This window comes from Ahrensia marina (assembly GCF_001293565.1).
Lineage (GTDB): Bacteria > Pseudomonadota > Alphaproteobacteria > Rhizobiales > Rhizobiaceae > Ahrensia > Ahrensia marina.
The window spans coordinates 1-55,704 of the sequence record NZ_JXMU01000018.1 but is presented as its reverse complement, the minus strand read 5'-3'; the positions used below and the strand labels follow the sequence as shown (position 1 = coordinate 55,704).

Below are 55,704 nucleotides of genomic sequence, written 5' to 3'. Positions count from 1 at the left end.
CAATGATCATCATAGTCTCCGATAAAACCCCAACAGCTTTCTGTCTCAACTCCGTCTTCCTCGATGACATAACCATAAACGTTGCCTGACAGATAATCACTGTAGGTTTTCACCTCATTTGAAAGAAATTCTGATATGCACTGGCGCAATTTTTGGGTGACGCGCTGCACTTTGTATTCATTGCGCACCTCTTCGAGCGTCACATAGATGAAACCGACTTGGCCTGAATCCCACGGACAAGAAAACCCGCTCGTGTTCATGGCAAGACCAGAATGATCATAAAGATAGACGGGCAGAATGATTGCCTGCTTTTGCGCGCGCGTGAAAAGTGCATCCACATCGTAGGGCACGTCTTCATCCAGCTTGAGCAGATCCAGCAGAAAAGCGCGTCCGCCGTCAAAGCTGTGATCATCACCCAGATTGTAGCGTGGATGGCCACAGATCATCGTCCCAAGATTGTCCCAAGAGCGCGGGTTTTCGGGATCGGTGTCATAGTAGATTTTGATGGTGGCTTTGCCGTTGGTTTCTTCGTGGACAAGTTCTGACATGGTGGGTCTCCTTAAAACAAAAAAAGCCCGCCAGAGTGTCTGGCGGGCGGGCAGTATTGTTGTGGTTTGAACTCAGGCCGCTGACGCTGTGCCAAGCGGCTTTTCTGATAGATTGAAGACGAGATGTTCAGTTGTGGCCTTAAAGCCTGGCGGCTTTCTGCGCGCGAGGCACTTCACCGAGGCGCGACACCCCTCTCCATGTTCCATGGCAAAGTGTGTGACCTGATCAACAAGATCATCCATGCCGGCGGCGATGATGCTTTTCTCGGGATAGGACTTCCCAAACATCTCGAACTTGGTGACCACGAAGGATCCTTCTTTATGCGCGGGATAGAGCGTGATTTTATAATCAATTGGCTTGGCCATATTGTTTCTCCTGAGCGGGCCGTTGGAAGATGTTCCAACTTTCGAACCCGCCAGGCAGAAAGGACCGCTCTCTGATGAGAGCGATCCACTGAAGTCCGTTTGAAGAGAATGTGCCTAGGCTGCTGTGTCCGCTGCCAAGAAGGCGGGCAGCGCGTCTTCAGGGTCTGAATTTTCAGCCGGCGTTTTGTCATCGATCATTTCATCGACGACATTGGCCTCGGCAAATTCCATGCCTTTGGGCAGCCAACGCGCTGTTTTGAGCGCAACCGCCTTTTCAAGTCCCGCGGCTTCAAGTGCGTTTTCAGCAAAGGCCGGTTCCATGGCCGCCGCGGCATCGATCTTCTTTTCTGCGCTGCGTTCTTCGGCAAAGTCATCACTGATGATCTCGCCGGCGATCAAAGCGATATGAGCCTTTGTGACCGATCCCCAATAATTGGCCACGGTAGGTCGCCAGCACGCGGCGACATCCACGTCCATGCGGGAACCAAGCTCTTCGACTACCGCAGAAGGCCGATTGTCAGAAGACAGCTGGCCTTTCAGGGCTGTGGCTGCTGCCCATGCGAAGAGGTTCTGTTTGTCTTCGACGGATAGCAGACACATGGCTTTGAAGTCAGAGGGCTGTTCTAGGTCAACCCAATCGAGATTGAGACCTTCTTTGAGGGCTATCAACATGCGATCGGCAACAGATCCGGTTAACAGCTTGTCCGCATTCGGCGCATAATAGCTGGTCAATGAGACATCTAGGGGCAGAACGTCGACATAGCAGTTGGCGAGCGCTTTTTTCGCCATGGAATAGAGCATGGCATCGAACGCCACATCATAGTCGGCTGCTAAATGCGCCCGCAGAATGTGATGACGCGCCGTGCGCAGATCATCGGCCAAAGAGTTTGGCATGCCTTCGGCTTTGCGCATTGCCGCTGCCGGATCAGAGACCGGGGCAGGCGTCGAAGACATTGGCGCATTAAACCCAGCACTGATGTCATCTGTGTCGTCATTTGCATCACGCCCGGGCATGTCTTCTGGCCGCACAAGACCGCGGGTGATTTGCGTTTCGCCATGCCAGCCAATGGTGATCACAACGCCGGCGATGGCGCGATGTTCATCGCTAAAGGGTTTGGCCAATTCAATCTCATCGTCGATATCCCGCAGGCGCTGTTCGATCGTCTCGTATTCTTTGGCTTCTTCGTCGGTCGGATCGCGCTCATCGCCAATTTTGGCCAGTTCTTCTTCGCGTGCATTGACCGTTTCCAGTTCAATCAGCAAAGGATGATCGTAGCTAAGTTCTTGCGGTTCAACGCTGCCAAAAGATCGGAGCGCGCCGTGTTCGAGGTCCAGATGGGTATCGATCCATTTCCAGTCCGCTTCATAGGCCTTGGCGGTCTCGGTCAGTTTTGCGAGCGCCAAGCGTTCGACCAGTTCAGGGTTTTCAAAATAGGTCGTATCGCGCTCTGAAAAGAGATCACGCATGATGGCGCCTCCGGCTTTTTCATAAGCTTCGACACCCACAAACTGGCCCAGCTTGGAGCTGGCTGAATAGGAGGTTTCTGTCAGCATGCGCTTGATGATGTGCTGATTATAATGGTGCTGCTCTTTGATCGCATTCCACACTGTCATTTGACGATCATGGTGATCGGTGAGGGTGAAGGCCATAACGCATTCCAAAGTGATCTCGCCCAGACGATAGGCCTCAAAGATCTCCGGTGCGACGCGGGCAAGTTTGAGGCGGCGGCGCACTTTGCTTTCGGGCACGCCAAAGGTTGTTGCGATTTCGCTTTCTGTGCGACCTTCATCGATCATGGCTGCGAAGGCTGCAAATTCGTCTGCTGGATGCATGGCCGCCCGCTGCGCGTTTTCCGTGGTTGAGGAAAGGGTTGCCGTCTCCTTGTCTTCGACAAGACAAGGGACTGAATAGTCTTTGTTCAGATCACCTTGTTCGGCCAGTGTTTGCAGCGCTTTGAGGCGGCGCCCGCCGGCGACCACGAAGAATTTGCCTTTCGTGTCTTCGTGGACAACGAGGTTTTGTTTGATCCCGAGGGTTTTGATAGAGGCAAGAAGTTCTGCGTCATCGGCATCTAAGGGTGCAACTTTGCGCACATTGTTTGGGGAGAGTTCCAACTGGTTTAACGCGATGAGGCGGATGTTGGCGTGTGCCTGATGATGATCGGTGGTTTCGGCATTTTTCGCGGCGATCTTTTTAGTTGCTGATTTTTTGGATGGTGCTTTTTGAGTGGCCATGGTCTTGCTCCTATTGGCGGAAGCGGGCCCGGAAAAACTCTCTCTTTCCTTTCAAGCCCGGCACCAGCGGGCTTTCTTTCCTCTCACTCTTTGTTCGATGGAAGCGAATGCATTTGTAAGAAGGTTTGATTTTGATCCCACGCAAAGGATCGTTTCCCTTTATGGGCAAAGACCCGCTGGAGCGGAGCGCTGGCTGGCTTTGTGAGGCAGGGTTGACCTGCCGAAAAGAGCCTGGTCCGTGGCTTCCCACGGATGCGTCAAATCCATCTTTTCTTTTTTAGGCTTTGACGGCCACAACTGCAGCGCTCGACTAGAAATTGCTCAAAAATTACTGTGGCGCTATGGTTCCTTAATGTGCGGACGATTTACCATTCAACATAGCTGGGCTGTGTATTACGATGCGCTCAATCTCATTCCGACCGAGGCAAAGGGCCGCAATGATCCACCTCGCTATAATGTGACACCGACACAGCAGGTGGGCTTTGTCACAAGAGACAAGGATGGCAGGCTGTCGGTCCAAGATGGTCGATGGTGGCTGGTGCCTTTTTGGGCCAAGGAATTACCGAAATATCCCTTGTTCAATGCCCGGTCTGAGACAGCTGTTAGCAAAAGCTCGTTTCGCGAGGCGTTTAAGTCCAAACGGTGTTTGATCCCTGCCTCCAGCTATTATGAATGGACCAAAGCCGAGGATGGCGGCAAGGATCCGTACAATATTCATCTGCCGGACAATGAGCCTTTTTTCTTTGCCGGTCTTTGGGCGCATAATTACAATCTGGATGTGACGAGCTGCACGATCTTAACGGCAGCTGCTGCTCCTCAGATCGCTCATCTTCATGATCGAATGCCTATCATTCCCAAAGAGGGTGTGTGGGAAGAATGGCTTGATGCGGGGACTAAGGTTGAAGACGCAAAAGCACTGCTCGATAATAATCGCAGATCGGAACTTGTAAGCTACCGCGTAGCGCGTGCTGTTAATTCTAATAAGGCAAGCGGTTCGCATCTGGTTGAACCACTTGAAACAAGCTAATCACCGACAAGCCCGCAAAATACAGCCGAACACATGGTCGCGTTTCGGCGCATTTGGGCGCTTCAATACCCTATTCTATCCATCTTTAATCCTCGCTTGGTCCATAACGAAACACTGCGTCTGCGCCAAAGTTCGTAACAAAGAGATCATAAGACGCGCGAAACGCATTGAGGGCTGCTAGGCGTTCTTTATCGAGACAATTCACGTAACCTTCCATCTCTTCCAAAAACCGCTGATGGTCTGCTCGCGCTGTCTCATAGAGCGGATCAGAATTATCAAGTTTGAAGGGATAGGTTTCGGCGGGTTGATAACAAGCACCCAGATCATAAAGGCCGATCACGGTGCTTTCCTGCGCTGAAGCGATTGAAGGGCCTAGCAAGCCAATCAATGTGATTAATATCACAAATTGATGCATCAGGATTGGCGCTGTGCCAGATAGCCTGTATTCCAATTGATGCGAAACAGCGGTGATTTAAACTCCACCTCAGTGCCAGGTTCAATCGTTATCTTCAGTTCAAAATTGACGGGCGTAGCGGCAGATCGGCCGTGATAAATCGTCTGGTATAGGTCATCATCGCCCCAGCCAATACGTTTACGCTCCGAACGCGTATAACAAAACGCTGTCTCACGGACATTGCCGCTGTCTGATTCTTCGCGGCGGTAAAAGAGCATTTTGCCTTCTGGACAATCATAAGCATCGCGCTCGCGTAGATAGCGATAGTCGACATTATGGGCTTTGTATTCTGAACCGTCGGACATCGCACAAAATCCGAATGGGGGCAGGGGATTTGGAAAGCGCGTGATGCGTTTGATCATATAGGAATAGGCATCGGCGCATCCTGTGGGAAAGCCACCAGCGATGCACAGAATTACTTTGCAATCCATGTCATAGGCATGGGCATCTTGTGCGCTCATGACCGCTGCCGTTCCGAGCACTCCAACAGTGACGACGGATGTTTTGAGGGCTTTAGTCAGACGCATTGGATTTCCTTTCTCAAGAATGTGAAACTCATCATTCACTCTGTGTTTGTTGGTCGTAGACGGCTGTATCGATACCAAGGGCTGAGAAGAGACGTTTCATTTCCGCGTCAAAGATATCTTGGCTAACGCATCGGCGTTGCACCGGCGAGTAGACGCCTTCGGTACACTCGAGAACACTTGCGGACGGAACGGCACTTAGAATGGGTGTCAGTTCAGGCACAGGCCTCAGCAATATTTGTTCAATCAAATAGCTGCCGATCAGCGTGAAAGACGAACACATCAGAGCCACCGCGACAACACCGATGGCATTGAGTTTCATTTCTGTGAGGGTTTGGAACATTGTGACGACCGGCTCATGCAATTGCTGCAAGAACACTAGCTTCGATGGCCAGACAATGTACTGAATAATGCTAAAGCTACATTAGCAAAGTCAGCGCTTCAGCCCCAAACGAAGTCGGCAATCAGCGAATATGCGATCACCCACATGATGATGGCAATCAACGTATCGAGGATCTGCCATGAGCGGCGCTTTTGAAAGATCGGTATGAGGAAGCGCGCGCCATATCCCAGAACAAAGAACCACAAAAAGGAGGCCAGCACTGCACCAGCCCCAAACCATAGGCGGTCAAACCCAGCATATTGCGTTGAGATGCCACCCAGCAAAACCACGGTATCGAGATAGACATGCGGGTTAAGAAATGTCAGCGCCAGAGCAGTGACCAAAACTGATCTCAGGCTAGATCCCGTACCTGCGATGTCTTCGATGGCTTGCGGCTTGAGAGCGCGCATGAGCGCTTGCAGACCATAGAAAAAAAGAAAGGCAGCGCCTGCAAACTGCACGATGATGAGGGCGGTTTGCGATTGCTGAATGAGGGTGCCGAATCCCAATACACCAAGTGTGATGAGCAAGGCATCTGAGCTTGCACACAGAAGGCATAAGGCAAAGACATGTGTTTTCAGCAAGCCCTGGCGCAGGACAAAAGCGTTTTGGGCGCCGATGGCGATAATCAGTCCCGCACCGAGCAATAAACCTGAAACAAATGCACTCATGATTGATCGAGATGCTGCCGCGCTGCGGTCAGCACACGATTGGTCACGCATGAAATCGTGTCGAGCACCACGCGGCTCACATGCCAATAAAGGGGTTTGGCGAGCACTTTCCCAGGTATCAATTCAACAAGCTCTCCGCGTTCGATATATTTATCGACCATCAAGGCAGGGTTCATGCCCCACGCCACTGAATTGCGACAGGCTTTGACAAAGCCATAGGAGGAGGGGAGACGGTAAAAATTCAAAGCAGCGTGCTGGCCAAATACGCTTTGCATCCATTGAAGTTGGAGATCATCAAGCGGGGAATAACGCAGCGATGGCGCTTTGCTTATGCTTTCCACGTTCACGCCGTCAGCAAAGTATTGCGCGCAAAATTCAGGGCTCGCTGTGGCTTTATAGATATGCTTTCCAAGGTAGTGAGACTTGAAGCCTTGAATTGAGTTTGAGCTAGATGAGATTGCCGCAAGCACTTTCTCGCTGCGCATAGTGTCTTCGGCAAAATCCTGGTCTGTGATTTCGACATCAAGATAGAATTTCGGCGTAACGCGGTTGGGTGGGATAAACACTTGCTCGAACCAACTGGAAAGGCTGTCGTCGTTGACAGCTATGTGGACGGTGATGGGATCTTCTGAAGTAGCCAAATAGCTACGGTCGTTTTGGCCAATGAAATTCTGCTCCAGCAATTTTACCGATGCCGCATGACGGCAAAACCGTTGCCCGAGTTCGGAGACTTTCGTTGGGTTTCTGTAAACCATGATACCGCCATATCGCTCTTCAAGCAGCTTGATGCGTTGAGAGATCGCCGAAGGCGTTACGCCTATTGCGTGCGCTGCCCGTTCAAAATTCCCCTCACGTTCGACCGCTAACAAAGCTTCGAGTAGGCGATAGTCCATCATCTATACAGTCTTCCTTAAGTCACTTTAGAACTATGCATTTTTCACATCAGATATTTGAAGTTAATTCTGCTTATGTTGGATTAGTATAACCTTGATTTTTATTATTTATCTGGGTCGAATTCTCCAACGGAATTTCATTGATTATTTGGAGAAGAAAGCGATGGCACCAAGCACCGGTACTTATCAACGCGGCTATATGTCTAAAATGACAAAGCACGATAAGCAGATGTTTCAACGCAGATTTTGTGAAAAATCGCTGATCAAGGGCAGTGTTCCTGCGATGGGTCATTTGGCCGTTCTGTTCGGAGCGGTTGGAACAAGTTATGTCGTTTTGACGAGCAAATTGACGCCTGTCATCACTTGTCTGGCTTTTTGCTTTTGCGTGTTGGTCATTATTAGACAGCAACGCACTCTTGAGAACATTGTCCACTTTGGGAGCCATAACAACTTTACACGCCAGAAACGATTGAACGATTTCCTGACAAACCTGCTTGCGGCCTGGCCCATGATGCAGGATGTGTCGCGCTACCGCGTTTTTCATCAAACTCACCATGCTGATTATGGATCTGAAAGAGACCCGTGCCGCACTCGGTTGGAACACATTGGTGTCCCAATGGCCGAAATCGATACAAACCGCAAACTCTTCATGACCATTGTGCGTTGGTTTCCAGACTATTTGGTTGAGTATTATCGGGAGGTTCGCTCGAGTCGCAAGCAAACCATATTTTTCTTAGCATGGCATCTGGCAATATCCATCTGTGCAGCTCTTTTGGTCTCAATAGAATTTGCACTGTTTCAGGCGGCGATTTGGTTGACCTGCCAGCTTTGCTTGCTGCCCTTTTTGCGCAGCGTCGCTGAACTCTCAGAGCATGACTACGAGCGTGGTGAGAATATTGCCGAGACCACATTTAACAATCTTGGGTGGCTGGACCATTTACTCATTCATCCCGCTGGCGATGCATGGCATGCATTGCATCATCTTTACCCCTCTGTTTCTTGGTGGAAACAACGGCATGCACATAAATTTCTTTTGAAACATGATCCTAGCTACCAGGCGGTGATTTCGCGTACCGGATTGATAAACAGAGAAGGGAGTGAGCGATCTGTATTGATGGCTTAAAGAAATTTGTTGGTCGGGATCAGAACTGGAATTAGATAGTCGCATAGTCATTGATACACCGATTGAAATCCTACTTTAATGTCCAGATGATAAGTAGTCCTATGCCCGCCAACACATCATAGGCAGCACACATGGGAATATACCATCTGGGCATTTCGACATCGAAAAATGGGGAATGATGCAATGCGTCCCAAGCTCCGTGAGCGATATATCCCGCGACTATCCACAGGGGATTTATTGCCAGCGCGACCATCGCAAAAACTGCGAAAAGAACTGCAACGCAAGTCTCTAAGATTAGACACGATATCCTGCCGTCTTTCGCAGCAAAGCCAATATAAACGCCGGCAATAAGCGCCAGAAAGCCTGCTATTGGCAATGGGTGTTTTGCCAATAGACTTTTTTGATCAGTCATTGAACAGTATTCTTTCCAAAGATAGGAACATCTGGGTCGCCTTCCATCTATTTCATTAGATATTTGGCGAGTGCGAATACCGCCAAAATGATCAGAAGGCCCAACATAACCATCCAAAAAAAACCGAAGTCCATCATGCCATTTCCCATTGTTTCATTCATCATTATGTGGCCTCCATTGTTGCAGCGCCTGCAATTTGGCGCCGCGTTATACCAAGCGCGAGTAGGGGTACGATGATCCATTGGAGGAGGGGACTAAGGCCGGTGCCAAATGGCGGTACCAGAGGCATCAAGTCAGAATAGGTCCAGCGCAAGGTTATGTTCGTGTAGTAATATTCAAAGCCGACAGTCAGTGCGATCCCAACGCTTAAGAAAAGCAGGAGCTGCCAAGCTTTAGGAGATGCGAACCAATCGCGTGATCTGGCTGCTATGCTCGTTACAATAAAGGCCGTAAGCGCAAAACCCACATCACCAAAAGTGGCAGACATGCAAAGCTTGATGCCGTCCCAGTGGTTCATTTCGACCATACCTGAATAAGTCGGTGCCTGAACGAATTCCCAAACAAAATGAAGCAGAAATGAAAACACCGCAATGTTGAATTCTGGTGTGTTAATGATTGTTCTTAGTGATCTACTCATAAAGCCTCCAAGTATTTGCTAGCGCCTCCAGTAGGTAGAAGGTCAAGTCTCTTATTGAATTTAATGCGCTTTTCACTTGACCTTACAGCCAGTGGAAAGCTTACGAATGGTAAGAACAACGCACTAAGTCGCAACCTATTGAAAAGCGCTCATGACATTTAGCTTTGTAATTATTGGTCTAACTGCCGGCGTGCTGTCAGCGTTCGTGTGGGTCATCTTCTTTCCAAATATCGGCGACGAATGAATTGCAAAATATCATCTCGAAAGCGGGTGTATCGGCGCTATCAACTAGATTTGTTGACGCCCTCTTCAGATTCGATCCAAGTTGAAAGATAAAATCGTTCAAAAATGAAGACCGCTGAAATTGCGCCAATAGCATAAACTACAATGGCTGGGTCGCTCTGCAATTTCATCATAGTGAATGCTGCAAGTATTACTGCATCAAACGCTATAGCTGCCAACAGAACCACTGCAGAAGCGCCGATTTCTTGTCGACGAAATCGGTAAATACCCCACTGAACAACGATGTCCATCACGAGATAGAAGAAGGCGCCAAGCGATGCGATACGGCCGAGGTCAAAAAACACAGCTAGTATGGATGCAATAACCACTGTGTATATCAAAGTGTGACGCTGGATCGGCCCTTTCATTCCAAAATGACTGTGCGGTATCATTTTCATCTCTGTCAGCATCGCGAGCATGCGTGACACAGCAAAAACGCTTGCCAATACACCAGACGCAGTCGCCACAGCTGCAAGCAAAATCGTTAAGTAGAACCCAATCTGCCCAAGCGCGGGCTCGGCGGCCTCCGCAAGCGAGTAATCTCGTGCGGAGATAATTTCATCGATAGTAAGGCTCGATCCAACGCCGAAGGCTACTAGCAGATAGACCGCGGCACAAATTGCGATAGAAATCACAATGGCTCTTCCCACATTGCGGTTGGGATCAACAATCTCACCACCACTATTGGTAATGGTCGTGAATCCCTTAAACGCTAAGATCGCAAGAGCTACTGATGCTACGAAGCCGGTGATTGTAAATGTTTGGCTCGATTGTGAAGCAGCAGTAAATTGGAAGCCACTGGACCAGAGTGCGGCGATCCCGAACAATGCAATACCGCCAATTTTTAGGCCTGCCATCACAACTGAAAAAAGGCCAACTGACTTATTTCCAGCTATGTTTACGAGAAAAGCAAAGGCAATGACTCCGACTGCGAGTATCGGTACTAACGGGCCATCAGCGATATCAAACGGGCGGAGAACATAGCTTGCAAATGTACGCGCTACTAAGCTCTCAGCAATAACCATGCTTAGCGCCATCAATAGTGCAGCGCCTGCGGCAACCGCCCCGGATCCATAGCATTTTTGCAAAATCATCGCGATGCCACCTGACGATGGCCACTTGTTTGACATCCTAATGTAGCCGTACGCACTCACACTTGAGATGAATGCACCTGCGATGAAAGCTAATGGAAATAGTGGACCGGCAAGTTCGGCAATTTGCCCTGTCAGCGCAAATATGCCCGCGCCGATCATCACGCCGGTTCCCATCGCAACTGCACTGCTCAATGAAATAGAGTTATTTCTGGCTTCGTGCTCGGCTTGGTTATGTTGCATGCTATTTCAGCTCGCTTCCAATAGCTTGTAGAAACACACTGTCCATGGGGGCTTAAGCTTAATTGCTACGGCTTAGAGTGGGGGGAAGGTCAAGGGGATTATAGAAATAGCGCTTTTGAGCCCATCCAAAGGCCCATAACGACCATCATTACGTTTTCTGTGAGCGATACAAAGCCGAGCGGCACATTCGAGCTGCCGCCAACGCATGCACATTTGAGTTCGCGCTTGTCGATATAAACAGCTTTATAGACAGAGGCCGCTCCAACTGAGCCTATGAACAAAGCAATGGGTGCAGAAACCAATGGAAGAATGCCGCCAACCATCAATATGCCGGCAATTGCCTCACCAAAAGGATATATGCGACCATAGGGAACCCATCTGCGCGCTAGGAGGTCATAGTTCAAGAACATGGTCGAGAAGCTTTCAATATCCTGAAGCTTTTGTACCGCAAGAAAACACATCGAAATCGCGATAAACCATTCGAACACGCGCATGCTTAGTACGGTGCCAAGCATGCCTATGCCGAGCGTAACGGCCATCAGTGCAGCGACTGCAAATATTGCAATGACAGGCTGATAGGTCGTTTCGTCATCGGCGCGTACTTCTTGTCCAAAATGTTTACGCAGCGCCTCATGGCCTCCTATGCGCTTTCCATCGATAAAAGTTTGCGGCGTTGTTTCTACATCATGCTCTTTCTTGAACGCATCGGTTTCCTCGCGCGTTGTCAGGTGATTGTCATCGACCTTAAAGCCATGCTTCTCAAGCAAATGCTTGGATTTTAAACCATAAGGACAGACATGATCTTCCATAACCATGCGGTAGAGTTCAGCTGTTTTTGTCATCGTCATTTCCCATCGATTTCTGGCGTCGCAGATGGCCCGCCATTCAAGTCAGCAATCAGCGCTTTCATCCACGAAACGTCTGCGACTGTGTCCTGACTACTCACCAAATAAAGCGATCCAGCAAAAATAATTGCCGCGCCAGCGAAGATCGCAATGTTCATCTTAGTATTGGTATACATGCCGAGCATAAATGCGAGCATCACAATCGCCATCACGGCACCCATATAAAGCGCCATATAGCTGCGTGTTTCACTGAAAAATACGTGGTCTAGTGCATAAGTATTTAGGTACATCAGACCCAACATAATTATGGTCGAAGTCGCAATCATTGCGAAAAAGCGTGAGTAAGCCATTGTCATCTCCTTCGTGTCTTACGCGCTCATAACAACCTTCCAGCGCTGGAGGTTTCCAAAAAAATAGAAAAATATCGCTTGACCTTCCATCAGCCAGAAGCCTTACGGTCGATACAAATTCGGAGACACGACTATGGAAAAAGCAGACCACAGCGATCATCGGGCTGACAAGAGCAGTTGTTGCAGCGGTGAACACAGTGGTCATAACCACAATCACTTTGAACATGATGCCAGGGCTGTTGAGCTAGCTTTACCGGCAGATATCCTGAAAAATGCGACCGTGCCGCAAGACGGTGCGGTAAAAGATCCGGTTTGCGGCATGATTGTTAAACTGGATGCGGGAAAACCAACACTCACTCACAAGGGCGACGATTTTCATTTTTGTAGCCAAGGCTGTCACGACAAGTTCGAAAATGATCCCTATTTTTATCTATCCGGCAACAAAGCCAAAAAGAAGCAAGCTGCACCCAAGAACAGCATGTTTACCTGCCCGATGGACCCAGAGATTGTTCAGGAAGGGCCGGGCACATGTCCGATTTGTGGCATGGCGCTGGAGCCGATGGACGGCGTCGCTGAAGGCCCTAACCATGAGCTAATCGATTTCACGCGCAGACTGTGGGTGAGTATCGGAGCAGCGGTTCCTCTTCTAATTTTAACAATGGGACCGTTCTTCGGCTTACCTATTCGAGAATGGCTAGGCGAGAAGGTCAGCCTGTATCTAGAGTTCGCTTTAGCGACACCGGTGATCGTATGGGCCGCTGCTCCGTTTTTCCATCGCGGTTGGACCTCGATCAAAACGTGGAATCTTAATATGTGGACCCTGATCATGATTGGGGTCGGGGCGGCTTATCTCTATTCGACCATCGCCACGTTCTTGCCAGGTTTATTCCCGGCCGGGCTGCAAATGCCAGGCGGCCACATGCCTGTTTATTATGAGGCTGCAGTTGTCATTGTCGCTTTGGTATTCGTTGGGCAGGTATTGGAACTGCGCGCCCGCGAACGCACCGGAGACGCGATCCGCGCTCTGCTAGATTTAGCGCCCAAAATGGCGCGCCGCATCACGCCAGATGGTGATGAATATGATGCGCCACTGGAAAACATCATTGAAGGCGATCACATGCGCGTTCGTCCTGGAGAAGCGATCCCTGTGGATTCGATTGTTCTGGAAGGGCGCACATCGGTCGATGAAAGTATGCTGACCGGAGAGCCGCTACCAATTGAGAAGTCGGAGGGTGATACGGTCACAGGCGGCACGATTAACAAAAATGGATCGCTGATCATTAAGGCGGCCCGCGTCGGTGATGAGACCGTGCTGGCGCGTATCGTCTCAATGGTATCATCGGCGCAACGCTCGCGCGCAGCAATCCAAGGATTGGCAGACAGAGTTGCCTCTTATTTTGTACCAACTGTTGTTATCATTGCAATATTCACGTTTTTCATCTGGCTTGCCTTTGGCCCCGATCCATCTTTTGTATTTGCAATTGTATCGGCGGTGTCCGTGCTGATAATTGCGTGCCCCTGTGCGCTTGGTTTGGCGACACCCATGTCGATCATGACAGCCACGGGGCGCGGCGCCCAAGCCGGTGTTCTTATCAAAGATGCCGAGGCGTTGGAACGTATGGCCAAGGTTGATATTCTTATCGTCGATAAAACCGGAACGCTCACCGAGGGCAAACCTGCGCTGACTGATGTAGTTACCTTTGGCAACGTATCCGAGGAAGCCATGCTCGCGATGGTTAGGGGTATAGAAGCCGGTTCTGAACACCCATTGGCTGAAGCTATTGTGGAAGGCATTGAGGCGAAAGATATCGCCGCTGCACCAATAACCAGCTTTGAGGCAATCACTGGCAAAGGCGTACAAGGTACTTCAGGTAAACAAAAGATTGCCCTTGGCAACGCGGCGATGATGGATGTCGCTGGTGCAGATCATAAGGCTGCGGATAAACAGGCAGATGCACTGCGTGTACAAGGCAAGACTGCAATGTATATCGCAATCGATGGAAAGCTCGCAGGTTTAATCGCTGTTACCGATCCAATAAAAGCCACATCCCGCGATGCGATAGCTGCTCTGCATGAAGCAGGTTTAAAGATCATCATGGCGACCGGCGATAATGAGAAAACAGCGCGCGCTGTTGCTGATCAACTTGGTATTGATGAAGTGAGAGCAGGCGTGTTGCCGGAAGATAAGAAGGCGCTCGTCGACGAACTTCATGCGCAAGGCCACAAGGTGGCGATGGCCGGAGATGGGGTTAACGATGCACCAGCTCTGGCCGCAGCTGAAGTTGGCATTGCAATGGGCACGGGCGCTGATGTTGCCGTTGAGAGTGCAGGCGTGACACTGCTCAAGGGCGATCTCACAGGCATTGTACGTGCGAGAAAACTTTCTGTCGCAACGTTGAGTAACATCAAACAGAACCTGTTTTTTGCGTTTGCATATAATACCGCAGGCATACCGATTGCGGCAGGTATACTCTACCCGCTTAGCGGCACACTTTTGTCACCGATGATTGCAGCAGCAGCAATGAGCTTGTCTTCAGTGTCTGTAGTCGCAAACTCTCTAAGGCTTCGATCCGTTAAACTCTTACCGTAGTCAAATGCCCATAATTGGAGGCAGATATGATGACGAAAACAGCAGTCGAAGAAAATAAACTAGACCAAGAAACCGAGGGTACGCGTCGGGACTTCATTTACGTCGCAACTGGTATGATGGGCACATTTGGTTTGGCGGCGACAGCTTGGCCATTTATTGACCAAATGAACCCTGCTGCTGATGTTCTAAGTTTGGCATCAGCAGAAATAGATGTGTCATCAATCGAACTGGGACAAAGAGTAACAGTCACGTGGCGCGGCCAACCGGTATTTATTGATCGACGCAGGCCAGAAACTATAAGTGAAATGCAAGCTGTTGACGTGTCGCAACTCAAAGATTCGCAAACTGATGAAATGCGCGTTAAACAGGATGAGTGGCTAGTCGTTGTCGGCGTCTGTACGCATTTAGGCTGCGTCCCTCTGGGACAAGGCGATGGTGACAATCGCGGCGAATGGGGTGGGTGGTTTTGCCCATGCCATGGATCCCACTATGATCAATCGGGTCGGATAATGAAGGGTCCGGCTCCGAAAAATCTTGTTGTACCGCCTTATGAGTTCAAATCCGATACGCTATTGGCAATTGGATAATTTTGGCTTGACCTTACAGCAGGTGGAAGCCCTAAAAGGCGCTTAATGAGAGATGAGCCACAACCACCCGAGAAGTTATTGGGCGAAAGACACAAGCCTGAAATCAATGAAAGTTCGAATTCGGATTTTCTGTCTAGGGCAATCGAATTAGGTTTTAGCGAACAAGAAATAGAACGGTTACGTGAATTGTACTGCAAAGAGCTAAAGGAGGCAGGTCATGAACATAGGTGAAGCATCCGAGACAACTGGACTGCCAGCTAAGACTATCCGCTATTACGAGGATATTAAACTGGTCAAACCAGCGCGCGCTGCCAATGGATATCGCGATTATGCAGACGCGGACATTCATCGCCTGGCGTTCGTTCAGCGCTCTCGCAGTTTGGGATTTACGATCGAAGAATGTCGCTTGTTGCTGTCGCTCTATGAGGACAAGGAACGGGCAAGTTCAGACGTGAAAGATCTTGCACTAGAAAAATAACCGAGATTGACCGCAAACTAAAAGAACTAAAATCGCTGCGATCAACACTCAAACAATTGGCTGATCATTGCCACGGTGACAGCCGTCCCGACTGTCCAATCATAAATGATATTGCAGGACATATGGATAAATGAACCCCAAATATTTAGTTCTCGGATTTTTTGGCTTGGCGGCTGTTGTGTTTGTAGGCAAACAATTTATCTCGACCGAGCAAAATCCTCATTCAGTCCAGGCGACCTCTGGTGAACAGGGAGCTCCCTTGGCCAATGTGATTGTTCCTGAATTATCGGCCGTTGCAGAAACTGGAAAAATTGCTTTTGAGGCTAATTGCGCGAGCTGCCACGGCGTAAACGCCGCAGGGCAAGACGGTGTTGCTCCGCCATTGGTTCATAAAATCTATGAGCCAAATCATCATGGTGATGCATCGTTCTTGCTCGCCGTCAAGAATGGCGTGCGGGCCCACCATTGGCGCTTTGGTAACATGCCGCAAATCAAAGGCGTTGAAGACGAAGAAGTCGCTCAAATCGTTGTTTATGTGCGTGAGTTGCAACGCGCAAACGGTATCCAATAACGGCCTACAAATACTCAATTGAAGCCCTGGCGCGAGCCAAATTAGGAGAAGAACATGAAAATTAAAACAATACTTTTGGGCGGCCTTACAGTCTTATTTTCGACTTTTGCGTCGCTTGCGCATTCGCCAATGAAATCGACATCGCCGGAAAACGAGGCGATGCTAGATGCTGAGCCGGAGATGCTGCATTTAAATTTCGCGAAACCAGCTCGCGTTCTAAAAGTCGTAATGACGCACTCCACGGCCGATGCATCGCATGAGACACGTGTCGAAATCCCAACCAAAGATGCCGTCGAAGAAATGCATCTCACCCCTGAATTTATGGGTGAAGGCACTTATAAGGTGGAATGGCGAGCGCTTGGTGAAGATGGACATGTCATTAAAGGCGACTTCACTTTTGATGTGGCAGGATAAGCAAAAGTGGAAAACGTCGTTTCCTTTTGGAGCACAATAAGCGCTACGGCTTTCACTCCTTGGGGGATGGCGGCAAGCCTCGCCAAGTTTGTGATTTACATTAGCAGCTTGATGGCCGTTGGGTTATTGCTTTTTCGCATGGCCTTGCCGCGTGCTGGAGATGAAATATCCAATACCTTAAGACCCTTGGCTTTAATTGTGATCGTTGTTTCGGCCTTGTCCACGATAGCTCGTGTACTCGTACAAGCCGGTCGTATGATGGACGACGGCATCGCAGGCATGCTCGATCCAGAGATCATTGCGATTAGTCTCGAAGGTCCACTTGGCCAGTCGACCTATTTGCGATTAGGTGGTCTTCTAATGCTTTTGATTGCGGTGCTATCGCGCCCCGTCCGTGCGCCAGCTACTCTTTTTGGCGTGATAATGGTAGCTGGTTCCTTCGCTTTGACGGGGCATGCTACACGCGACCCTCAATGGCTTCTGGGTGGTCTAATCACATTTCATCTTCTGGCTGTTAGCTATTGGTTCGGTGCATTGCCACCGCTTTATAGATTGGCTCACCCAAGCAAGGATGCCGCTCATGCTGCCGAAGTAGCAGATAAATTCGGCAAACAGGCGAGCATTATTGTCCCTATGCTAATAGCTGCAGGCGTAACGTTCTCATGGTTCATTCTAGGCGGTCCTGCAAAACTACTTGGCACAAATTACGGAATCGTCCTGTTCGTCAAACTTGGGATCGTTTCAATAATCCTATTGTTTGCAGCGATGAATAAACTCAAATTTGTTCCAGATCTTGCTGAATCCCTACCGGGCGCAGCAATCCGCTTTCGTCGCTCCTTGCGATGGGAAGGGTTTGTCTTCCTTTTAGTGTTCGCAACTACCGCCGTACTCACAACCTCATTCACAGTTCCCTTATAAGGTCACGATTTATGATTTCTAGACGTAATGTTTTGTTTGGATTTGCCGGCGCTGTCGCTGCCGTTCAACTACCAACCCTTGCGCTTGCAAAAGTTGATGATGGGTATTTCGAATTAACAGCTGGGCCATCAAAGCGGAAATTGTATCGGCCAGATGGCGCAGAATCTGATCTATGGACTTATAATGGTTCAGCGCCAGGGCCAGAAATTCGAATAAAAAAGGGTGAGCGCGTCCAGGTCAAGTTCATCAATAATTTGGAAGAGCCAACCTCAGTTCATTGGCATGGTATACGCATTGAAAATGCAATGGATGGAGTGTCAGGCCTCACTCAAGAACCGGTTCAGCCGGGCGATAGTTTTGTCTACGATTTTGTTGCGCCCGATGCTGGTACCTATTGGTATCATGCCCATAATAAGAGTTGGAACCAGGTTGCTCGCGGCCTCTATGGTCCGCTTATAATAGATGATGTCGAACCGCTGTTTGATGCAGCGCATGATCTAACACTGATGATAGATGATTGGCGTTTGGCCGGTGAGGGTACGCTCGACGTAGCGAGCCTTGGATCGCTCATGGATTGGAGCCATGGCGGAAGACTGGGTAACTGGTTGACTGTGAATGGTGAACCAGTGCCAAAAATAAGATTGAACCGTAATGAAAATTACCGCTTGCGACTGGTAAACGCTGCTAATGCACGTGTGTTTGAAATCGATCCAAACAGCTTCAATGCGAGGGTCTTGGGCTATGATGGGCAACTGCTCGCTGAACCTCGAACATTAAACTATGCTCCACTTATGATTGGTCCTGCTCAACGTGTGGATCTCTTAGTCACACCAGAAAATGATTTCACACTTGATGAAATTTCAGGTGATGATCCATTTTCGATAATCGAGTTTAAAGTTTCGGGTGATGGAATGCCGTCAGCAAATCCGATCAAGCTGTTTCCTAATTCACTGCCAGAGCCCGATCTGCAAAATGCCAAGAAATTTACGTTGGACATGGCTGGCGGCGCCATGGGTGGTTTTGTGGAGATGGTCTACAATGGCAAAAAGCTGGAAGGCGAAGCTTTCAGAACAACTGGGCAGGCTTGGGCCTTTAACGGTGTCGCCAATCTCGCGGAGAATCCATTCTTTGATGTGGCGGCAGGTGAAACGGTAATAGTCGAAACGATCAACAACACTGGATGGGTTCATGCCATGCATGTGCATGGACATCACTTTAAGATTTTGAACCGTTCAGGAGTTGAAGTCGATGAGGACGAAATGTGGAGAGACACATTCTTGATTGGTCCTGAACAAACAACACAAATTGCATTTGTTGCCGATAATAAAGGCAAATGGCTGCTTCATTGCCATATGCTGGAGCATGCCGCAGCAGGCATGAATACATGGTTCAATGTAGCTTGATTGAGACAGCCAAGTTTAAGAAGTTGGAATAATTTCTAGAAAAGTGTATTATATTTGCATGCGTAGGTTTGTAGCGACATTGTTGGTGCTTGTTTTAGCAATGGCTTCTTTGCCGTTGCAAACTGTGGTTGTCAGTGCATCTGGTGAAAATCACCTGATGGAAACTGTTTCACACGGTGGAGCGGAAAACAAACTTGCGGATTGCTGTGAGATGCCGATGAGTTCCATGCATCACGGTAGCGTGCATTGTTCAATGGACTGTCCTGCACTGGCTTACTACTCTAACATATCTTTTGGGTATGACGCCGTACACTTCACCGCATCTGTGCGTGATCAGCGCATTGTTGAGACGAATTCTAGCCATTTCCGCCCACCGATTTTCAATTAATCAAACGTAGTTGGCGCCTTTACTGGCGTCTTTTCTGATTAGTGAAAAAGGGCATATCATGCTTACGAAACGTAGTTTTGTGCTTGGCCTTGGGGTCATTGCACTTGCTCCTGTCGCCCCGGCGGCGGCGCATAAAAAATTCAATTTAGACAAGAAATATCAACCGCAGACCGTTCGGTTTAAGGGCTATGCGGCCGGTACTATTATCGTCGATCCACGCAATCATTTTCTTTATTTGCAGCTGCCGGGCGGCAAAGCTCGCCGCTACGGTGTGGGTGTCGGTAAGGCTGGTAGAGCCTTCCGGGGCACTGCGACAATTGCCAGAAAAGCTAAGTGGCCTCGTTGGACACCAACACAAAATATGATCCGGAGGGAGCCTGAAAAATATGCAAAATTTGCTGGCGGTGTAGCGGGCGGTGCGGGCAATCCGCTGGGCGCTCGGGCACTTTATCTTTATCGCGGTAAAAGGGACACGATGTATCGGATTCACGGTACGACTGACCCATCATCTATTGGTAGGTCGGTTTCAAACGGCTGCATTCGTATGATCAACGCGCATGTTGAAGATCTATATGAACGCGTACCCATTGGAACGAAGGTGGTGGTGCTATGATTGAAGAAACAAAAGAAAAATTATCGCCCTACAACTACACAAGCGGCGTCCCCGCAATCCGAAAGCCGGAGCAGACGAAAGCCGAGCAAAACCATTTGGTCATGAACATGTTCATGATGGCATGCTGCATACCAATGTTAATTGGCGGGGCAATTATATTCTTCGCGATACCAGCCGAACAGGGGCTATCTGCAAGACTATTTGCATTGGCTCCTTTAGCCGGCTGTCTCGGACTGCACTTCGTGATGCATAAATTCATGGGCAAATCCTGCCACAGCAAAACAGACCAGAAAGATGCAAAATGACAAAATCAAATATTATCACCTCAATTCTCTTTGCGGGCTTTTCCACATTCGCAATCGGAGGGATTTCCCATGCAGCAAGTGGGCATGACGAAAAAACCATGACCGTTTTCAAAACGCCTTGGTGCGGTTGTTGCCAAGTCTGGGTCGAAGCGATTGAGAGGGCTGGATACACCGTAAAGGTCAATGATCTCGATGATCTCTCAAGCATTAAGCAGCAAGCAGAAATTTCAAAAAGCCTTGAAGGCTGCCATACAGCCGTTCTTGGCGGTGAACGCAAATATGTGCTTGAAGGCCATGTACCGCTGGCAGCCATTGAAAAGCTTCAGTCGGAGAAGCCAGAAATAAGAGGCATTTCGACACCCGGCATGCCCATGGGCTCACTCGGTATGGGATACGACGAAAGTGCCCAATACACAGTCTATGCATACACTTCAGATCCTGCTGCTGACCCGACTGTTTTTTACGAAGCTGGGCGAAGTGAATAATGACGGTGAACAAAACTCTACACCGAAGACGTTTTGTAGCTGGTTCGGCAAGCCTGTTAGGGCTTGCCGTCACCGGTTGTTCGACTACTGATGTCTTGTCAGACAAACCTGTTGAGCCAAAAGAGCCTTCAATTCCGCCAAACTATGTCGCTGCATATGGACCAATGCCGCAGGAAAAATTCCCTTTGCCAGCCGTGGACTTAAACAAAGTTCCACGGAAATTCTGGCGGCGGCAAATCGATTATTCGACGCCATATCCGGTGGGGACGATCATCGTCGATACGAGCACATTTTTTCTTTATCTGGTCGAAGAGGGTGGCACCGCGATGCGCTATGGCGTTGGTCTTGGGCGCGCGGGTTTTTCATGGTCTGGAGAGGGACGGATAGCTTGGAAGCAGGAGTGGCCGAAGTGGACACCGCCCGCTGAAATGATCGAACGCGAACCTGAACTCGAATAATGGAGCGCCGCCAATGGTGGTATGCCGCCTGGTTTAGATAATCCGCTCGGTGCTCGCGCGCTTTATATTTTCGAGGGAACCGTCGACACCCTTTACCGTATTCATGGCTCGCCAGAATACTGGTCAATCGGCAAGGCGGTCTCCAGCGGCTGCGTTCGATTGATGAACCAAGACATCATTGATCTTTACGCGCGCGTGCCCAAGGGCTCAACGCTAATTGTAGTTTAGGGCGGCATGGCAAAATGATTAAGAATTTCCGTTTCACGCTTTTCGCTTTACTCTGTGCTGCAATCGTTGCCGCTGCAGTCAGCTTCTGGTTGCTTCCAAGTCGGGCTGAAACTGTGGGCATACTTTTGCCCGACAATAGCGAGTTCGTTTCTATTGGTAAGCGTGTCTACCGCGAAAGCTGTGCGTCTTGTCATGGTGTGAATTTGGAGGGGCAGGTAGCGGACTGGAGAAGCCCAGGCGCCGACGGGATGATGCCTGCACCACCCCACGATGAAACGGGCCATACTTGGCATCATCCTGATCAAGTCTTGTTCAATATTACCAAGCTCGGTGTCGTTAAAGCCGCAAACTTGAAAAACTACGAGTCTGCAATGCCGGCCTATGAAGATGTGTTGTCGGACAAAGAGATCATTGCGGTCCTCTCCTACATTAAAAGTACATGGTCCGAGGAGACACGGGCCCGTCACGATGCAATGAACAAATCCTATAAAGCAAAGGAATAAATATGATCGCCGACCTCCAAAATGTTGCGCGTGAAAAAACCGCATCCGTTACGCTGATCCTTGGCGCTTTAGCGCTTTTAGTTGTTGGCTCGGCATGGGCGTTTCAGTTCGCGGGATACCTGCCTTGCCAACTTTGTCTATGGCAGAGAATACCCTATTATGTTGCGATACCATTGCTATTGGGCGCTGGTCTCATTGCGTTCGGCGACCGCTTAAGCAAGCAAGTGCTTCGAGCGGTCCTATTCACTGTGGGGCTCATTTTTGTTGGCAGTACATTGCTTGCGATGTATCACTCAGGCGTAGAGTGGGGCTTCTGGCTTGGGCCCATAAGCTGCGGTGCTGGAGGCAATTTCTCTACAACTGATGCTAACGACTTACTTGGTGCATTATCCACCACACGACCTCCGTCTTGCAATGAAGCCGCTGGGCGTTTTCTAGGTCTTTCCTTTGCCGGTTGGAACGTTGTGGCCAGCATCGGTTTGTCTGCTGGATGTTTCCTAGCGGCGGCGTCAGCTTCAAACAAATCAAGTAATCCAAAGTGAGTTCATCATGAGAGTTAACACAAAAGCCATTACGCGATCCAACATAATCATCCATCTTTTAAGAGGCTCGCTTATCATTCTTGCTCTTGCCTGGATGTCTGTCCCTGCAACAGCCGATGATCAAATGAGCGAAGACCAGATCAAGCAATTAGCGCTTGAAGCAATCATGGAAAATCCTGAAATTATCCAACAGGCTTTCGAGCGGTTAGAGCAGATCGCTAAAGAGCGCCAAGACGCGCAATTAGCATCTATTTTATCGGATCGACGCGATGAATTGGAGCGTGATCCAAATGCGCCAATATTGGGCAACCCTGACGGCGATGTTACCATCGTGGAGTTTTTCGACTACAATTGTCCCTACTGCAGACGTGTAAAGCCAGAGATTGCAGCGCTGTTGGAGCGCGATGACAATGTACGTCTTGTGTATCGCGAATGGCCTATTCTTGGACCTGGTTCGGTATATGCCGCGCGCGCTGCTTTAGCTTCGCAAAGCCAAGGTAAGTACGAAGAATTTCATTGGGCATTGATGTCACTTGAAGGCCGTGCGGAAGAGCAGGCTATATTGGAGACCGCAGCTTCAATCGGGTTGGATATTGAGCAATTACAAGCTGACATGAATGCGCCCGAGATCGACAGTCATATCGCTGTCTCAATGGAGCTTGCTGAGGGTCTTAATATCACTGGCACACCAACATTCATTATCGGAAAATCAATTGCGCCCGGCTTGGTCGAGACAGACCGTCTGGTTCAAATGGTCGATGAAGCAAGGCTTGAGAGCCAGTAGTCACATGGTTTTATGGAGATATTTGGATGCCGACTGAGTTACGTTTTAATACTGCTTGACCTTCCATCTGCTGGAAGGCGTATGAACGATTTCGGCGGACGGATTTGCCAATCAAGAATCGGATTTTATGGGTGTCTCACGCGTCTTCAAAGATAACCTGGTTAAAGGTAACGATCGTTCTTCTTGCCATTGTTCTACTTGGATATTTGTGGGCATCAGGTCTGTTGGGCTCGTTTTTCACTAGTATAAATTCCGATAATATCTCTGCTTGGGTTGAACGCGCGGGAAATTGGGGCCCGTTGATTGTCATTGGATTTATGGTGGCTGCAGTCGTTGCCAGTCCAATACCAAGTGCGCCTATTGCGATAGCAGCCGGTGCCGCTTACGGGCAAACGCTTGGCACAGTTTATGTCATTATGGGCGCATTTATTGGCGCGATGATCGCATTTAATTTATCAAGGTGGCTTGGACGAAATGCTGTTCAAAAATGGTTTGGTGAAAAAGCAGACAAAGGTCTTTTAGGTTCGCAAAATGCGCTGACTGCTACGATCTTTTTAAGTCGTTTATTGCCGTTCGTCTCATTCGACATGATTAGCTATGCGGCAGGATTGAGCGTCATCAAAACTTGGCGATTTGCTTTGGCTACACTCATCGGTGTTGTTCCAACAGCTTTTCTCATGGCGCACCTCGGAGAAATGGCGATCGATGGTGATACCGATCTTGCAATGTGGTTCTCAGCTCTTCTCGGGATAGCCGTTGCGATACCGTTTCTTTTGATTGCCTATAGGAAAATTCGTCCGGCAATCGCATAAAATTGCGGATGGATAATTAGTCCATACCACTCGTATCTAAGCCTTGACCTTCCATCAGGTGGAACGCGTACGAACTCTAAAAAGCGGATAAAGGAAAACGATCATGAATCGTCGAAATTTTCTACTCGGTGGTGGCGCGCTAATCGCATTTGGTGGTGCATATGTGCTAGCCGCAAATTCAGGGAAATTGAAAGTAGACTTGAGCAAGCGCACGGCTTTGAAAATGCCACCGCTTCTAGACACTACAAACAGTGGCAAGCTCAACCTAACGGCACAATCGGGGAAAACCGCCTTCTTCGAGAATATGGTGTCTGACACCATAGGGTTTAATCAAAGCTATCTTGGTCCAACGATCCGCATGAAAAACGGTGCACTTCAGGCTCAGGTCAACAATGAATTGCGGAACCCAGTGACAGTCCATTGGCACGGACTCTTGGTGCCCGGTGAACATGACGGTGGCCCACATATTCCCGTAAATTCCGGCGAAAGCTGGATGCCTCAAATGCAGATTAATCAGCAGCCTGCGACCGCTTTCTACCACACCCACATACATGGTCGTACCGCGTCTGATGTCTATGCGGGATTAGGAGGTATAATTCATGTGAGTGATAATCGTGACGAAGATCGCGCCATTCCGAGTGAGTATGGCGTAGATGATTTGACGATGGTAATTCAGGACCGCAGGTTCACGAGCCGAGGTCAGCTTAGCTATGATTTATCAATGATGGATGCAATGCATGGCTTTACGGCCGATACCATTTTGGTGAACGGGCAAGTGAATGCTGTGGCCTCAGTCCCAAAAGGAATTGTAAGGCTCCGCCTTATCAATGGATCTAACGCGCGCATTTATACGTTGTCTGCCGACGATGACCGCTCGCTTCATTTGATTGCAACAGATGGTGGGTATTTAAATAAACCGAGATCCATTGATACGCTTCGACTTTCTCCTGGTGAGCGCGCAGAGTTACTTGTGGATTTTGGCAATGGTAACACCATGACTATGATTTCAGCAGGTGATCCAAACACCGGGCCGGGTGGCATGATGGGACGTGTCCGCGGAATGATAGATAATGTAGTTGATCGTTCCTTCGTCGTTATGCCTTTTGTTGTTGATGATAGATTGCCTGTTAGATTTACTGCTGTGCCTGATCAGATAAATGGTGACGAACCAGATTTGGAAAACCAGGAAGTTGCAGTTCGCCAATTCTCACTGGATATGAACACTGGGTCTGGTGGTATGATGGGTGGTGGCATGATGGGCGGCGGTATGATGTCGAACATGGGCATTAACGGTCAGAGCTTTGAAATGTCTCGTATGGATTTAAAAGTTAAGCTGGGCACTGTCGAGAAATGGATCGTTTCAACCTCAATGCTTGCTCATCCGTTTCATATCCATGGCGTCGCTTTCCAAGTGCTCCGCGAGAATAGTGGCCAGCCGAAACCAGAGAGTATCGGTTGGAAGGATACTGTTGTTGTTGACAGTGTCACCGAAATGCTGGTCAAGTTCGAAATGCCCGCAAGTCAAGACAACCCATTCATGTATCACTGCCATATTCTTGAACATGAGGACCGAGGTATGATGGGTCAATTTACAGTATCTTGACCCCATACGAACATCGACAGTTTAGTGCGTCATTTGACCCGTTGCTATACCAAAGTGATGCGGTTGATGATGGGCACCAGTAACCATTAATCCAAAGAAGCCCAGTCCAATTATTTTGGTTCGCTCTACTTCCGTCGCTGGCTGCATCATCAATTTGGCACCATCGACCTCGTTGCTTGTTGAAGCCGACCAACCGTCCATTTTATCGAGTTGCAGCGCATGAGCAGAAACCATAGCTTGAATGGCCTCAATTGCATTGCCTTCGCCGGTTACAAAATACGTTATTGTAGCATCGTTGACCTGTTGTTTGACTTCAGCGTTTAGCGTCAACTCATTCATATCAACGAGATGGTCGCGTAATGCTTGGATACTAACCTTTGACCAATCTGTATCTGGGTCGGAATCAAGCATTCGTACGATCTCAGCCATTGCAGCGAAAGCTGACTGACCTGTTTCTGATGGAGTGTTCGCCGTTGACGTTGGCATGTTATGTCCATCGTGATCAGTATGCTCCTGCATAGCGAATGCTGTCACCCCGCCACCAAAAATCACAGCAGCAGAGATAGCCAAGACTGTTTTGCGGGTCATTTTAGTTCTCCTTTTCCCGGATAACCCTAGTCCTAGCGCCCTTGTTCAAATATGATTTCGATCATATAATGGAATAATGTTACCTAGCCCATTTAATGAACTCGATAAGAACGCCTACGCGGCAAAAACCTATGACGAAGGTGAATTCGTTTTTCGGCAAAACGATGGCCCGTATTCCATATATTTCTTGCAAACTGGTATCGTCCAGCTGGAGCGACATACTGCCCATGGTGATAAGGTCATTATTCATCGTGCTAGTGAAGGTCAGACGTTTGCCGAGGCATCTTTATTTTCCGAGGCTTATCATTGTGATGCTGTGACAATCACTCACTCACAAATCATTGTTCTTCAGAAATCAGCTATTTTGAATGCCATGAGGACAAATTTACATTTTGCCGAGACTTTAACGGCGCGCTTTGCGCACCAAGTGCAAGCTTATCGGCATAGCCTTGAGATCAGGTCAACACGCCCAGCCATTGAACGCGTATACACCGCAATAGCTCAGGGAATGCTCACGAGTGATGTCATCTCACTGGCAACTGAGATCGGCCTTACGCATGAAGCGACTTATCGGGCGCTTTCAGAATTAATAGCGGCCGGAAGAATTAGGAAAACAGCGCGGGGTAAATACTCACTTGCCTGAAAATATCAATATTATTCGCGATAGGATATTGGTGACTAAAATATTTGGAGTGCGCACTAACCTTGCCGGATCAGTTTAGCACCACAAATAATAGCTTAAGAGATTGTCACTTTTTGGCGAAGCATCAGTTTAAGGAGCGGATAAGTGGAACAAATTTTGACGCTCATCAATAACCACGGCACTGCTGTTTACCTTCTTTTGTTTGGATATTGCGCACTAAAAAGTGGCTCACTACCCTTGTTCGGTGGATATGCAGCCCAAGTCGGAGCGTTGGATTTGTCTCTGGTGGCTGCAGTTACGTTTGCTGGAGGGTATTTAGGAGATGAACTACGTTTCTTTGTCGCAAAGCGGTATGGCGCTGGTTTCCTTAAATCTCATCCCAAGCTAAAATCGAGAACGGATAAGGCAATAACTTTGCTTGATCGCTATGGCTCGGCATATATTTTTATCTACCGCTATCCAAAGGGCATGCGCACTATAGGTGCTTTGCCTGTAGGTATAACAGAAATCTCGTGGCAAAAATTCACGGCTTTGAATTGTGCGTCCGCACTCTTGTGGGCAACACTAATGGTTGGGGCCGGCTACTTCTTGGGGTCCGCAATTGAAAGGGCTGTAGAGCAGGGCTGGGGCGCTTTCAGTTTCGTTCTTCTACTTATTGTAGTTTTGATTATTGCGCTCTTGTGGCGCCGCATATTCAAAATTCCGGGGGTAGTGGTCGAAAGCTAGTTCAAAAGTGTTATATAAAATCTGACTGTTGAAACTTCTTACTCGGATTTCGTCACCGAACCCACTAGCGTGTCGTCAGTCGTTTCTATACTAACCCAATGTCCTTGGTGCCTTATAGACTGACGCTTTAGGTAGGTGTAAGGTGTCTGATCCCAAGACTTCACTTGATTTGTTAAATTATCAAGTATGAAGTCACCTCGGTCAGTTCTTGCCGTTAGAACTGCATGACCTTCTCCATCAGGACGTCGTACAACAGTGATCAGCAGGGAAGATGGCGAAACGCCTTCGTTAATTAGCATCTGTCGTTTTAACAGCACGTAGTCTTCGCAATCACCCGCTTGATCAGGGAATGTCCAAACTTCTTCACGACCATAAATATCCAGGTCGCTTTTTGGTTCTACGACCATGTTGATAGCAGAGTTTATGTTCACCATGGATGACCAAATCTCTTTGGTCAGCTTCACTGGTTTAATGTCAATACCTCGAAGCTGTTTGCATTCGTCAGGATAGGCGAGGCAAAACTCATAATGGCCAATCGGCTGAGATGTTAGCTTGCCGGTCTTCATCGGCTCAGCCAACGCGGATACAGATAGCGACGCGCTCAACAAGGTTAATCCTACGACGCAAATTGCTTTTATCACTAAACTCACAGTCACTCTCCGAAACGCCAATTAACGAAAAGTTAATCATTGTTGGAGAGCGGAGGCAACCAGCGAATTTTGTTGGTTAATATATAGTTAATCGACGGATAAAACCGAAAGTTTCGAAATCATAGCAGGGTATCAGTTTTGCACTAAGCTAACCCATGCATTAGGATTGGATTCAGATTGGCGTTTCAAATAATAGAGTTCCGCGTCTTTCCAATGCATCACATTTTGCTCGACGTTATCCAGAATGTAATCGCCCCTATCTGTCACAACAGTAAGAACTGCGTGTCCGCCGCCTTGTGCATCGCGTGCGACTGTGATCAATAACGAGCCAAGTGGGTAGCCCATCTCGTTCAGAACTTTGCGCTTTTGAAGTACGTAGTCTTCGCAATCACCCACGTTTTTTGGGTATTCCCAAAGTTCCTCAACGCCGAAGATCTCCGGATCAGTCAACGGTTTGACGGTGCGGTTCACTTGATAGTTCACATCGACGATTTCTGACCAACGTTGTTGCGTCAATTCGATATAAGAACCGCCGGAGGGACGCGCGCAGCGTTCTTGATAGCGCTGACAATACTCGTAGTAACCAATCGGTATCGTTGTTGGTCCGAAAGTCTGCATGCTGACCGCTGTCTCTGGCTGACTAGGGTTTAAGTGCAGTGCGTTGGCATTTGCCGAAATCGTTGACAAGATTAAGATTGCAGTCATCAGTGAAGCGCGTAGCATTGGTTCCATCCTCCATTTAGCCAGTCAAACTATGGCTATCATAAAGGGCTAAAATCTCTGCAAAATCAGATGCTTGGATTAAGAGTAAATGCGATTAAAACACAAATAATATTGGCAGGAATTTGTTTACTCTGTGAAACTTCAATTTTTGGACGCGCCATCAGAATTCAGAAATTTCTTAATCGCAGAAATCGTCTGCTCACTTACATGATGCTCAATACCTTCAGCATCAATGCTCGCAACTTCAGCTGGTACGCCCAGCGCTACTAAAAACGTTTCAACCAAGGAATGGCGCTCCCGGCAGTGCTTCGCCAGCTTAGTTCCCTTGTCGGTAAGGAATACCCCGCGACAGGGCCTTTGAACAATCATTTCATCTGCGGCGAGCCGTTTGAGCATCTTGGAAACGGTCGGCTGAGCAACGCCAAGTTCTCGGGCTATATCAACTTGCCGTGCCTCGCCATGTTTAGAAATCAAATCTGCAATGAGCTCGACGTAATCCTCAACTAGTTCCAAGCGGCGATTGTGACGCGTCTGGCGAAAACCATGAATTTGCAAGTCCGTTTCGTTGACCTTCTCTGCCGTTGTTGCCGTTTTCTTCAATGTGCTCATTGTTAATCATCTCATAATGTAAAACGTTAGAAATGGCCCAGCAGCCATCACAGTACGCAATCATGCCTACGCTACGCAAGTTGGTTAGGTCTTAAATAATATAGCCATTGCTATATTTTAAATAGGAGGCTAATTAGAATCTTTGGTCAACGCGGCAATTCTGTTGGCGCGATGGATCGAAAACAACGCCTGCTAAGCGTTGACTATTAATCGGGGAGTTGATGTGACCAGTTCCGAAATTTTCAATACATTAAATGGCTTGTCGCCAATTATGCTTGGCTTCCTTGGTAGCCTGCTAGCGGGGCTCATGACGAGTGTTGGTGCGTTGCCAGTCTTGTTCGGTAAAACTCCAACTCAAAAATGGCGTGATGTTTCTCTCGGTTTTGCTGCTGGCGTGATGTTAGCCGCCTCCTTTTTCTCATTGATCATTCCGGCATTGGATGTGGCGGAAATTCGCTACGGCGAGGGACCGATGCCAGCGCTTATTGTTTGCATCGCCATATTAATCGGTATGGGTGCGGTGGCACTGCTGAACGAACTAATCCCGCATGAACATTTCAAAACAGGTCGAGAAGGACCTGCCTCTGCATCACTGCGTAGGGTTTGGCTTTTTGTAATCGCTATCGCTATCCATAACGCGCCTGAAGGACTTGCGGTGGGTGTAGCATTTGGCGCCGAGGGTTTAGAAGGGGGCTTTCCTGTAGCCTTGGGCATCGGCCTGCAAAATGCGCCAGAAGGCCTCGCTGTGGCGGTTGCTTTGCTAGGCGAAAAATATACGGCGAAACGCGCATTTATCGTTGCTGCGCTGACCGGCTTGATAGAACCGGTAACAGGACTATTGGGTGCCAGTGTGATCGTATTCGCGCAACCATTGTTACCGTGGGGGTTGGCCTTTGCCGCTGGTGCTATGCTATATGTTATCAGCCATGAGATAATCCCGGAAACTCATCGCAGCGGTCACCAAAATCACGCAACGATGGGACTTGCTGTTGGCTTGGTCATCATGTTGTTCTTGGATGTGTGGCTCGGTTAGTTTCTAAAAAATCTTTCGGTTGCCCTGTTTGCTTATTCGTGACCAATTTTTGCGGCGTCCTCATGCGTATGCCTGAAGTTTTCAAACTCAAGTGTTGTGTGTTCGATGTTGAATTGATCAGCTAGCAGCGATTTTATCTTTGTTTTGATAGTTTCGATCTCGCTCAATTGGTCCGTCTCGACAACAACATGGGTATCAAGCGCGGCCATATTTTCCTCCATCTGCCAAAGGTGGACATGATGCAATTCTTTGACCCCATCTACTTGTTCAACCGCCTCAATAACTTTTCCGGCGTCAATATCGGGCGGGCTCGCGAGCATCAATATTCGTATTGGCCCACCGATCTCGGTAAAAGACAGATACAAGATATAGGCTGCAATACAGATGGTAATGGCGGGATCCACCCACCGGATATCGTAGAGAAGTATCAACGAGCCGCCAATAATAACTGCGACCGATGCTAGCGCGTCAGATAGATTATGTAGAAATAAGGCACGGATGTTCACGCTACCCTTCTGCATTGAATAGGTTAGCAGTGCTGTCAGGGCGTCAATGATCAATGCTACTCCACCCAAAACCACAACTGTCCAACCTGCAATTTCTGGCGGATCAATGAGCCGCATTGCGCCTTCATAGATTAGATAAAATCCAATAATTATGAGTGAGGTATAATTTATCAGAGCCGCTACAATCTCTACTCGCCCGTATCCATAAGTCATTTTTGAATCAGCTGGACGACGCGCTATTTTGCGCGCGACGAAAGCGATGACGAGCGATGCCATATCTGAGAAATTGTGGATGGCGTCAGCTATAAGCGCCAGGCTACCCGAGTAGATTCCACCAGTTATCTGGGCTACAGTGAGTAACGCGTTAGCAAATATGGCAATTCCAACGCGCTTATCTCCAGAGGCAGCGTTAAGATGTGAATGATCATGCGGCACTTCTCTTACCTCTCATATTTTGGCTTCATTTGCGAAAGGCAAACAGTTAATCCTAGAAACGTGTGTAACGGGCACAATCAATATCACTTCTTGAGTTATAAGGCGCTAACACTCGAAATTGTTCCAGTTGACTGTTGTGAAAAAATCTCTTGAACCTCTATCTACATGAGGTTTTATAAGCGTCACTGATTGCCTAATAGTTTCCCGCGTCGTTTTGCGCTCAAGGCCAAAGCTTCCAATGCTGGCAGATTGATATAGGTAATGAACGCCAGAGGGGATTGGTACGTCCATATTCACCAATTATGGGGCCAGAAGATGCGCCCGTGACGATCGTCGAGTTTTTCGATCCGGCTTGTGAGGCGTGCCGCGCATTTTACCCTACCTTGAAAGAGATAATGGCTGAGTATCCCGAAGAGGTAAACGTTGTAGTGAGATATACGCCGTTTCACGGCGAGGGATCTGAATTGGCAATTCTAATATTGGAGGCCGCGCGGCTTCAAAACATTTTTGTTCCCGTCAAGGAAGCGCTGCTAAACAATCAAGATGAGTGGGCCTCCCATGGCGCGCCTGACACCAGAAAAATATTAGAGATTGCTGCTGACGCTGGACTTAATATGGAGGAGGCGCTCACGCAAATTAAGTCTCCCAGTATCGTGGGTATTCTCAATCAAGACAAAGCTGATGTGCAGACCGTTGGCGTCAGGCAGACACCAACATTTTTTGTCAATGGGAAACCTTTGGCTGAGTTTGGTGCAAAACAACTTATTGCGCAGGTACGTGCAGCTGTTGAGCAATCACGTGAAACTAGTAAGTGAAGGTGAGCACAGTGATGAGGTATTTATCACTAAATGCGAGAGTAATTGCGACCTTCATTGCCATAATGCTCCCGAGCGTTTTGTCGGCTCAAGAAGTTATTCAGAGTGAGCTAGTCCAGGTTTCCTCATCGTGGGCTAGAGCCAGTGTTGGGACGATGAGGCCCACAGCAGCATATTTGACCGTTGTTAATACAGGTGAGCAGATGATCACTATTACTGGTGTTGTGTCTGAAATTGCGGGTCGAAGTTCAATCCACGAAACGTCGGTAAGCGCTGAGGGTGTAGGAACGATGAAACCTGTGAAAGAGGTGCATTTATCGCCCGGCGGAACATTAGAGTTTAAGCCTGGAAGTTATCACATCATGCTTATGGAACTTAATGAGCCACTTTTGGAAGGGGCTTCCACTTCTATGTCTCTCATGTTTGAAGACGGCTCGCAGAAGCTGTTTAGTGTTCCAATCTTGAGTATCGGCGCTCGTAGCGCAGACGCCAAATGACGTCAGCTTTTAAGTCCGCCGGAATTGCTATCTGTTTTGTAACCGTTCTCATCGCCTTTGGGTGGTGGCAGGTTGATGGACCCGGCAAAAAAGACGAGCCCAGAAACATACCAGTTTCGCTGACTAACATGGACTTTCAGATGACAAATCATTTGGGGCTTGCGGTTCATCCAAGAGAACTGGTCGGTATGCCTACAATGGTGTTTTTCGGTTTCACCTTTTGCCCAGATATCTGCCCAACAACGTTGAACGATATTTCATCATGGATATCAGCGCTGGGCGATGATGCGAAGTCTTTGAACGTGGTTTTCATCACAGTAGACCCTGAACGCGATAATGTGGACGCTGTGGCCGAATATCTCAGTTATTTCAATCCAACGGTTAAGGGCTGGGTCGGCAATCAGGCGCAACTTCGTGAGGCAGCGAAATTATTCGGCATAACCTACAAACGCGTTGAAACAGGCGACGGCGAATATACAATTGATCATACATCAGGCGTATATCTCTTTCGTGCGGATGGTCGCTTTGCGCGCACAATCGATTATCATGAGTCTAGAGAACAGGCTTTGCCGAAAATAAAACGAACCATTTTCGAACGGTAGAATATCAGGCCGAATTGGTTGCTAGTGTCAATCAGCGACACCGCACCCGTTGATATCGACAGATGGGAATTAGAAATGAAATCCAAGTTCGGCGTCAGTCGCTTTGTGGCCCTGCTGTTCCTGATGTTGTCAACTGGGGCAGGCCATACAGCCTCGGACTCAAAATTGATGTTGAATGATACTATAGCGCTCGAACACCTCGAAATAATAAGACCATTGCGAGGTGCGCCGAATGCACAAGCGTATTTCACCATTTGGAACGGCACCGAACGGGGTATCTACTTAGCCAAAATTACCAATCAATCCGGTCTAATTTTCACTCTTCAAAAATCAATAGAACTAGATGGAAACTTACAATGGCAAAACGTCTCTATGCCAAAAGTGATTCCACCAAAAAGCGAATTTACCGCTAAGGCCGATTCATTTCGTCTTATTGTCGATGCTGCTGTACTCAATAATGCTAACGCCGATAAGCTCCGTATGCTGTTTAAATTTGTCGACGGGCAGCCAGTCGAAGCATCCGCAAGTGTTTTACCGTTTGGCACCCCTCCTACAGATCATCACCATGGATTGCTCGATGGAAAATGAGTTCGCCAAATAGGAATTGTGCCAAAACTGCAACAGAATTAGTCTGCAAAAACTCAAAATCTATTTCACGCAAATGTTTACTGCGTGTTGACCATAATCGCGGTATAGAGACTTCATGGTTTTAAAAAGCTCAAATGTTCTATTGTGTGCGCTCATGCTTCTAACAAGTATGATTTTTTCTATGCATGCAGCAAAGGCGGCCTTTGAGCATCCGTCCATCAAAGATGTTGGGCATTCTTCGACCGTTGTAGCTGAAACAGATTTTGCAAGTCCACAGTCACTTGATATTGATGCCGACAGTAATGAACACTGCTTAACGCACGCAGTATTCATGATGCCTGATGAAGTAGGACAGGATTTCGTCATCACATCACATATTGAAAATACGATAGGTTTTGAAATCGTGCTTTCTGAAAATTTTTTCAACTTGCTACGCCCTCCAAAAGTTTAAGTCGGGTTCATCAATACCGGCACGTCCGGAGGACTTTCATTTACTTTTGGAGACATTCAATGCTTTCTCGCAGATCTATTCTATGCGGCTTAGCCGCGACAACACTATCATTTAAACCAATTACCGCGTTTGCGTACAAAAAAGATGCCAATGTAGCTTCTAAATATCAGCCGCAAACCGTAAAATACTCTGGTTACAAGCCGGGTACTATTGTGGTCGATACTAAAAACCATTTTCTCTATCTTCAACTTCGAAACGGTAAAGCTCGGCGTTACGGTATTGGAGTAGGACGTGCGGGCCTCAGGTTCAAAGGCAAAGCTACTATTGCTCGCAAGGCAAAGTGGCCGCGTTGGACGCCAACTCAAAACATGATCAAGCGCGAACCGCAGAAATATGCAAAATTTGCTGGCGGCGTACCCGGCGGCCCCAAAAATCCGTTGGGCGCAAGGGCTTTGTATTTATACAAAAATGGACGAGACACATTATACCGAATTCACGGAACCACTCAGCCCTCATCAATCGGTCAGTCAGTTTCCAATGGATGTATTCGTATGATCAACGCCCATGTTGAAGACTTATACGAGCGTGTTTCACTCGGGGCGCAAGTAGTGGTCATCTAGATACTAGAGCCGATCAAAATTCATTTAATAGCCGTAACCTCCGATGTTGGTTGCGGCACAATTTAAAGTTTATATCATGATTAAAAGACGCCAATTTCTAACCGGTTCGGCTGCATTGTCTATTATGCCGCTTGCCGCATGCTCAACGACCACCGAAGCCTTGGATCCAACGGTAAGAAGTGAACCGAGTGTTCCTTCAAATTATAAGTCAATGTACGGCCCGTTACCGAAGGAACGGTTTCCTATTCCCGGGATTGATCTTGACCGTGTTCCAAGAAAGTTTTGGCGCCGGGAGGTGAGTTTTCCGACCAAGTATCCTGTTGGCACAATCATTGTTGATACAAGTTCATATTACCTACATTTGGTGCAAGCAAATGGGAAGGCGATGCGGTACGGTGTAGGCTTGGGGCGCCAAGGCTTCGAATGGTCTGGCGAAGGCGTAATCCAATGGAAACAAAAGTGGCCTACGTGGACACCGCCAGCAGAAATGATTTCAAGACAGCCTGAGCTTGAAAAGTGGAGTGCGGCGAATGGTGGTCAGCCGCCAGGATTAGGCAATGCCTTGGGAGCAAGGGCGCTTTATATTTTCCAGGATGGAAAAGACACACTTTATCGTATTCATGGCACACCGGAATTTTGGACGATCGGGAAGTCCGTATCCAGCGGTTGTGTCAGAATGATAAACCACGACGTCATTGACCTCTATGGGCGTGCGTCAGGAAAAAACCGACTTGTTGTACTGTGACTTATTTATCGACGCAGCTGATTATAGTGCGTGAAAAAGGCGATCTGATATGAATATTCGGAACGGACTGCGTATCTCTCTGCTGATGTTAACGACCGCCGCTATATCAGGATGTGTGAGCAGTACACTCGATCTTTCTAATCGAGGCTCAGTTGCGATTCCCGCCAAGGTCCGAACAGACATGCGCGAGAAGAACATGTCCGTGAAAGCTCCTGTTCTGGTTAGAATCTTCAAAAAGGAAAGCGAGCTGGAGCTTTGGAAACAAGATAGTACGGGCAAGTATGCACTTCTGCGCACGTATCCAATGTGTCGGTGGTCTGGACAGCTTGGTCCCAAAAAAGCCGAGGGCGATCGCCAAGCACCTGAGGGTTTTTACGAGGTAAACTACAGCCGGCTTAACCCCAACTCGCAGTTCTACTTATCCTTCGATTTGGGATTCCCCAACAAGCTTGAAAAGGCAAAGGGATATACGGGCTCTGCACTAATGGTGCATGGAGCCTGTTCGTCTTCTGGCTGTTTTGCGATCTCAGATGAATATGTTGCAGAGCTATACTCTATTGTACGTGATGCGCTCAAAGGCGGGCAAACTGCGTTTCAAGTTCAATCATATCCATTCCGAATGGAACCGGAAAACTTAGCTGCGTATAGCAGCAACCCAAATTATGACTTCTGGCTGGACTTAAAAAAAGGATATGATCACTTCGAGGTCACTAAAGAGCCGCCCAAGTTCAACTTTTGCGAAGGACGTTATCGGTTTGGCTCGCCAGTAGAGGGGCAGTTGCCCGCTAGCGCTATGGGAAGCTGCCCGACGTTTGCACCGGAACCAGAAATGGTGGCATCAAAGACAGCCAACGATTTAAGCAAGGTCGCAACACTGTTGGACGAGGGATACACAAAAACCTACGCATATTCCGATGGCGGAATGCACCCGATCTATCGAAGTATATTGTCACAGAAGGGAGCTGACTTTTTGTCAAAGCGCACATCCTCAACTAAGGTTCCCGTCAGCAGGCCAAAGGCAGCATTATCCGATCCGTTCTTACCTAAATGAATGAAAATTTAGGCGACAAATAGCCACGAAAGCGGGATAATGAGCGCCAAGAGTATCGGTTGATGTAGGAGGTAAATTGGCAAGCTTTTTTGTCCCGCCCATGCGATAAACTTCACAATTGGGCGGTTTCTCGTCTTTGACGATAGCGCACTACTTCGTTTCGGTAAATTTACGAATTTTGCAAAGGCAACGCCTAAAATGCTGAGGCCAACCCACGGGAAAAGTGGCACAAAATCGTTGCTGCTTGGGGCAACGTTATAAAGCCCAGTCCATGCAAGCCAGCGTGTATCAAAGGTTTCAAAGCTAAACCATTGCGGAAGTAGCAATGATATCACTCCTGCAAGTATGATCAAATATACGGGCAGTCTTAAAAAGAGCAAGCTAATCAAACTCGCTACGGCAATAGCATGCAAGATTCCGTAATAGATGAAACTATTTGGGAATGCGAACCAAGTAACTGCACTAATAAGAAACGCTGCCAACGCAACTAATAGCAGTCGTTGGAGGAACGCGTTTTTCTTGAACGATTGCGCGTGCGCTAAGACAAGACTGACACCCACAAGAAACATAAAAGTTCCCGCTAGAGACTTGCCAAATCCAAGCCAAATCGGATGAAAGGCAAAGCCAGAAATAAATCCGGTAAATTCGAGATCCCACACGACGTGGAAGATGACCACGCCGAGGATTGCCATTCCACGGATTATGTCGACTTCGATGATGCGAACAAATTTATTTGTCATTTGGCGAGAAACGATCCAATCAAAAATTCGACATGTTTCTTAGTTCGCTGAGGCATATGAATTGAATATCTCTGTTGTGTTATCCTTCTTGAATAAGACGACATCATATTGTTCACGTTTGTCTTCCGGCCCCATTCCTGGTGATCCATAAGGCATGCCAGCTACGCCGACACCAAGCGCGTCTGGGCGTTCTGAAATCAATCTCCAAATATCCACCGAAGGCACATGGCCTTCAATAAAATAGCCATCAATCTCTGCGGTGTGGCATGAGGCAAGCTCCTGCGGGACACCTTTTTTAAGTTTTAATTGGATTAGGTCCGCAGGATGTAGCTCTTCGGAAGTTACTTCAAACCCTTGATCGGCGAGCAAATCAGCCCAAGCTGAACAACAACCGCAACCGCGACCTTTGATGACATGTATCTTCGGCCTGGTGTTGCTCACCGCTTTCGTAGCAGAAACACAAAAGATTGCTGCCGATCCCATCATCAAACTACGTCGAGTCATTACCATTTCGAAGTCCTTTTTATTAAGCCAGTACTGTTGCAGCGAGCCGTTAAAATAGCATGTTCCGGTACATCTCAGAACATAGTCCAAATCTTGTGTCCCTATCTGCTCCTGGTTGTTAGTTCGCATCGTTTTTGGAGGGATTATATCCTAGCAGTCTCAATGCATTTATCGTCACAAGTACAGTCGCCCCCGTATCTGCCAAAATTGCAATCCACAGTCCTGTCATACCCAGCACTGTTGTTACAAGAAACACAGCCTTTAACCCGAGAGCTATCGCAACATTTTGCCTGATATTGGCCATGGTTGCACGCGACATACGGATCATTGCTGGTATGTCAGTAACCCTGTCTCGCAAAATTGCGGCGTCGGCAGTTTCGAGTGCAACATCTGTACCGGATCCCATGGCGACGCCTACCGCTGCTTGCTTTAATGCAGGTGCGTCATTGATGCCGTCACCGATCATCATAACACTGCCGGCAAGGTTCAATGTACCGATGTGCTCTAACTTGTCTTTCGGCAGCATGCCTGCGCGAAATTCCATCCCTAATCCACCGGCAATTGCAGCAGCTGTTCGCTCGTTATCGCCAGTCAAGATTATCGGGGTTATGCCGAGTTCCTTGATTTGAGCGATCGCGTCGGCAGCGTCTTTGCGCGGCTCGTCGCGCATCGCAATCAACCCGAGCGGTTCATTTTTACGGTAGACTACAACAACAGTCTTGCCGTCTCGCTCGTGAGAGGCCGCTATTTCCATTACTTCGTCATCGATTACCTTATTAGAAAATGCATATTTGGGGCTTGTGACCCATGCGTGCGTGCCGTTAACGATTGCTTCCACTCCCTTACCCATCAGCGCTTTAGAGCCTGAAGAATGGGGTATGGATACATTTTCGGATTCAGCTTTTTTCAAAATGGCTGTGGCCAGAGGATGACTGGAGCCCGCTTCTACGCCGGCAGCGATTTCCAAGATTGCATCGTTTGTGTAATCGCCTAGCTTTACAATGTCGGTCACTGCAGGCCGACCGTAGGTCAAAGTGCCGGTTTTATCAAAGGCAATTTGCTCGGTTTTCGCAGCTGCTTCAATAACAGCACCACCTTTAAATAGAAGACCTTTTTTCGCACCAGATGATAGAGCAGAAGCGATGGAAGCTGGCACAGAAATCACGAGTGCGCATGGACAGCCGATTAAAAGCAAAGCCAGACCACGATAAATCCATGTATCCCATGCTTCTCCAAAAACTAGGGGAGGAATCACAACGACAAGGGCGGACGCAATAACGATTGCAGGCATATACCAACGACTGAAACGATCAATAAAGCGTTCGGTCGGTGCGCGAGCTGACTCTGCTTCTTCTACAAGCTGAATAATTCGAGATATCGTGTTGTCTTGCGCTGTTTTCGCTACAGTTATTCGCAGAGCTGCGTCCGTATTGATGGATCCAGCGAAGACTTCATCGCCTGGCTCTTTTGCAACGGGTATGCTCTCCCCGGTGACAGGACTTTCATCTAAACCGCCGAACCCTGATATGATTTCACCATCAGCAGGAACGCGATCACCTGGGCGCACCAAAACAATTTCGCCAATTTTCAACGCTGCTACAGGGACTTCCTTTGTCGTTCCATCTATCTCAAGAAGGGCTGTCTTCGGCACCAATTGCGCCAGCGCGCGAATGCCATCACGTGCTTTGTTTGCAGCGACACCCTCAAGTAGCTCGCCAACAGCAAACAGGAACACGACTAGGGCGGCTTCTTCTGCAGCATCGATGAACAAAGCGCCTGTTGCAGCTATTGTCATCAACATTTCTATGGTGAAAAATTGACCCGTTGCCAAAGCAGCAAAAGCTCTACGCGCAACCGGAATTAACCCAATTAAACAAGCTGCGACAAATCCCCATTTTCCTAGTTCTGCACCTGCACTAAGCTCAACGACCCAAGCAATCGCGAGAAGGAGGCCCGTGCCGATAACCAATTGGCCCTTGGCTGTTTGATACCAGCTCTTGCCACGATCTTCGGGCTTATCATGCGAATGCCGCGGCGAATCTGAATGTTCATCATGATCTTGGTCTTCGCTATAGGCTTCTGCATTTTCAACTATATCAGAACCGACCTGCCTCTGGCGGGTTACGCCATAGCCCAGCTTTTTAATTGTCCTCTCAATTGCCTCGGGATTTCCCACATCTTCATCAAGATCAACTTTCAGTTTCTCTGACATGATGGATACATTGACCGTGCCTACGCCTGGCAATCGCTCGACAGCTTTGGTAATTTTGGAAGCGCAAGAGGCGCAGTCCATGCCTGAGACAGTCCACTCGTATTTTTCCAAAATCATATTCTAATTCTCCAACTTTTAGTATGTCCTCCATTTCTACGACCTCTAGCTGCTTGAGGTTCAAGCAAAAAATCGGAAATGACTGAACTTAATGATTTCTTATGAACAAAGCTACCGACGGTCGCTCCGCTTAGCGTAGCTTCGCCCAAGAGATTTGAAGCGCAGCTATTCCAGTTTGGTAGTCTCTCTGGACTAGATGTAACGCCGTACGCGCATTCGATATGACCGATAGTTATCGCCATAAACCTCTTCCAACCAAGGCTCTTCGGCGAAAGGTGCAACTGCCAGGACTGCGAAGCCGATCGCTAGAACAGGCAAAGCCCACAGCGAAGCTGCCAATACCCCCCAACCCAACAGGATTGTGATGTCGGCAACATATTGTGGATGACGAGACCAGCGATAAAGACCATCCGTTTTAAGTCCCGTGGCTTCGCCACTTGTAGCGTCCATACCAATTTTGAATACGCCATTCCAAACAGCGATATTACCTATAACAATGAGTGGCACGCCGATGCCCCATCTGATTGTTGAAGGCCCCTCGAAGCGGTTCCAATCTAAAACCCCAAGCATGAAGGCTGCGGCAAATATCAGAATAGTCATAAACCAGACACGAAATTTGATGCCCTTGGTTGCATGTTCAGGCGGCCAGGTTCGCTTTTCAGGATATACGGCAGACCATGCCAGCATACCAAGCATATAGGCGCCCGCTATCAATCCTGCAGCCAAAGTAGCGATATAAATTTCAATGGTCATCATCAAACCCCTTTCTTAAAAATCAGCCAGCGCGGTACGCGCACTGAATATTCGTCAAATGCTTCGCCAAACTTCTCGCGAAGGCTTTGTTCCTCAACACGGATCTGAAATCGGTCTATGGAGATGTAAAAAATTGCCACAGCAATGAAAGAGCTCAGTGCGCCCAGCCAAAGTACAAAGGCTAACAGTAAAAGTAGCATGCCAACATAAATTGGGTTTCGGCTTATGCCGAAGATGCCATCGATCACGAGTGTAGATGCTTCATTTGGTGATTGCGGGTTTACGGTTGTTTTATGCCGTATGAAGCTAAAGACAGCTGGCAGCAGGAAGGCCACTCCGGCAATGACTTCAAGAGCGACTAGCCAGTTTGGTGAGTAGAAATTCAAAATTGGTATATACGCACTAAGACTGCCCGCTAATGCGAAGCAGAATGCCAGTTGGGCAAGGGGAGGATTTCTCATTTAAAGCCTTTCACATTTTGTTTCCACGCTTTATAAACTCTCTAGTAGTTATAGGTTCAAGAGGTCTTTTAAATGTATTCAATTGGTGAACTTTCCAAGCGGACAGGTGTAAAAATTCCGACTATCAGGTATTATGAAGAAATGGGTTTGATTGACGCGCCAGAGCGTTCAGAAGGTAATCAACGCCGATATACAAAAGACGGGTTAAGCCGTTTGTCGTTTATACGGCACTCCCGTGATCTTGGCTTTTCCATTGAAGATATTAAAGACTTGCTCAGTTTGAGCCAACATCCTGAAAAGCCTTGTCATGATGCGCACAATATCGCCGTACAGCATCTTGCCGATGTGCAGAAAAGAATTTCCAAATTGAAACGGCTAGAACGAGAGCTAAAACGGCTGTCGAAATGCGGTGCGGGCAATATTGCCAATTGCGCTGTAATTGAAACGCTTGCTGATCATGGTCTTTGTGAGACTGAGCACTAACTGGCCAGGCTCTTACCGGTGGGTTCTCGCCGAAGTGCGACTTTTGTCACATAATCTATCTTATGGAACATTTTTAACAAGGCGAGCTTAGAGCTCAAGCATTCAGCTTTAGCCGTCCAGCAACAGTGTATTCCTCTAACAGACTGGATGGGATTTCCAGCTCGTATTTGTCCATATATCGACCGATTTCTCGGAGTGCTTCAGCAATATCGTCGACATGTAGACGATCGTTTACCTTCTCAATGAGCCGTCGTCGGTCACTTGACCGGTCGTTATTGGATGATGGTTCACTTTGCATATGAGACCTCCCAGCACACCGTGTTGTGAAAGAGGCGCCCAGCGTAATAGCCGGGTGTTCGTAACATGCCCACTGCTGGTCATGCGCAATGACCTTTGGGCCGAAGCCTTGGACATGCGCCATTGCCACCCGGCCGAAACCGGATGCAGTGATTGTGAGGTTACGAAGCCCCACGCCTGACTTTTTCTCAAGCGCACCAATTCACTAACCTAAATTTGAAGATGTCGCAAAGAGAGAATGCTACTACGACTTGTTCACAACGACTTTGTTTGTGGTCGACTTACGCACTCGGAGCTTGAGTGCCACTCAAACCCTTGTTTCATCTCGATTGTCAGGATCAAACCCGCCAAGCACAATTCTGCTAATGTCACTTAAGTTATTGTTTGTATTGACTTTATTGTAAATAAACACTTCAATATTCCCAGAATTCAGCACATCGCAGCGTCCGAGTTTTCCTAGGAAAATTTGGCGCTTCTTTAATTCAGGGAAAAGAGATAACCATGTCCATCTCATGGGGTTCAGCAATGCAACGTTTGGGATCAAGCTTGTGTCTTGGTTTGCATGCTGCCGCCCTCAATTGTGCTGGTGCGACTATGGCAATTGCCACGGTCATTGAGTTTGGAAGTGATGGCCAGTTAACGATTACAGAGGCGAAGCCCGCTGCGCCCAAATCTGTGCCAGGCGCTTTGTCAAACGATGATAAAGACAAGTCCGCGCTGAAACAGCTCACCCGTGATATTGCACTGACGTTTTCCGGTGCCACCGGTGTTCACAAAGCTCGGTTAGACGTACTCACTTTCGTGGAAATATTTGAGGCACTCATCAATGCTGAAAGCAGCTTCAATCCCAAAGCACTTTCACCCAAAGGCGCACAAGGCCTCGGACAGCTCATGCCGGAGACTGCCGCGGATCTGAAGGTCGAAAACCCGTTTGATCCCAAACAGAATTTGATTGGTTCGGCTCGGTATTTCACGCAATTACTTGAACGATTTGGATCACTCGATCTAGCGCTAGCAGCCTACAATGCGGGACCGCAGAGGGTCGAGCAATATGGTGGCATACCGCCCTTCCCCGAAACTAGAAGCTATATCGCCGGCAATCTCAAAGTCGTTGGTCTTCCTGATTTTCCCGTTGCCGCCTCTTCCGAAGTGGCAACGACCAAACCCGCTTTGAAACAAGACAGAAAAGAACAACACCTCGAAGGAGATGTATCTGTATGGGAATTTTGAACTCGGTATTGGCCCCATGTTTAAGAGCCAGCTTTTTCGCAATGCTCGCCACATTCGTCGTCATTTCGCCAGCAGCTGCGCAAGATTTGTCGCCGGTAACAACGATGCTCACATCCATCGGCACCGCCCTCACCGGTCCCGTAGGAAGAGCACTTGGTCTGGTCGCTTTGGCGGCTGTTGGGATTCTGTTTCTTACAGGACGCATGAACTGGCTGTACGCCGGATCAGTCGTCGTGGGACTTGTGATCCTTTTCGGCGCCGCCACAATTCTAGCCGGGTTCTAGGAGCAGCAGGTCTTGAACACACCCCTCTTCAAAGGTTTGACGCGGCCGGTGTCGTTGATGGGTTTGCCCATGACCTATGTCATCATCTTGATGCTGGTCGTTGTTGGTGGATTCATCGCGACATTGTCGCTCATTTATTTCGGAGTGAGCGCAATTGTTGGCTACATCGCATTACGTCTGCTTGCAGCCTATGATTCACGCATCTTCGATGTGATCTTCACGGTCATCAGAGTGACCCCTTTCACCGCTTCCTATTTCAAGGGCAAGGGGGTGATTTATGGTGCTTGATAGCCGCGCCACGCTTGCCGGACAGTCCATCAAAGAACAGGGGCGTGAAAGTGAAGAGCTCCTCGCTCGAGGACTCCCCTACATTACAGCAATTGATGATCAGACAATCCTGTTGCGAGATGGTGACGTCATGGCGTCTTTCGCTGTTGATGGTCTTTCCGCGTCTACGGCTGATGAACTCGAGATTGCCGAGATTGCAGGTGCATTTTCCTCTCTTGTAGCTCAGCAAATGCCCGATGTTGGCTTTTATGTTCATCGGATTTCCACGCGAACATCGCCATCACTTGACCAGGTCAATGATGACAAGCCATTTGCCCAAACCGTTGATGACCGGTGGCAGTCCTATCTCGGCGTTGCAGGTCTGAGACACAGAACCACCTTGGTAACAATTACGATCCGTCCTTCGAAAGTGGTTGGCCTTTGGGCGAAGCTCTCAGGCGGCAAAAGACACACGGAAGAACAGCTGCAAAAGCGTGTTGTTCGCCTCAATCAAGTCGTGTCCGCCATTATGGAAACATTGGCGCGAACCAATCCTCGACGCATGACGGTTTCTGGCGGTGAATGGCTAGGGTTACTGCGAGCTACAATCAGCGGAGAGTTTAGTCCAATTGTGCCGGGTCGGCAGTTCACGCCGATCAATGACCTGATTGCCAACGCTGCTCTGCAATTCCAAGGCGATGCCTTCACAGTTTTTGGATCTCATTCGCAAAACACCAAATATGGTGCGATCGTCACGTTAAAGGATTATCCCGGCTCAACATTCGCGGGCATTTTGGACGGCCTTGATCTTGCAGCCGACATGGTTGTGACGAATTCATTCACGCCAGCTGAGAAGATTGAGGCGCTGCAGAAGATTCAACGTGTGGCGCGCCAAATGGCCGCCGCTGAAGATGCAGCCCGATCTTTACAGATGCAGCTTGAAGAAGCCGCCGATGATCAGGCTTCTGGCAGGGTCGCTTTCGGCAATCACCATTGCACCATAGCGATCTATGCCGATAGCGAAGCCGAACTGGACGATACACTTGGCATGATCACGCGCGCAATTACGAGCATCGGTGGCTCGATGATCCGCGAGAACTTTGCGGCCCGCGCGGCATTCTTTGCTCAACAACCCGGCAACTATTCGTATCGCACCAGGGCTTCCATGATTTCCTCCCAAAACTTTGCGGAGCTTGGTGCGTTACACGGTGCGGCAAGAGGGCGCGATAAAGCTCTCTCGCCATGGGGAGAAGCCATTACTGTTCTACCAACCGGAAATGGCGAACCCTATCGGTTCAACTTCCACTTAGCCGGCCGTGAAGGGGAACGCACAGTTGGTCATTCGCTTGTTTTGGGCCAAACAGGTTCAGGCAAAACCCTCGGCACCGCTTTTCTTCTGGCTCAAGCCAGACGGTTAAACACACGCATTATCGTCTTTGACAAAGATCAGGGCTTGGAGATGCCTATCCGCGCGCTCGGCGGTGACTACACTCCAGTGAAGATGGGCGAAAATACCGGTTTTAATCCGTTTGAAGCCGAAAGCGATGAACGTGGTGCTGCGTGGTTGACAGACTGGCTTGAAGCCATATTGAAGCCTAAGGGTGGCGAATTGTCTCCCGTGCAGATTGATGCGCTGGCCAAAGCCACTCGTGACAACGCCAAGGCTGCAAAGAACCTTCAAACGATCTCCCATTTTCGCACTCAGCTTCGTGCTGTCGATGATGGCAAAGACCTGCACACCCGCATTGGTCGTTGGGATAAAGGTGGGCAGTTTGAGTGGCTCTTCAACGGCAAGGGTAAAGACAGTCTTGGTTTTGAAAACGACATCGTCGCATTCGACCTATCAGAGATTTTTGACAATGATGATGTGAGAACGGCTTGGCTCTCTTACGTGTTCAGACGCATTGAACGCATCGTTGAAGACGAACGCCCTACCCTGCTTGTCCTGGATGAAGCATGGAAGCTCCTTGATGATCCGTATTTCCAGTCTCGCTTGAAAGACTGGATGCTGACGATGCGCAAGAAGAACGTTGCGGTCTTGCTTCTCACACAGCGCGTTTCTCATATCTCCGAGAGCGCGGCTGGTGGCGCGATAATCGAAAGCGTCGTAACCAGGCTAGTCTATCCATCGAATAGAAATACCGAAGCTGAACTTGCCCCCCTCAATCTCACAGATCGCGAGCGAGACTTTCTCATGCAATCCAGTGTTGGTCACCGATTGGCCCTTATGCAGTCAGGCGATGACAGCACAATCATAGACATGGACCTTCATGCTCTTGGACCGCTCTTGCCCATACTGGGTGGCGGAAAAGGTGAAACTGCGCCCGAAGGCTGGAGAGAAATCCCCGAATTCTGGAAGGACCTCACACAATGAAAAAGAAGCTTACACTTGTACTCGTAACTATCGCAGCTCTTTCCGGATGTGCGTCTATTCCGACCGAATACACCTCACCATGCGCCTGCGATTACAAACCCCTCAACAAGCAAATCCAAGAGAGTGGAAAGGCTGTGACATGAAGAAGTTTCTCGCCCGTACTGCTTTAGTTATATCGCTTTCTATGTTCCCTGTATCGAACGCTTCTTCGCAGGGCATCCCTGTCATCGACACATCCCAGATTGCCCAGGTCATTGCTCAACTTCAACAGCAAATCAAAGACTATGAGGAGCAGTTAAAGCAGTTGACAACAATGAAGGACCAATTGGCGAACCTTCAGCAGCAACTGACCGCAATAACAGGAGCCAAGGGCATTTCGAGCATATTGAACGGCACGGCCGAAAAAGCTGCGAGACAGGCAGCAGATGACCTCAAGGGCATTGTTGATGGTGCCATCAGCGGCAACGCCATTGCTGGCAACATAGGCAATATGCGGTCAGTTATCTCTGATCTGAAAACGCGCTTTAAGCTCGATGATCTTGCCGACTTCGCCAGTTCAGATGTCGCTGCCGATAAAGCGATAGCATCGCTTGCAGGGTCCGGTTTGGCCGCCGTTGCAACGGCAGAAGACAGCTACAAGCGCGCCAATGACGCGGTTGGTCGGATCAATTCACTTGTTGATCAGATCGATTCCACATCTGACCTCAAGGCCAGTGTCGACTTTAACACCAGAGTGAACGCAGAGGTCGCAGTGCTGCTCATGGAACTGCTGCGCGTACAATCTGCACAAACCAATGCTACCGGCATGCAGGCGCTACAAACTGCCCGTGATGGGCAAGCGTCGCGCAACTTCATGAAGACCGGAGACAATTAGAATGAAGCTCAAACCCCCCATTCTCATTGCATCAACCGTCATTTCAATTCACCCAGGCTCTGCGCTAGCTGATCATGGCAATTTTCATTGTGAAAGAATTCCATTTCTGAACGAGCGAGCGGTGTCCGCGGTCAATAAGCTTAGTCACAACAAGACCATGTCAGTCATCGTGAAACAGTACGCCGAAAAATGGGAGGACGAGGAAATCGTCAGAACATGTAAGGCAGCTGCCGCAGGCAAGTCCGCAGATTTCACCTGCATGCAAGGTCGGCGCGACTGGTCAGCCATAAAGGATATGGTCCCTGAGAGTTACTTCTCAATGGATCCCGCCACACTCCGACCATTTCAACTCGAATTCCAAAAGCAGCGAGCTAAAGAACGACCGCGTGAGGCCGCTCTAAAGCAATGCGAAGCTCTTGGGGTGATGAAACGGTAGGAAAACTGCTCTGCCATGGCGACCCACATCAACGATACTCTGACACTCATCGATACCGCGATTGCTAGCTATGCGCAGTCCGTGTTCACGGACTTTGCTGGCCCGGTGACAACAATGATTCAAGCTGGCGGACTGGTTGGTTTGGTTCTGATTGCCGCCAATGCAATTATGCAATTCGTCCCGATCAGAATGTCGAGCTACCTCACTTGGGGCGTTCGATATGTTCTCATCCTCTCGGTCGCGACCACATGGTCGCAGTTTCAACCGATCTACAATATTCTGACCAACACGCCTGGCAATATCGGGGCCGCACTTCTTTCAGCAACGAGTGCCCCTAACCTCAACTTGGCCATGGACGAAATGGTCACTGAGATTTTCAACTTCTCAGATCGAGCTAATGAAGAGAGCGGTTGGCTGGGCATCAGCCTTACTGCTGTCGTGCTCATCGTTCTTGGCGCATTGATGGCCTGTGTTGCCATTCTTGTTTCGGCTTTGGCCAAAGTCGGTCTGGCAATGGCAGTCTCATTCGCTCCAGTTTTCATCGCGTGCCTCTTATTCTCAGCGACTAAAAGCCTCTTTGAATCTTGGACCCGTTTTACAATCGGTTTTGCTCTCATTCCCTTGGTACTGGCTGGAGTTATGGGTGCCGTAATAGGTGTCGGAAAGAGCTTAGCGGGTGGCGTAGGAGTTGCTTCGGAGATGTCTCAAGCCGCAGGCTTCATCATCGTAATTTTTGCTGCAATCTTCATGATGTTCAACATCCCAGGCCTCGTCACCGGGCTTGCAGGAACGATCGTCACAACGGGTACAGGTATTGCTGAGGCGCGCGCTGCTTATCGCAATATTGCAAACACGGCAACCGCGCCGGTCAGAGCTGCTTACAGCGGTGTCGCCCGTGTCGATGCAGGGCGACAGGCGGCAGACAATGTTCGCGAGAATGGCGGTGGCCGGGTAGCTCAAACAGCAGCCTTTGTGACGCAAGCGACGCGCATGAGCCGTGATCGTCAACGCTTTAGCGATCCCTCATTCTTTCAACCAGGTGGTCGAGGCGCTTCGTCATCAGCCAACAAGAAGGCTGCAGCCTTTGATGCTTCACAAGGCGGTGCTTCTGGCGGCGCTTCAAAACCGGATGCAGCAAGAACACAAGCTGGTTTGAATGGGGGGCGCAAATGACCTTCCAAAAACAACAAGACTTAAAAAAAGAAATGGGTTGGGGCGAGAATGTCAAAGCGAACCGCTGAGGAGACAGCATACACTTTTGAGGATGAGGTCTTCTTCCAACTTCGTTCACAGCGCAATCGTTGGATGCTTGTTGCTCTGCTGGCGCTAACCATGGCAGTTGTCTGCATGGTCGCAGTGCTGTCATTGCTACCTTTGAAGGAAATCCGTCCCTATGTGGTGATGGTCGACAAAACCACAGGCGCGGCTGAAAAGGTCGTGCAGGTCCGTCCTGTCTCACTGGCCGAGCAAGAAGCGGTGCGCCAAGCTGAACTCGTTAGTTATGTCACAGATCGGGAAACCTATGACATTGCCGACAATGAGACACGTATTCCAGATGTTTTGACCCGTTCCGAAGAACAGGCGCGGTCCTCACTCGTTGCCCTTTGGACCCGCGGCAATGAGAACTACCCACCCAATATTTACACGACAAGATCCCGGCTGTCAGTGGAGATCATCTCCATCACATTGCTCACGGAGGGAACGGCTCAAGTGCGCTTCCGAAAATCACTTGAGACCGAAGGGGAACAGCCGATCGTGCGTGATTTCGTGGCAACGGTCGGTTTTGCATTCCAGCCAAAAGTGGAGCGAAACCTTCAGGCCGTTTGGAAAAACCCGTTTGGATTTATCGTCACAAATTACCGCGTAGACGCAGAAACACTAAGCCCAAGAAAACAAACCAACGGGACAGACAGAGAGGCTTTACAATGAATAAGAAAATCGTAGCGGCCACATTGGGGCTTCTCCTTGCATCATCAATTTCTGGGCTAGCTGAGCAACGCCCTGCCCCTTTGCCCGCTGATGGCAGGATCAAACAATTCGTCTACAATGAAAACACCGTGTATCGATTGGATATGCACACCAACTTTATCTCGACGGTGCAGTTTGGAAAAAATGAGGTCGTTGAAAGCATTCAAGTCGGCGACAGCGCGTCTTGGCAAATCATCCGGCTTAAGCGCGGCGATGTCATATCCATAAAGCCGCTGAATGTGGATGCCGTCACCAATATGACGGTTTACACAGATCGCCGAGTCTATTCCTTTGAGCTACGCGCTCATCGTGGCAAAGCTGGTCATCGCCAGAACCACAATTTCAGAACCACCTTCAAATACCCAACACCCGTTGTGTCTGAATATGGCGCCGCCAGTGGATCCAAACGCGGTCGCAATTTTGATTATCACATAGCTGGAAGCGCTGAATTCGCCCCGATTGAAGTGTTTGATAACGGCAAGCAAACCTTTTTCACCTTCCCCGAAAACGGCCCTCTCCCCGGCATTTTCAAAGTCGGCAAGGGCGGCAAAGAATACATCGTCAATTCACGCACATCGGGACGCCAGATCATCGTTGACGGTGTTGAGAAGGATTGGACCGTGCGCATCGGCCCAGATGCGATCTGCATTCACAACGGCCCGAAGGTCGTCAAAGGCGTGTTTGGATAAATCATGGCAGACGATACAATCGACGTGGAAGATAATGACCGCCTGAAAGCACGGCGAGAACGTATGTCCGGCGCTCAGCGCCGGGGTTCACCGGTATGGGCAATCCTCTTCTTTATAATATTGATGGCATTGGCAGCTGTCTTCGTTGTCTTTCCCAATGAGGCACGGCGATTGCTCGGATTTGGCACGTCCTCCTCCGAAGACATACAGCAAACATCTAAGCTCGACAGCAGTGGTATCTCTACCCAAATCGTCCGTCAGCCTGATCTGGATGTGAAAGCTCCCGAAGCAGCTGTCGATGTCGTCGTTCCCAAAGCCGACCCCAAACCCGCTGAACTTGATCCGGAAGCCAAAGCTCGAATTGATGCTTTGGAAAAGGCATTGAGGGATATTGCCAATCGCCCAGCACCTGAAGGCGGTCCTACTAGCGCGGACATCAAAAAGCTTCTGGATCAGCAGGCTGCTGCATTGCGTGCCGAGGCTGAAACCCGTGAGCAATTGCTGAAAGCCCAACTTGAAGCGCTCAAAGCCCAGACAAAAGTTCCAACAGGTCCGACTGCTGCAGAACTTGCAGAACAAGAGCGTCTGCGTTTGGAGGCGGAAGAAAGAGCACGTCTCCGCAAACTTTTGGAAGAGCGTCGAGCGGCCCGCGAGGCCGAGCTTTTGGAACGCGTTCGCTCAGATGGAAATGTCTTTGATGAATCCGAAGAAGGAAAGTCTGTTTCAGGCAACAAAGAGGAAGAGACCGGCGTTCGCGAACTGTCGGACAATGAGAAGTTCCTCAAATCTGCGGCCAGCCAAGGTTTTGAAACCGCCCGTGCCTCTGATCTTGAAGATATATCCAAGACCATCGTTCAAGGCACGATAATCTCAGCGATATTGGAAACGGCCATAAACAGTGAGTTGCCTGGTAATATCCGTGCGCAGGTGATGCGACCTGTTTATTCCTTCGATGGTCAGAACATTCTGATGCCTGCCGGCACGCGGCTGATTGGCACCTACAATCCGAAGATATCAATTGCACAGAAGCGAGTGTTAATTGCTTGGAACCGAGCCATCACGCCGGAAGGCAAGTCCGTAAAGCTGGCTGCAACCGGCATTGATCGGTTGGGTCGTGGCGGACAGGCTGGCAATGTCGATAGCCGGTTCTTCCAAAGGTTTGGCACGGCCGTTTTGATCACTTCCATCTCAGCCATCCCCTCTTTCTTGGCCAATGATGAGGCGACGGGAAACAATTCTTCAACGCAGGCTGCCACAGGTGTCGCCCAGGACGTGTCCGACGATCTGAAAGACACAACCGAAGATGTTCTGGAAGAGTATCTGAAGCTCCCTCCAATCATTCGTATTCCACAAGGCACGCAGATGAATGTGTTGGTAAATCAGGATTTGATCTTCTCATGAATGAGAGCGTGAATAGCTATGCGGAACAAGGGTTGAAGCCCCTTGAAGCATTGTTGGTCTCCGACGACGTCAACGAGGTGGTTATCAACCCAGATGACCGCATTTTTGTCGAATACACGAACAAGGCCCACATGGAAGAAGTGACAGACGTGCAAATGTCTGAGCATGAAATCCATTCACTAGGAAGTAATCTTGCTGGCGACACTGGAAATGCACTGGGCGAAGATCACCCGATCGTATCGGGCCGGGTCTTTGTGTTCGGCAATGATGTACGGGTCCAAGTTGTTGTGCCACCAGCCATTGAGAAGGGTGTTTCGCTTTCAATCCGCAAATACGTCTCTCGCGTCTTGGATGCTAGTGAGATCAAGTATGTACGTGGAGAAAGCATCGATACCGACGCAGTCCGTCATTGGTCTAAAGAAGGAATGAAGCAACACCTTCGGGATGAAGACCTCGCAGAATTCCTCAAGTCGGCCGTCGACAATCGCCTGAACATTTTAATCTCTGGCGGGACATCATCTGGCAAGACAACAATTGCTCGAGCGCTTTTGAATTTGTGTCATGAGAAAGAACGTATAATCACAATTGAGGATGCAATCGAACTGCGCCCAACTCACGACAATGTAGTTGCTATGGTCGCCAGTCGTCGAGAAGGGTCGGATAGAACGACGGCAAAGCTGCTTGAGAGTTCTTTGCGCATGCGACCAGACAGATTAATCGTTGGGGAACTTCGAGGCGCTGAAGCTTACAATTTTCTTGAGGCCATCAATACTGGCCATCCCGGTTCCATATCGACCATTCACGCCGATAGCCCTGCTTTAGCACTTGAACGAATAGCGCTCATGGTCATGCAAACAGGGGTCAGACTGACTAGAGCTGATGTCGTCGATTACGCCAAGCAGACCATTGATCTCATAATTCAAGTGGGACGCAGAGATGGCAAAAGAGGAGTGCTAGAAATTCATATGCCGCAGATGTCTGAATAGTTGGCAAAGGCATCGTTTGCGGCACGTCCAAAAATGTGAGCAAATCCATACATTCAATTATGCGACACTCGGCTCTGCCTAATCAGCGAAAAGCTTTTGAAGCATAGGGCAATCTGTTCGGCCTTTACGACAAGATGCAACAAGTTCATCTAATGCCCTCTCCATTCGCTTTAGGTCTGCGATTTTCTCACGCACCAAAACGCGGTTTTGCTGCCCTATTTTGCCCGCTTCTTCGCAGGTGGCATCATCTGAATGAGATAGTTTCAGCAACGTTTTGATGGCTGCAATCGAAAAACCAAGCTCTCTGCATCGTTTTACAAATCGCAGCTTCGCAACGGTTCCAGAGTCATAATCTCGGCGACCGCCAGCCGTGCGGTCTGGCTGTGGGGTAATGCCTTCCCGCTCATAATAGCGAATGGTTTCAATACCTACCCCACTAAGCTCCGATGCTTTCCCGATAGGCCATCCCATTTTTCGTTTGCTCCTGTAGTTACTACAGGTGTTATAGTTGAAAAATGGAACGAACGGAACACTCAATTTCACCGCCAAAGACTCAAAATCTTGGGGCCGACTCTGCCCTTACGGGCGGAGCCATAGTGCTTGCTGCACTGTCAGCCTCATGCTGCATTTTGCCGTTGGGGCTGTCTATCCTTGGCTTTGGCGGTTCATGGCTGGCATTCTTGGGGCCATTCGTCCGCTACCGAGAAATTATTTTGCTTGCTGTCGGCATTGCCGTTGCGTGGTCGTGGCTGCGTCTGTGGCGTTCTCCATGTGGCCTGCGCGGTAACCGTAGCGGCTTAATTCTAACCAGCATTGCAACGCTCGTTTTCCTCGGCGCACTCACCGCGCCACTTTGGGAAGATGACGTTGCACGCTCCCTCTGGGAAATTTTGAGGCAACAATCATGACGAACAACAAACTATTGGCAACAGGGATAATCGGCACCGTCATTGCGGCTCTGTGTTGCTTCACAACCGTTCTTGTCGTGCTGCTTGGCGCGGTCGGCCTATCGGCAATCGTCGGCTATCTCGACATCGTGCTGTTACCCGCGCTCGCAATCTTCATCGGCATCACAATCTATGCCGTATGGCGCAAGACAAAGGCGCAAGCATCATGAGCACCAATCAGAAATTCGACGTTGCCGTTATCGGCGCAGGGTCGGCAGGATTTTCGGCAGCGATTACGGCAGCCGACGAAGGGGCGACAGTCGCGCTCATTGGCTACGGCACAATCGGGGGAACGTGCGTCAATGTTGGCTGTGTTCCGTCAAAAGCTCTAATACGTGCCGCCGAAACTCTGCACATTGCAAAAGCCGCTGACCGTTTCGACGGCATTGAAGCCTCGGCAAAGGTGACCGATTGGCAAGCCGCAGTGCAACAAAAACAAGAACTGGTCGATGACCTTCGCAAAGCGAAATACAGCGACCTGCTGCCAGCATACGATTCCGTTTCCTATATCGAAGGCGAAGCAGCGTTTTTCGAAGACGGAAAGCTCTCGGTTGGCGGAGATATCATCGATGCCAACAAGGTCATCATTGCTACGGGAACGCGGCCTGCTCTGCCGTCAATCGAAGGCATCGAAAGCATCCCATACCTCACAAGCACGACCGCCCTTGAACTGGAAACACTGCCTGAATCGCTCTTGGTAATTGGGGCAGGCTATATTGGCGCGGAAATCGCTCAAATGTTCGCACGGGCAGGGGTAAAGGTAACAATCATTAGTCGCCGTGGCCTTCTGCCAGAGGCAGAACCTGAAATAGGTAAAGCTCTCACTGAATATTTTGAAAATGAAGGCATCACGCTCATTAGCGGGATTTCCTACGACCGCATTGAAGAACGCAGCGGCTCTGTTGTCCTTACTGTTCAACATGACGGCAAGCCTCGTGAAATTTCAACCGAGAAGGTTTTAATCGCAACGGGGCGCGCTCCCAATATCGAAAGCCTCAATCTTGGCGCTGCCGGCATCGACATAAACCCGCTTGGTGGTGTGAAAATCGACGAGCGAATGCGCACCACACGCGAAAACGTCTATGCGGCGGGTGATGTCACGGGACATGACCAGTTCGTCTACATGGCCGCTTATGGCGCAAAAATCGCTGCCAAAAATACCATGTACAGCAGCTCGCTTTCCTACGACAATTCCGCCATGCCCGCTGTGGTCTTCACCGACCCGCAGATTGCCAGTGTTGGCCTCACTGAAGCGCAAGCAAAGCAACAAGGCGTTGACGTTCGCACCTCTGTTATCACACTCGACAACGTGCCTCGCGCATTGGCTGCCCGTGACACACGCGGCCTCATCAAACTGGTCGCTGACGGCGAAACGAAACGCCTGCTTGGCGCACACATTTTAGCGCCCGAAGGGTCGGACAGCATTCAAACGGCGGTTTTTGCAATTAAGGCAGGCATGACGTATGAAGAGCTTGGGTCGATGATTTTCCCATATCTAACAACCGTGGAAGGCCTCAAGCTTGCTGCACAAACCTTCGATTTGGACATTAAAAAGCTATCTTGTTGTGCAGGCTAATTAACATAAAAGAGCAAGGAATTACAAATGATGGAAAACGGCATGATGGACGGTATGG

The 55,704-nt window shown here is 49.0% G+C and carries 66 protein-coding genes and 2 pseudogenes (1 of these 68 only partly in view); 44 read left to right on the top strand and 24 right to left on the bottom strand.

Going from position 1 to position 55,704, the window contains the following annotated elements; translation table 11 throughout:
* The 3 genes from SU32_RS12645 to SU32_RS12635 form a co-directional block, all read right to left on the bottom strand.
* Positions 1–548 carry the 5' portion of a hypothetical protein gene (locus tag SU32_RS12645; protein WP_053999737.1) on the bottom strand. 55 nt of this gene lie to the left of the window's left edge, so 548 of the gene's 603 nt are visible here — the first part of the coding sequence; the start codon lies at positions 546–548; its stop codon lies beyond the left edge, outside the window.
* Positions 549–620: 72 nt separating this feature from the next.
* Positions 621–914: a hypothetical protein gene (locus SU32_RS12640; RefSeq protein ID WP_053999736.1), complete on the bottom strand. Its 294-nt coding sequence runs from the start codon at positions 912–914 to the stop codon at positions 621–623.
* Between the two features lie 114 nt (positions 915–1,028).
* Positions 1,029–3,149: a ParB/RepB/Spo0J family partition protein gene (locus tag SU32_RS12635; protein WP_053999735.1), complete on the bottom strand. Its 2,121-nt coding sequence runs from the start codon at positions 3,147–3,149 to the stop codon at positions 1,029–1,031.
* 352 nt (positions 3,150–3,501) lie between these two features.
* On the opposite strand from SU32_RS12635, the gene SU32_RS12625 reads away from it, so the two are divergent.
* Positions 3,502–4,176 carry an SOS response-associated peptidase gene (locus SU32_RS12625; protein WP_053999733.1) on the top strand — a complete coding sequence of 225 codons (675 nt, stop codon included), beginning with the start codon at positions 3,502–3,504 and terminating at the stop codon, positions 4,174–4,176.
* A gap of 85 nt (positions 4,177–4,261) precedes the next feature.
* Here the strand turns inward: SU32_RS12625 and SU32_RS12620 are convergent, their stop codons facing one another.
* From SU32_RS12620 to SU32_RS12600, 5 genes are all read right to left on the bottom strand, one after another.
* Positions 4,262–4,591 (bottom strand): hypothetical protein, encoded by a 330-nt coding sequence (locus SU32_RS12620; RefSeq protein ID WP_053999732.1) that lies wholly within the window; start codon positions 4,589–4,591, stop codon positions 4,262–4,264.
* Positions 4,591–5,157, bottom strand: coding sequence for a hypothetical protein (locus SU32_RS12615; RefSeq protein ID WP_053999731.1), 567 nt, complete (start codon positions 5,155–5,157; stop codon positions 4,591–4,593). Before SU32_RS12615 ends, SU32_RS12620 begins: the two co-directional genes overlap by 1 nt.
* 31 nt (positions 5,158–5,188) lie before the next feature.
* Positions 5,189–5,497 carry a hypothetical protein gene (locus SU32_RS12610; RefSeq protein WP_053999730.1) on the bottom strand — a complete coding sequence of 103 codons (309 nt, stop codon included), beginning with the start codon at positions 5,495–5,497 and terminating at the stop codon, positions 5,189–5,191.
* 98 nt (positions 5,498–5,595) lie between these two features.
* The gene (locus SU32_RS12605; RefSeq protein ID WP_211097767.1) at positions 5,596–6,210 is read right to left on the bottom strand and encodes a LysE/ArgO family amino acid transporter; all 615 of its coding nucleotides are present in this window, start codon (positions 6,208–6,210) and stop codon (positions 5,596–5,598) included.
* The gene (locus SU32_RS12600) at positions 6,204–7,103 is read right to left on the bottom strand and encodes an ArgP/LysG family DNA-binding transcriptional regulator (RefSeq protein ID WP_053999728.1); all 900 of its coding nucleotides are present in this window, start codon (positions 7,101–7,103) and stop codon (positions 6,204–6,206) included. Before SU32_RS12600 ends, SU32_RS12605 begins: the two co-directional genes overlap by 7 nt.
* A 91-nt stretch (positions 7,104–7,194) precedes the next feature.
* On the opposite strand from SU32_RS12600, the gene SU32_RS12595 reads away from it, so the two are divergent.
* A complete protein-coding gene (locus SU32_RS12595; protein ID WP_144421128.1) occupies positions 7,195–8,223 on the top strand; it encodes a fatty acid desaturase in 1,029 nt (342 codons plus the stop codon).
* 70 nt (positions 8,224–8,293) lie between these two features.
* On the opposite strand, the gene SU32_RS12590 is transcribed toward SU32_RS12595, so the two are convergent.
* The 5 genes from SU32_RS12590 to SU32_RS12570 all read right to left on the bottom strand — a co-directional run bounded on the left by SU32_RS12590 (position 8,294) and on the right by SU32_RS12570 (position 12,083).
* Entirely contained in the window at positions 8,294–8,635 is a 342-nt protein-coding gene (locus SU32_RS12590; RefSeq protein ID WP_053999726.1) for a hypothetical protein, read from the bottom strand.
* Between the two features lie 163 nt (positions 8,636–8,798).
* Positions 8,799–9,272, bottom strand: coding sequence for a hypothetical protein (locus SU32_RS12585; protein ID WP_053999725.1), 474 nt, complete (start codon positions 9,270–9,272; stop codon positions 8,799–8,801).
* 284 nt (positions 9,273–9,556) lie between these two features.
* Positions 9,557–10,888 (bottom strand): APC family permease, encoded by a 1,332-nt coding sequence (locus SU32_RS12580; protein ID WP_053999724.1) that lies wholly within the window; start codon positions 10,886–10,888, stop codon positions 9,557–9,559.
* A 98-nt stretch (positions 10,889–10,986) separates the two neighbouring features.
* Positions 10,987–11,730 carry a glutaredoxin gene (locus tag SU32_RS12575; protein ID WP_245625539.1) on the bottom strand — a complete coding sequence of 248 codons (744 nt, stop codon included), beginning with the start codon at positions 11,728–11,730 and terminating at the stop codon, positions 10,987–10,989.
* Between the two features lie 2 nt (positions 11,731–11,732).
* A complete protein-coding gene (locus SU32_RS12570; protein WP_053999722.1) occupies positions 11,733–12,083 on the bottom strand; it encodes a hypothetical protein in 351 nt (116 codons plus the stop codon).
* A 133-nt stretch (positions 12,084–12,216) separates the two neighbouring features.
* Between SU32_RS12570 and SU32_RS12565 the strand changes: the two genes are divergently transcribed.
* From SU32_RS12565 to SU32_RS12485, 16 genes and pseudogenes are all read left to right on the top strand, one after another.
* Entirely contained in the window at positions 12,217–14,673 is a 2,457-nt protein-coding gene (locus SU32_RS12565) for a heavy metal translocating P-type ATPase (RefSeq protein ID WP_082376717.1), read from the top strand.
* Between the two features lie 26 nt (positions 14,674–14,699).
* On the top strand, positions 14,700–15,260 hold the full coding sequence (gene petA / locus SU32_RS12560) for a ubiquinol-cytochrome c reductase iron-sulfur subunit (protein WP_053999721.1): 561 nt from the start codon (positions 14,700–14,702) through the stop codon (positions 15,258–15,260).
* 217 nt (positions 15,261–15,477) lie between these two features.
* Positions 15,478–15,872 (top strand): annotated as a pseudogene (gene cueR / locus SU32_RS12555) (Cu(I)-responsive transcriptional regulator).
* The gene (locus tag SU32_RS12550) at positions 15,869–16,309 is read left to right on the top strand and encodes a c-type cytochrome (protein WP_053999720.1); all 441 of its coding nucleotides are present in this window, start codon (positions 15,869–15,871) and stop codon (positions 16,307–16,309) included. The pseudogene cueR and the gene SU32_RS12550 overlap by 4 nt, the downstream one beginning before the upstream one ends.
* Positions 16,310–16,363: 54 nt before the next feature.
* Positions 16,364–16,723 (top strand): copper resistance CopC family protein, encoded by a 360-nt coding sequence (locus SU32_RS12545; RefSeq protein ID WP_053999719.1) that lies wholly within the window; start codon positions 16,364–16,366, stop codon positions 16,721–16,723.
* 6 nt (positions 16,724–16,729) lie between these two features.
* On the top strand, positions 16,730–17,641 hold the full coding sequence (locus SU32_RS12540) for a copper resistance D family protein (protein WP_144421127.1): 912 nt from the start codon (positions 16,730–16,732) through the stop codon (positions 17,639–17,641).
* 11 nt (positions 17,642–17,652) lie between these two features.
* Positions 17,653–19,044 (top strand): multicopper oxidase family protein, encoded by a 1,392-nt coding sequence (locus SU32_RS12535; RefSeq protein ID WP_053999717.1) that lies wholly within the window; start codon positions 17,653–17,655, stop codon positions 19,042–19,044.
* Positions 19,045–19,490: 446 nt separating this feature from the next.
* Positions 19,491–20,045: a L,D-transpeptidase gene (locus SU32_RS12525; RefSeq protein ID WP_201454946.1), complete on the top strand. Its 555-nt coding sequence runs from the start codon at positions 19,491–19,493 to the stop codon at positions 20,043–20,045.
* Positions 20,042–20,350 (top strand): DUF2933 domain-containing protein, encoded by a 309-nt coding sequence (locus SU32_RS12520; RefSeq protein WP_053999715.1) that lies wholly within the window; start codon positions 20,042–20,044, stop codon positions 20,348–20,350. The genes SU32_RS12525 and SU32_RS12520 overlap by 4 nt, the downstream gene beginning before the upstream one ends.
* Positions 20,347–20,835: a DUF411 domain-containing protein gene (locus SU32_RS12515; RefSeq protein ID WP_082376715.1), complete on the top strand. Its 489-nt coding sequence runs from the start codon at positions 20,347–20,349 to the stop codon at positions 20,833–20,835. Before SU32_RS12520 ends, SU32_RS12515 begins: the two co-directional genes overlap by 4 nt.
* Positions 20,835–21,521, top strand: a pseudogene (locus tag SU32_RS12510) (L,D-transpeptidase). The gene SU32_RS12515 and the pseudogene SU32_RS12510 overlap by 1 nt, the downstream one beginning before the upstream one ends.
* 14 nt (positions 21,522–21,535) lie before the next feature.
* The gene (locus tag SU32_RS12505) at positions 21,536–22,024 is read left to right on the top strand and encodes a c-type cytochrome (protein WP_053999714.1); all 489 of its coding nucleotides are present in this window, start codon (positions 21,536–21,538) and stop codon (positions 22,022–22,024) included.
* Positions 22,025–22,026: 2 nt separating this feature from the next.
* The gene (locus tag SU32_RS12500; RefSeq protein ID WP_053999713.1) at positions 22,027–22,566 is read left to right on the top strand and encodes a disulfide bond formation protein B; all 540 of its coding nucleotides are present in this window, start codon (positions 22,027–22,029) and stop codon (positions 22,564–22,566) included.
* Positions 22,567–22,573: 7 nt separating this feature from the next.
* Positions 22,574–23,350 (top strand): DsbA family protein, encoded by a 777-nt coding sequence (locus tag SU32_RS12495; RefSeq protein ID WP_082376713.1) that lies wholly within the window; start codon positions 22,574–22,576, stop codon positions 23,348–23,350.
* Between the two features lie 104 nt (positions 23,351–23,454).
* Positions 23,455–24,162 carry a TVP38/TMEM64 family protein gene (locus tag SU32_RS12490; RefSeq protein ID WP_211097763.1) on the top strand — a complete coding sequence of 236 codons (708 nt, stop codon included), beginning with the start codon at positions 23,455–23,457 and terminating at the stop codon, positions 24,160–24,162.
* A 103-nt stretch (positions 24,163–24,265) separates the two neighbouring features.
* A complete protein-coding gene (locus SU32_RS12485) occupies positions 24,266–25,765 on the top strand; it encodes a multicopper oxidase family protein (RefSeq protein WP_053999712.1) in 1,500 nt (499 codons plus the stop codon).
* A gap of 21 nt (positions 25,766–25,786) precedes the next feature.
* Here SU32_RS12485 and SU32_RS12480 read toward each other — a convergent pair whose 3' ends face one another.
* Positions 25,787–26,353 carry a hypothetical protein gene (locus SU32_RS12480; protein WP_053999711.1) on the bottom strand — a complete coding sequence of 189 codons (567 nt, stop codon included), beginning with the start codon at positions 26,351–26,353 and terminating at the stop codon, positions 25,787–25,789.
* A gap of 76 nt (positions 26,354–26,429) precedes the next feature.
* On the opposite strand from SU32_RS12480, the gene SU32_RS12475 reads away from it, so the two are divergent.
* Complete coding sequence (locus SU32_RS12475; protein ID WP_053999710.1) at positions 26,430–26,996, top strand: Crp/Fnr family transcriptional regulator; 567 nt, start codon at positions 26,430–26,432, stop codon at positions 26,994–26,996.
* A gap of 144 nt (positions 26,997–27,140) precedes the next feature.
* Positions 27,141–27,722, top strand: coding sequence for a DedA family protein (locus SU32_RS12470; protein ID WP_053999709.1), 582 nt, complete (start codon positions 27,141–27,143; stop codon positions 27,720–27,722).
* Between the two features lie 38 nt (positions 27,723–27,760).
* On the opposite strand, the gene SU32_RS12465 is transcribed toward SU32_RS12470, so the two are convergent.
* From SU32_RS12465 to mntR, 3 genes are all read right to left on the bottom strand, one after another.
* On the bottom strand, positions 27,761–28,378 hold the full coding sequence (locus SU32_RS12465; RefSeq protein ID WP_425394277.1) for a transglutaminase-like cysteine peptidase: 618 nt from the start codon (positions 28,376–28,378) through the stop codon (positions 27,761–27,763).
* A gap of 126 nt (positions 28,379–28,504) precedes the next feature.
* The gene (locus tag SU32_RS12460) at positions 28,505–29,095 is read right to left on the bottom strand and encodes a transglutaminase-like cysteine peptidase (RefSeq protein ID WP_053999708.1); all 591 of its coding nucleotides are present in this window, start codon (positions 29,093–29,095) and stop codon (positions 28,505–28,507) included.
* 141 nt (positions 29,096–29,236) lie between these two features.
* On the bottom strand, positions 29,237–29,704 hold the full coding sequence (gene mntR, locus SU32_RS12455; RefSeq protein WP_053999707.1) for a manganese-binding transcriptional regulator MntR: 468 nt from the start codon (positions 29,702–29,704) through the stop codon (positions 29,237–29,239).
* Between the two features lie 223 nt (positions 29,705–29,927).
* Between mntR and SU32_RS12450 the strand changes: the two genes are divergently transcribed.
* Entirely contained in the window at positions 29,928–30,737 is an 810-nt protein-coding gene (locus SU32_RS12450) for a ZIP family metal transporter (RefSeq protein ID WP_245625537.1), read from the top strand.
* Positions 30,738–30,769: 32 nt separating this feature from the next.
* On the opposite strand, the gene SU32_RS12445 is transcribed toward SU32_RS12450, so the two are convergent.
* Complete coding sequence (locus tag SU32_RS12445) at positions 30,770–31,678, bottom strand: cation diffusion facilitator family transporter (protein WP_053999706.1); 909 nt, start codon at positions 31,676–31,678, stop codon at positions 30,770–30,772.
* 302 nt (positions 31,679–31,980) lie between these two features.
* On the opposite strand from SU32_RS12445, the gene SU32_RS12440 reads away from it, so the two are divergent.
* From SU32_RS12440 to SU32_RS12405, 8 genes are all read left to right on the top strand, one after another.
* Complete coding sequence (locus SU32_RS12440) at positions 31,981–32,493, top strand: DsbA family protein (protein ID WP_053999705.1); 513 nt, start codon at positions 31,981–31,983, stop codon at positions 32,491–32,493.
* Positions 32,494–32,507: 14 nt separating this feature from the next.
* A complete protein-coding gene (locus SU32_RS12435; RefSeq protein WP_053999704.1) occupies positions 32,508–32,990 on the top strand; it encodes a copper chaperone PCu(A)C domain-containing protein in 483 nt (160 codons plus the stop codon).
* Positions 32,987–33,592, top strand: coding sequence for an SCO family protein (locus SU32_RS12430; RefSeq protein WP_053999703.1), 606 nt, complete (start codon positions 32,987–32,989; stop codon positions 33,590–33,592). The genes SU32_RS12435 and SU32_RS12430 overlap by 4 nt, the downstream gene beginning before the upstream one ends.
* A gap of 75 nt (positions 33,593–33,667) precedes the next feature.
* Entirely contained in the window at positions 33,668–34,180 is a 513-nt protein-coding gene (locus tag SU32_RS12425; protein WP_144421125.1) for a hypothetical protein, read from the top strand.
* Positions 34,181–34,295: 115 nt separating this feature from the next.
* Positions 34,296–34,631, top strand: a complete 336-nt coding sequence (locus tag SU32_RS12420; RefSeq protein ID WP_053999701.1) for a hypothetical protein — start codon at positions 34,296–34,298, stop codon at positions 34,629–34,631.
* A 59-nt stretch (positions 34,632–34,690) separates the two neighbouring features.
* Positions 34,691–35,251, top strand: coding sequence for a L,D-transpeptidase (locus SU32_RS12415; protein ID WP_053999700.1), 561 nt, complete (start codon positions 34,691–34,693; stop codon positions 35,249–35,251).
* 43 nt (positions 35,252–35,294) lie between these two features.
* A complete protein-coding gene (locus SU32_RS12410) occupies positions 35,295–35,996 on the top strand; it encodes a L,D-transpeptidase (protein WP_245625534.1) in 702 nt (233 codons plus the stop codon).
* Between the two features lie 49 nt (positions 35,997–36,045).
* Entirely contained in the window at positions 36,046–37,047 is a 1,002-nt protein-coding gene (locus tag SU32_RS12405) for a L,D-transpeptidase family protein (protein WP_053999699.1), read from the top strand.
* An 8-nt stretch (positions 37,048–37,055) separates the two neighbouring features.
* Here the strand turns inward: SU32_RS12405 and SU32_RS12400 are convergent, their stop codons facing one another.
* The 5 genes from SU32_RS12400 to SU32_RS12380 form a co-directional block, all read right to left on the bottom strand.
* Positions 37,056–37,787, bottom strand: coding sequence for a heparan-alpha-glucosaminide N-acetyltransferase (locus tag SU32_RS12400; RefSeq protein WP_053999698.1), 732 nt, complete (start codon positions 37,785–37,787; stop codon positions 37,056–37,058).
* Positions 37,788–37,826: 39 nt separating this feature from the next.
* Positions 37,827–38,381 (bottom strand): DUF411 domain-containing protein, encoded by a 555-nt coding sequence (locus SU32_RS12395; protein WP_245625533.1) that lies wholly within the window; start codon positions 38,379–38,381, stop codon positions 37,827–37,829.
* Between the two features lie 28 nt (positions 38,382–38,409).
* The gene (locus SU32_RS12390; RefSeq protein ID WP_053999696.1) at positions 38,410–40,620 is read right to left on the bottom strand and encodes a heavy metal translocating P-type ATPase; all 2,211 of its coding nucleotides are present in this window, start codon (positions 40,618–40,620) and stop codon (positions 38,410–38,412) included.
* A 192-nt stretch (positions 40,621–40,812) separates the two neighbouring features.
* Entirely contained in the window at positions 40,813–41,376 is a 564-nt protein-coding gene (locus SU32_RS12385) for a methyltransferase family protein (RefSeq protein ID WP_053999695.1), read from the bottom strand.
* On the bottom strand, positions 41,376–41,834 hold the full coding sequence (locus tag SU32_RS12380) for a methyltransferase family protein (protein ID WP_082376710.1): 459 nt from the start codon (positions 41,832–41,834) through the stop codon (positions 41,376–41,378). The genes SU32_RS12385 and SU32_RS12380 overlap by 1 nt, the downstream gene beginning before the upstream one ends.
* Positions 41,835–41,906: 72 nt before the next feature.
* Between SU32_RS12380 and SU32_RS12375 the strand changes: the two genes are divergently transcribed.
* The 12 genes from SU32_RS12375 (at position 41,907) to virB11 (ending at position 53,123) form a co-directional block, all read left to right on the top strand.
* The gene (locus SU32_RS12375) at positions 41,907–42,317 is read left to right on the top strand and encodes a MerR family transcriptional regulator (RefSeq protein ID WP_053999693.1); all 411 of its coding nucleotides are present in this window, start codon (positions 41,907–41,909) and stop codon (positions 42,315–42,317) included.
* 798 nt (positions 42,318–43,115) lie between these two features.
* Positions 43,116–43,844 carry a lytic transglycosylase domain-containing protein gene (locus SU32_RS12365; RefSeq protein ID WP_245625532.1) on the top strand — a complete coding sequence of 243 codons (729 nt, stop codon included), beginning with the start codon at positions 43,116–43,118 and terminating at the stop codon, positions 43,842–43,844.
* Positions 43,832–44,128, top strand: a complete 297-nt coding sequence (locus tag SU32_RS12360) for a TrbC/VirB2 family protein (RefSeq protein WP_053999691.1) — start codon at positions 43,832–43,834, stop codon at positions 44,126–44,128. The genes SU32_RS12365 and SU32_RS12360 overlap by 13 nt, the downstream gene beginning before the upstream one ends.
* A gap of 12 nt (positions 44,129–44,140) precedes the next feature.
* Complete coding sequence (locus SU32_RS12355; protein WP_053999690.1) at positions 44,141–44,416, top strand: VirB3 family type IV secretion system protein; 276 nt, start codon at positions 44,141–44,143, stop codon at positions 44,414–44,416.
* Positions 44,406–46,769 (top strand): VirB4 family type IV secretion/conjugal transfer ATPase, encoded by a 2,364-nt coding sequence (locus SU32_RS12350; protein WP_053999689.1) that lies wholly within the window; start codon positions 44,406–44,408, stop codon positions 46,767–46,769. The genes SU32_RS12355 and SU32_RS12350 overlap by 11 nt, the downstream gene beginning before the upstream one ends.
* A complete protein-coding gene (locus SU32_RS12345) occupies positions 46,708–47,643 on the top strand; it encodes a type IV secretion system protein (RefSeq protein WP_160316313.1) in 936 nt (311 codons plus the stop codon). Before SU32_RS12350 ends, SU32_RS12345 begins: the two co-directional genes overlap by 62 nt.
* Before the next feature lies 1 nt (position 47,644).
* Positions 47,645–48,079 carry a hypothetical protein gene (locus SU32_RS12340; protein ID WP_053999687.1) on the top strand — a complete coding sequence of 145 codons (435 nt, stop codon included), beginning with the start codon at positions 47,645–47,647 and terminating at the stop codon, positions 48,077–48,079.
* A 15-nt stretch (positions 48,080–48,094) separates the two neighbouring features.
* On the top strand, positions 48,095–49,252 hold the full coding sequence (locus SU32_RS12335) for a TrbL/VirB6 family protein (protein ID WP_053999686.1): 1,158 nt from the start codon (positions 48,095–48,097) through the stop codon (positions 49,250–49,252).
* 48 nt (positions 49,253–49,300) lie between these two features.
* Positions 49,301–50,008 carry a VirB8 family type IV secretion system protein gene (locus tag SU32_RS12330; protein ID WP_053999685.1) on the top strand — a complete coding sequence of 236 codons (708 nt, stop codon included), beginning with the start codon at positions 49,301–49,303 and terminating at the stop codon, positions 50,006–50,008.
* On the top strand, positions 50,005–50,736 hold the full coding sequence (locus tag SU32_RS12325; protein WP_053999684.1) for a TrbG/VirB9 family P-type conjugative transfer protein: 732 nt from the start codon (positions 50,005–50,007) through the stop codon (positions 50,734–50,736). The genes SU32_RS12330 and SU32_RS12325 overlap by 4 nt, the downstream gene beginning before the upstream one ends.
* A 3-nt stretch (positions 50,737–50,739) precedes the next feature.
* A complete protein-coding gene (locus tag SU32_RS12320; protein ID WP_053999683.1) occupies positions 50,740–52,137 on the top strand; it encodes a TraB/TrbI/VirB10 family type IV secretion system protein in 1,398 nt (465 codons plus the stop codon).
* A complete protein-coding gene (virB11, locus tag SU32_RS12315; protein ID WP_053999682.1) occupies positions 52,134–53,123 on the top strand; it encodes a P-type DNA transfer ATPase VirB11 in 990 nt (329 codons plus the stop codon). The genes SU32_RS12320 and virB11 overlap by 4 nt, the downstream gene beginning before the upstream one ends.
* 78 nt (positions 53,124–53,201) lie before the next feature.
* On the opposite strand, the gene SU32_RS12310 is transcribed toward virB11, so the two are convergent.
* The gene (locus tag SU32_RS12310; protein WP_211097762.1) at positions 53,202–53,660 is read right to left on the bottom strand and encodes a MerR family transcriptional regulator; all 459 of its coding nucleotides are present in this window, start codon (positions 53,658–53,660) and stop codon (positions 53,202–53,204) included.
* A 59-nt stretch (positions 53,661–53,719) separates the two neighbouring features.
* Here SU32_RS12310 and SU32_RS12305 point away from each other — a divergent pair, with 59 nt between their 5' ends.
* The 3 genes from SU32_RS12305 to merA are packed head-to-tail and all read left to right on the top strand — an operon-like array spanning position 53,720 to position 55,646.
* A complete protein-coding gene (locus tag SU32_RS12305) occupies positions 53,720–54,031 on the top strand; it encodes a hypothetical protein (RefSeq protein WP_053999680.1) in 312 nt (103 codons plus the stop codon).
* Positions 54,028–54,240, top strand: a complete 213-nt coding sequence (merF, locus tag SU32_RS12300; protein ID WP_053999679.1) for a mercury resistance system transport protein MerF — start codon at positions 54,028–54,030, stop codon at positions 54,238–54,240. Before SU32_RS12305 ends, merF begins: the two co-directional genes overlap by 4 nt.
* The gene (merA, locus tag SU32_RS12295) at positions 54,237–55,646 is read left to right on the top strand and encodes a mercury(II) reductase (RefSeq protein WP_053999678.1); all 1,410 of its coding nucleotides are present in this window, start codon (positions 54,237–54,239) and stop codon (positions 55,644–55,646) included. Before merF ends, merA begins: the two co-directional genes overlap by 4 nt.
* Positions 55,647–55,704: the final 58 nt, after the last annotated feature.

Bases quoted from the DNA above. Each gene is read 5' to 3' on its own strand.
- SU32_RS12640 (WP_053999736.1), bottom strand. From the start codon at position 914: ATGGCCAAGCCAATTGATTATAAAATCACGCTCTATCCCGCGCATAAA.
- SU32_RS12425 (WP_144421125.1), top strand. From the start codon at position 33,668: ATGAAATCCAAGTTCGGCGTCAGTCGCTTTGTGGCCCTGCTGTTCCTG.
- merF (WP_053999679.1), top strand. From the start codon at position 54,028: ATGACGAACAACAAACTATTGGCAACAGGGATAATCGGCACCGTCATT.
- SU32_RS12350 (WP_053999689.1), top strand. From the start codon at position 44,406: ATGGTGCTTGATAGCCGCGCCACGCTTGCCGGACAGTCCATCAAAGAA.
- SU32_RS12600 (WP_053999728.1), bottom strand. From the start codon at position 7,103: ATGATGGACTATCGCCTACTCGAAGCTTTGTTAGCGGTCGAACGTGAG.
- SU32_RS12625 (WP_053999733.1), top strand. From the start codon at position 3,502: ATGTGCGGACGATTTACCATTCAACATAGCTGGGCTGTGTATTACGAT.
- SU32_RS12475 (WP_053999710.1), top strand. From the start codon at position 26,430: ATGTTACCTAGCCCATTTAATGAACTCGATAAGAACGCCTACGCGGCA.
- SU32_RS12385 (WP_053999695.1), bottom strand. From the start codon at position 41,376: ATGATGACCATTGAAATTTATATCGCTACTTTGGCTGCAGGATTGATA.
- SU32_RS12570 (WP_053999722.1), bottom strand. From the start codon at position 12,083: ATGGCTTACTCACGCTTTTTCGCAATGATTGCGACTTCGACCATAATT.
- SU32_RS12375 (WP_053999693.1), top strand. From the start codon at position 41,907: ATGTATTCAATTGGTGAACTTTCCAAGCGGACAGGTGTAAAAATTCCG.
- SU32_RS12435 (WP_053999704.1), top strand. From the start codon at position 32,508: ATGAGGTATTTATCACTAAATGCGAGAGTAATTGCGACCTTCATTGCC.
- petA (WP_053999721.1), top strand. From the start codon at position 14,700: ATGATGACGAAAACAGCAGTCGAAGAAAATAAACTAGACCAAGAAACC.
- SU32_RS12515 (WP_082376715.1), top strand. From the start codon at position 20,347: ATGACAAAATCAAATATTATCACCTCAATTCTCTTTGCGGGCTTTTCC.
- SU32_RS12405 (WP_053999699.1), top strand. From the start codon at position 36,046: ATGAATATTCGGAACGGACTGCGTATCTCTCTGCTGATGTTAACGACC.
- SU32_RS12500 (WP_053999713.1), top strand. From the start codon at position 22,027: ATGATCGCCGACCTCCAAAATGTTGCGCGTGAAAAAACCGCATCCGTT.
- SU32_RS12575 (WP_245625539.1), bottom strand. From the start codon at position 11,730: ATGACAAAAACAGCTGAACTCTACCGCATGGTTATGGAAGATCATGTC.
- SU32_RS12460 (WP_053999708.1), bottom strand. From the start codon at position 29,095: ATGCTACGCGCTTCACTGATGACTGCAATCTTAATCTTGTCAACGATT.
- mntR (WP_053999707.1), bottom strand. From the start codon at position 29,704: ATGAGCACATTGAAGAAAACGGCAACAACGGCAGAGAAGGTCAACGAA.
- SU32_RS12390 (WP_053999696.1), bottom strand. From the start codon at position 40,620: ATGATTTTGGAAAAATACGAGTGGACTGTCTCAGGCATGGACTGCGCC.
- SU32_RS12325 (WP_053999684.1), top strand. From the start codon at position 50,005: ATGAATAAGAAAATCGTAGCGGCCACATTGGGGCTTCTCCTTGCATCA.
- SU32_RS12620 (WP_053999732.1), bottom strand. From the start codon at position 4,591: ATGCATCAATTTGTGATATTAATCACATTGATTGGCTTGCTAGGCCCT.
- SU32_RS12320 (WP_053999683.1), top strand. From the start codon at position 50,740: ATGGCAGACGATACAATCGACGTGGAAGATAATGACCGCCTGAAAGCA.
- SU32_RS12365 (WP_245625532.1), top strand. From the start codon at position 43,116: ATGTCCATCTCATGGGGTTCAGCAATGCAACGTTTGGGATCAAGCTTG.
- SU32_RS12485 (WP_053999712.1), top strand. From the start codon at position 24,266: ATGAATCGTCGAAATTTTCTACTCGGTGGTGGCGCGCTAATCGCATTT.
- SU32_RS12495 (WP_082376713.1), top strand. From the start codon at position 22,574: ATGAGAGTTAACACAAAAGCCATTACGCGATCCAACATAATCATCCAT.
- SU32_RS12610 (WP_053999730.1), bottom strand. From the start codon at position 5,497: ATGTTCCAAACCCTCACAGAAATGAAACTCAATGCCATCGGTGTTGTC.
- SU32_RS12415 (WP_053999700.1), top strand. From the start codon at position 34,691: ATGCTTTCTCGCAGATCTATTCTATGCGGCTTAGCCGCGACAACACTA.
- SU32_RS12615 (WP_053999731.1), bottom strand. From the start codon at position 5,157: ATGCGTCTGACTAAAGCCCTCAAAACATCCGTCGTCACTGTTGGAGTG.
- SU32_RS12335 (WP_053999686.1), top strand. From the start codon at position 48,095: ATGGCGACCCACATCAACGATACTCTGACACTCATCGATACCGCGATT.
- SU32_RS12520 (WP_053999715.1), top strand. From the start codon at position 20,042: ATGATTGAAGAAACAAAAGAAAAATTATCGCCCTACAACTACACAAGC.
- virB11 (WP_053999682.1), top strand. From the start codon at position 52,134: ATGAATGAGAGCGTGAATAGCTATGCGGAACAAGGGTTGAAGCCCCTT.
- SU32_RS12525 (WP_201454946.1), top strand. From the start codon at position 19,491: ATGCTTACGAAACGTAGTTTTGTGCTTGGCCTTGGGGTCATTGCACTT.
- SU32_RS12535 (WP_053999717.1), top strand. From the start codon at position 17,653: ATGATTTCTAGACGTAATGTTTTGTTTGGATTTGCCGGCGCTGTCGCT.
- SU32_RS12430 (WP_053999703.1), top strand. From the start codon at position 32,987: ATGACGTCAGCTTTTAAGTCCGCCGGAATTGCTATCTGTTTTGTAACC.
- SU32_RS12565 (WP_082376717.1), top strand. From the start codon at position 12,217: ATGGAAAAAGCAGACCACAGCGATCATCGGGCTGACAAGAGCAGTTGT.
- SU32_RS12360 (WP_053999691.1), top strand. From the start codon at position 43,832: ATGGGAATTTTGAACTCGGTATTGGCCCCATGTTTAAGAGCCAGCTTT.
- SU32_RS12440 (WP_053999705.1), top strand. From the start codon at position 31,981: ATGGGGCCAGAAGATGCGCCCGTGACGATCGTCGAGTTTTTCGATCCG.
- SU32_RS12400 (WP_053999698.1), bottom strand. From the start codon at position 37,787: ATGACAAATAAATTTGTTCGCATCATCGAAGTCGACATAATCCGTGGA.
- SU32_RS12505 (WP_053999714.1), top strand. From the start codon at position 21,536: ATGATTAAGAATTTCCGTTTCACGCTTTTCGCTTTACTCTGTGCTGCA.
- SU32_RS12545 (WP_053999719.1), top strand. From the start codon at position 16,364: ATGAAAATTAAAACAATACTTTTGGGCGGCCTTACAGTCTTATTTTCG.
- SU32_RS12550 (WP_053999720.1), top strand. From the start codon at position 15,869: ATGAACCCCAAATATTTAGTTCTCGGATTTTTTGGCTTGGCGGCTGTT.
- SU32_RS12420 (WP_053999701.1), top strand. From the start codon at position 34,296: ATGGTTTTAAAAAGCTCAAATGTTCTATTGTGTGCGCTCATGCTTCTA.
- SU32_RS12480 (WP_053999711.1), bottom strand. From the start codon at position 26,353: ATGACCCGCAAAACAGTCTTGGCTATCTCTGCTGCTGTGATTTTTGGT.
- merA (WP_053999678.1), top strand. From the start codon at position 54,237: ATGAGCACCAATCAGAAATTCGACGTTGCCGTTATCGGCGCAGGGTCG.
- SU32_RS12585 (WP_053999725.1), bottom strand. From the start codon at position 9,272: ATGAGTAGATCACTAAGAACAATCATTAACACACCAGAATTCAACATT.
- SU32_RS12330 (WP_053999685.1), top strand. From the start codon at position 49,301: ATGTCAAAGCGAACCGCTGAGGAGACAGCATACACTTTTGAGGATGAG.
- SU32_RS12580 (WP_053999724.1), bottom strand. From the start codon at position 10,888: ATGCAACATAACCAAGCCGAGCACGAAGCCAGAAATAACTCTATTTCA.
- SU32_RS12590 (WP_053999726.1), bottom strand. From the start codon at position 8,635: ATGACTGATCAAAAAAGTCTATTGGCAAAACACCCATTGCCAATAGCA.
- SU32_RS12635 (WP_053999735.1), bottom strand. From the start codon at position 3,149: ATGGCCACTCAAAAAGCACCATCCAAAAAATCAGCAACTAAAAAGATC.
- SU32_RS12340 (WP_053999687.1), top strand. From the start codon at position 47,645: ATGAAGCTCAAACCCCCCATTCTCATTGCATCAACCGTCATTTCAATT.
- SU32_RS12410 (WP_245625534.1), top strand. From the start codon at position 35,295: ATGTTGGTTGCGGCACAATTTAAAGTTTATATCATGATTAAAAGACGC.
- SU32_RS12380 (WP_082376710.1), bottom strand. From the start codon at position 41,834: ATGAGAAATCCTCCCCTTGCCCAACTGGCATTCTGCTTCGCATTAGCG.